Origin of the sequence: Pseudomonas sp. NPDC087697 (genome assembly GCF_044743155.1) — a bacterium.
GTDB lineage: Bacteria > Pseudomonadota > Gammaproteobacteria > Pseudomonadales > Pseudomonadaceae > Aquipseudomonas.
Genome location: NZ_JBIUVW010000009.1, coordinates 44155 through 100201 on the forward strand (window position 1 = coordinate 44155; position 56047 = coordinate 100201).

Consider the following 56047-nt stretch of genomic DNA (forward strand, 5'->3'; position numbering starts at 1 on the left):
TTGGCCGCGGTAGAGTTCTTCACGTTTTTCCATGATGGGCTCCGCTTGCTAAGTAGAGGGGCTAGGCGATATGTCGCCAGTCGAGCCCTGAATCTTGATCGGCCAATTGCAGCCAGTCCGGGTCGCACCCGAGGGTGTCGACAAAACATTGCCGGGCCAGCTGCGGCAGGTTGTTCTTGCTGCTCAGATGGGCCAGTACCAGGTGTTGCAGGTCCTGCCAGCCCAACTCGGCCACCAGGCTTGCGGCCTGATGGTTGTTCAAATGTCCCAGTTCACCGCCTACCCGCTGCTTGAGAAAGTACGGGTAGTGACCGCGTGCCAGCAGGTCACGGCAGTGGTTGGATTCGATCATCAACGCATCGAGATCCCGATAGCCATCCAGCACCGTGGCGCAGTACGAACCGAGATCGGTCAGCAGGCCGAAACGCCGCGAACCGTCACTGAAGACGTACTGCGTCGGTTCCTGTGCATCGTGGGCCACGGCAATGACGCCGATACTCAGCCCGCCGATCTGCAGCTGATCACCACCGGCCACAAAGCCTGCCGGCTCAATCGGTTTGCGCATCCCGCGCAGGGTGCCACGACTCAGGTAGACAGGAAGATTGTAGCGCCGAGACAGCAAACCCACGCCATGCACGTGGTCGGCATGTTCGTGGGTCACCAGTATCGCGCTCAGCTGCGTCGGGTTTACACCCAGACGCAGCAAGCGTTTTTCGGTTTCGCGCAAGGAGAAACCACAATCGACCAGGACGTACGTGTCATCACTGGCTATCAGCGTGCCATTCCCTTGGCTACCACTGCCGAGAACGGCAAAACGCATTTGATCAGCCCAGGTTGTCCTGAATCACGCCCAACACTTTGCGCGCCACTTCAGCCGGCGCAACGGTGTTGATGTTCTTCTCGACGGTGACTTGTACGTTCTCGCCAACCTTGCTCAGGCGAACCTGATAACGCTCGGCACGGGCTTCAACTTCTTCCTTGGCCGGCTTGCTGCCAAACAGACCGCTGAAGAAACCTGGCTTCTCGTCCTTCTTCTCGGCTTTTTCGGCGAGGTTGATGTAGTACAGGCCCAGGCTGCGGTTGATGTCTTCAACACGCCATTCGCCCTTCTCCAACGCACGCCCAACGCTCGACCAGGCACGGTCAAGGTCGGTACCGACGTTGAGCACCGGGTTACCGCTGCCGTCTTCAGTCAGGCTGACACGGTTTGGCGTATCGAAATCACGCGAAGCGAGCATGGAGACCGAACCGCCCTTCTCCGACGTACGGCTCATGCTGGCGAGCATGTCGTCGATCAGCGCAGCGTCCAGGCCGGTGTTGACCGAACGGTTGGTGAACGCGACATCAGAAGTGCTGCCGGCAGCGCGCTCGGCGCTGACCACGTAAATTTCACTGGTGTTGCGCTGCACGCCTGGCTCGACGCGCACCCGCACGCGGGTTTCGCTATCGGACGCAATGCCGGCACTGGTCATGCGTTTGGCCATCGCCGCGGAAAGCTGGTCAGGACGCTGCCAGCCCGTGGTGAACTCACCGGTTTGCGGGCGCTGTTCATCCAGACGGAAACCGTTGTCCTGGAAGAACTGCACAGCCACTGGCCAGACTTCAGCCGGTGGATGCTGGGCCATGACCCAACGCGAGTCGCCGCTTTTTTGCAGGCTGTAACTGCTGGCATCGGCAATCGCCGACAACGGCTGCGGACGAGGAACGATGTATTCACCCTTGAACGTGTCATCGGCCACGTTGCGCGGAATCGGCAACAACGGGTCCAGACGCTTGGAGGTATGAACATCCGGCGGCAGTTGCATCGGTGCAGTCTGTTGCGCTTCCAGGTAATCGCTACCACGGTCACGGAAGTAACCTTCCGGGCCCCAGATCCATCCGCAGCCACTGGTGCTGGAGATAATCAAGGCAAGTGCGGAAAGTCCGGCCATTCGCTTCATGCGTTGTACTTCCTCAATTAAACCAATACGCCGGACTGGCGCATGGCCTGTCGCAGCGGTTCGTGACAGGCTTCGCTGAGCCAGGTGAGCGGCAGACGGATACCGTCCGGCATCAAGCCCATTTCATGCAGCGCCCATTTCACGGGGATAGGGTTGGATTCTATAAACAGGGTTTTATTGAGCGGCATCAGCTTTTCGTGGATCGCCCGGGCTTTCACGGCGTCGCCGTTCAGGGCGGCGATGCACAGGTCGGCCATGGCACGCGGCGCAACGTTGGCGGTGACCGAAATGTTGCCTTTGCCGCCGAGCAGGATCAGCTCGACTGCGGTGGCGTCGTCACCGGAAATCACCAGGAAGTCCTTGCTCACGCCGTCGAGGATGGCCTTGGCGCGCGAAAGATCGCCCGTGGCTTCCTTGATACCGATGATGTTCTTCACGGTCGACAGGCGGATGACCGTCTCGGCCAGCATGTCGCACGCGGTACGACCCGGCACGTTGTAGAGGATCTGCGGGATGTCGACAGCTTCGGCGATGGCCTTGAAGTGCAGGTACAGGCCTTCTTGCGTCGGCTTGTTGTAGTACGGCGTTACCAGCAGGCACGCATCGGCGCCGGCAGTCTTCGCGTTTGTGGTCAGCTCGATCGCTTCGCGCGTCGAATTGGCGCCAGTGCCGGCGATTACCGGGATGAGACCATTGACCTGCTTGACCACGCGACGAATCACTTCGATGTGTTCGTTCACGTCGAGGGTCGCCGACTCACCTGTGGTGCCGACCGCCACAATAGCGTGGGTGCCGTTTTGCAGGTGAAAGTCCACCAGTTTGCTCAGGCTGTCCCAGTCAAGACGACCCTGTGCATCCATGGGTGTGACCAGTGCCACCATACTGCCCGCAATCATGCAACCGCTCCTGCCGGAAAAAGAGAGCGGTAATGGTACTGGCGCCAAGATGCTTGTACAAGCGAAGTACTGCGCTCGCGCCATTCCCCTAGGCGCCGGTTTTCGCTACCCTTCAGACTTTGATCGATACCGACAGGCTCGTACGCCGGGTTCCAGCCTCCATTTTCGGCCTCACAAGCCCCGATCCTGCGTTGCCGCCTACCCGATCTCGCCCCACTGGAGCTCGTCGCAACCATCTGGCCCGGGCTTTTTGATTTCGCATCCGGACGCCCACCCCGACGAATCGGCCATAGACGTACCGACCGCTCATCGCTTTAGGAATGCTGCATGTCCACCCCCACAGTTCGCGAACAATTCCTTGTTATCAGTGCCCTCGGCGCCAACCCCATGGAGCTGACTAACGTCCTGTGCCGCGCCAGCCATGAAAATCGCTGCGCCGTGGTCACCTCCCGCCTGACTCGCCATGGCGAATGCAGTGCGCTGGTTCTGCAGATATCCGGTACCTGGGACGCCCTGGCGCGCCTGGAGGCCGGCTTGCCGACCCTGGCCAAAAAGCACGCCTTTACGGTCAACGTAGTACGCAGTGCCGCGCTGGAAAACCGTCCGCAAGCCTTGCCGTATGTGGCCTACGTCAGCTCGGCTTACCGCTCGGACATCGTCAATGAGCTGTGCCAGTTCTTCATCGACCACAACGTCGAGCTGGAAAACCTGACCTGCGACACCTATCAGGCTCCACAGACCGGCGGCACCATGCTCAACGCAACCTTTACCGTGACCTTGCCGGCCGGTGTGCAAATCAGCTGGTTGCGCGATCAGTTCCTGGATTTCGCCGACGCGCTGAACCTGGACGCGCTGATCGAACCGTGGCGCCCACAGAACCCAATGTAAGGAAGCTCCCATGGCCGTTGCTATCGACCAACCTGTCGCCGACTTCGAAGCGCCTGCCACCAGCGGGCAGACTGTCAGCCTCGCGGCCCTCAAGGGCAAGCAAGTGGTGATCTACTTCTATCCCAAGGACAGCACGCCGGGTTGCACCACCGAAGGCCAGGGCTTTCGCGACCAGTATGCGCAGTTCACGGCGGCCAACACTGAAGTGTTCGGCGTGTCACGCGACAGCCTGAAGTCCCACGAGAACTTCAAGTGCAAGCAAGAGTTCCCGTTCGAGCTGATCAGCGACAAGGACGAAGCCATCTGCCAGCTGTTCGACGTGATCAAGCTGAAAAAACTCTATGGCAAGGAATACATGGGCGTCGATCGCAGCACCTTCCTGATCGACAAGAACGGCGTGCTGCGTCAGGAATGGCGTGGCGTGAAAGTGCCGGGCCACGTTGATGCGGTTTTGGCTGCGGCTCAGACACTCAACAAGGCCTGATTATTTCGGCGTCTGTTCGGACGCCTTCGCGAGCAAGCTCGCTCCCACAGTTGACCGAGTTGTTCAGACATACACGGCCTAATGTGGGAGCGGGCTTGCTCGCGAAGAGGCCCGTCTGCCAACACACATCTAAAAATCGGTGGCTACAATAACGGCGCGACAATCGGTTCCTTGCGCGGCCAGGCATCCAGCACTGCCTTGAACAGGGTGGCCAGCGGAATCGCGAAAAACACGCCCCAGAACCCCCACAGTCCGCCAAACAGCAGCACTGCGCAGATGATCGCTACCGGGTGCAGATTGACCGCCTCCGAAAACAGCAGTGGCACCAGCACGTTGCCGTCCAGCACCTGAATGATCCCATAGACCGCCATCAGGTAGATGAACTGGTCGCTCCAGCCCCACTGGAACAAGGCAATCAGCAGCACCGGCACGGTCACCACCACCGCACCGACATACGGCACCACCACCGAAACGCCGACCAACAGCGCCAGCAGTGCCGCGTAGTTGAGCCCCAGGACAACAAAGCCGATGTAAGTCACCCCACCGCAAATGACCATTTCCATGACCTTGCCGCGAATGTAATTGGCGATCTGCCGGTTCATTTCTTCGGCAACACGGGTGATCAGCGCACGCTCACGCGGAAGATACCCGCGGACCCACTGCCCGATCATCGCCCGGTCCTTGAGGAAGAAGAACACCAGGATCGGCACCAGCACCAGATAGATCATGATGTTCACCAGCAGCGGCAGGCTAGACAGCGAGAACGTCAACGCCCATTGACCAAACTTGCCGATCTCGCCCCGCGCCACTTCGATGGCCTGCAGCACCTGTTCATCGGACACCAGATGCGGATAGCGCTCCGGCAGCAACAACAGCAACGACTGCCATTTGGCGAACATGCCCGGCAGTTCGTTGAACAAGGTAATCAGTTGATGCCAAAGCAACGGCACCACCACGACCATAAACACCAGCAACATGCCCATGAACAACGCGAACACCAGCCCGACCGCCACACCACCTGGCAAGCGCAGGCGTTCCAGGGTAATGACCAGGCCTTGCATCAGATACGCCAGCACCATCCCCGCCAGCACCGGCGCGAGCATTCCGCCCAGAGTCAGGACCGCAGTGAAAGCGAGGAAGAGCAGAACGGCCAGAACCACGGCCTCCTCATCGGAGAAGTAGCGCTGAATCCAGTCGCGTAACACTTTGAACATCAATATTCCTTAACAATGGACGCTGCAAATTCAGGCTTTTTTCAGCCAATAGCGATAAACGCCAGCCTCGTCTTCTTCACGAAGCAGTGTATGACCGGCCAAACGGGCAAAGGTGCGGAAGTCGCGCTGCGAACCCGCATCGGTGGCGATGACCTTGAGTACTGCGCCGCTGGCCAGGCGATTGAGTTCCAGCTTGGCCTTGAGCAGCGGCAACGGACAGTTCAACCCGCTGGCGTCCAGTTCGGCGTCATGCTCTACAGCGTCGGTCATTGCTTCACTCCGGATAGGTGGTTGAGTGGTCTAGAATATCTGGTCGCAACGCATGTGTCCGGCTACAGTAAGGTCTTTGTCGACTAAGGCTTCGTGCATGACTTTTCTGCGCCCCACCCTGCTGACGCTTGCTTGCCTGCTAGCCTCACCGGGCTTCGCCGACGACCTGCCGTCACTTGGCGATGCCAGTTCTGCCATCGTATCGCCACAGCAGGAATACCAGTTGGGCCGCGCATGGCTGGCGATGCTCCGCAGCCAGGTGTCACAGCTCAACGACCCACAGCTCAAGGATTACGTCGAAACCAGTGTCTACAAACTGGTGGAAACCAGCCAGCTCAACGACCGGCGCCTGGAGTTCATTCTGATCAACAGCCCGCAACTCAATGCCTTCGCCGCACCAGGCGGGATTGTCGGGGTCAACGGCGGCCTGTTTCTGAATGCCCAGACCGAAGGCGAATACGCCTCGGTACTCGCCCACGAACTGGCTCACGTGTCGCAACGCCACTTTGCTCGCGGCATCGAAGCTTCGAAACGCATGCAAATCCCGATGATGGCCGCTCTGCTCGGCGGGATCATCGTGGCAGCGGCTGGCGGCGGAGACGCCGGTATCGCTGCCATCGCCAGCACCCAGGCAGCGGCCATTCAGGAGCAACTACGCTTCTCCCGGGAGAAGGAGCAGGAGGCCGACCGTATCGGTATGCTCAACCTCGAGAAAGCCGGTTACGACCCGCGCTCGATGCCGACCATGTTCGAACGTCTGATGCGCCAGTACCGCTTCGCCTCCAAACCGCCGGAATTCCTGCTGACTCACCCGGTCACCGAATCGCGGATCGCCGACACCCGCAACCGTGCTGAGCAGTTCAAGCTGGGCGGCAAGGAAGACAGCCTGACGTATCAATTGATTCGCGCGCGCGTCCAGTTGTTCTATGAAGACTCTCCAGGTCTTGCCGCTAAGCGCTTTCGCATCCAACTCGATGAAAACCCGAAAAACGACGTAGCTCGTTATGGTCTGGCAATCGCCCAGATCAAGGGCAGCCTGTTCAACGACGCCCGCGAGAACCTCAAGCCGTTGCTGGCCAAGTCGCCTGACGAAATCATCTACAACCTGGCGCAAGTCGATCTGGACATCACCAACAATCGCCTGCCGGATGCACAGACGCGGGTCGACCGGATGCTCGTGCTGTACCCGCACAACTATCCGCTGAATCAGGTGCGGGTCGACTTGCTGCTCAAACAGAACCGCCCGGCTGACGCCGAGAAAGCCCTTGAAGTCTTGCTCAAGAGCCGTCCGAACGATCCGGACGTCTGGTACATGGTGGCCGAGACTCGTGGCCTGTCCGGCAATATCATTGGTTTGCATCAGGCCCGCGCCGAGTACTTCGCGCTGATCGGCGACTACCGTCAGGCGATCCAGCAACTGGACTTCGCCAAACGCCGCGCCGGCACCAACTTCCCACTGTCGTCACGCATCGATGCGCGTCAACGGGAACTGATGGAGCAAGAGCGCTTGATCAAGGACATGATGGGCTGACATTTCTTTGACCCATAAAAAAACGCCTCTTTCGAGGCGTTTTTTTATTCAGCGACTAACCGGTTTACTCGGCCAGTTTGAAGGTAATGAAGCTGGCACGGCCTTGACGCAAGACCCGCATCGACACCGAGCGGTTCTTCGGCAGTGCCTTGGCGATTTCCGTGAACTCCTTGGCCGAACCAATCGCCTGATTGTTCAAATGAGTAATCACATCGCCTGGCTGCAAGCCGATCAGGGCAGCAGGACCGTCCTGCACCTCCTTGATCACCACACCACCCTTGAGGTCGAAGGCTTTCTTCTGCTCATCGCTCAGCTCGACCACGGCTACTCCCAGTCGATTGCTGCTGCGCTCGACACCGGACTTGGCCAGGGTATCGAGCTCTTTGCCTTCTTCCGGAATCGCGCCAACCGTCAACTCGACGTTTTTATGCTTGCCGTCACGAATCACTTCAAGATTGGCCTTGGCACCGGCCTTGAGCGCGCCAACCAGATGCGGTAGATCCGCTGACATGATGATCGGTTGACCGTTCATGTTCAGGATCACGTCACCGACCTGCAAACCACCTTTCGCGGCCGGGCCGCCGTCCTGGATCTGAGCTACCAGCGCACCGGCCGGTTTTTCCAGACCGAAGGACTCAGCCAGATCCTTGCTCACCTCCTGAATGACCACGCCCAACCAGCCACGGCTGACTTTGCCACCGCTTTTCAGCTGATTGGAAACATCCATGGCGACATCGATCGGGATCGCGAACGACACGCCCATGAAACCACCGGAACGGGTGTAGATCTGCGAGTTGATCCCCACCACTTCGCCCGCCAGGTTGAACAGCGGACCTCCGGAGTTACCCGGGTTGATCGGCACGTCGGTCTGGATGAACGGCACATAGTTTTCGTTCGGCAGGCTACGACCAATGGCGCTGACAATGCCCTGGGTCACGGTGTGGTCAAAACCAAATGGAGAACCAATGGCGACAACCCACTGCCCGGCTTTCAGGTCTTGGGATTTACCCAGTTTCAGAACCGGAAGGTCTTTGCCATCGATCTTCAGCAGGGCCACGTCAGAGCGTGGGTCTGTGCCGATCAGTTTGGCCTTGAGTTCACTGCGATCAGCCAGGCGCACGAGGATTTCATCTGCGTCAGCGATCACATGGTTGTTGGTCAGAATGTAGCCATCAGGCGAGATGATGAACCCCGAACCCAGGGATTGCGCTTCACGCTGGCGACCACGAGGCGAACGCTGCTGTGGCGGCATGCCACGCTCGAGAAACTCGCGCAGCGCCGGCGGCAAGCCTTCCAGGTCCGGAATATCCTGATTGGAGACCTTGCGATCAGGCAGTTTCTGCGTGGTACTGATGTTCACCACCGCAGGCGAGGCTTGCTCGACCAACTGCGTGAAATCAGGCAGTTCGGCCGCCTGGGCACTGATTGCCTGACCGAGTACTAATACAGCGGCAAAAATGGAGAGGTAGGATTTCAAACGTGGTATCGACATACGGCTCCCGTTACGACGAGCATGGTTAAGCGATATGGAACAAGGAATACCGGGAAACATACACCGGTACTTTTGTTCCGGAAACAACAAAGAAGGCCAGAGCCGTGGGGCTCTGACCTATAGAAAATTTTTGGGGATTTTGCAAATAGAAATGTTCACCAAACATTTCGACATCTCAATTGTGGAATGGACAATTGCTGGCCTCTTCACAACTAACTGGCTGCTCGATGAGCATCACTGGATCAACTCACTGCTTGGCCGCAGTGGCATCGGTACGCATGGAGAGCGCAATCCGCTCAGCGGTGCCAATCGGAATCTCACCAACTACGGTAACCATCATCTCGCCATCCGGCGTCGTCAAACGCCGTGAGACCGCGACGGTCGGGCCTAACTGAGTACGTGTATCGGTAACCACTGCGCCATTGAGCGGCTCCAGGAATACCGAAAAACGCGCCAGACCATCGTCATACATCAGACTGCTGACCTGGGCTTTGGTATCCGGATCCTTGTGCGCGCTACTGCTGCTGAGTTCAAAGCCTGGCGGCAACCAGTCGGAATGCCATACCTGAGCGGCTTTCACCGCTGACGCCTTGTCGCTGTCGAGCGCCACAGCCTTGCATTCGGAACTCGCTTGCAGATCACGCTCAGCCGGTGCGTCAGTATCCAACCGGGTAAACTGGAAACGCTCCAGCAACTGCCCCTTGTCATTCAACAGCAATGACTTCAACGGCAGGCCGGTTTCGCGGTCCAGATGCAATTCAAAACCATAACGATGCTGATCACGCGGCGTCAGTGAAACAATCACCGCCGGGCGCCCAGCCACACGCGACTTGCCGATTACGGCAAGGTCGTACCAATTCTTGAGCTTTTGTGGATCAAGTGCACGAGCAGAAGAGTCGGGAGTATCCCCCAGCCCCGCCACCAGGTTACCGCTGACGCATTGTGTATGCCCATCAATGCGCACGACTTCCTGAGCAGAACCGTCGAGCTGAAGCAAACGCTCGCGGACCTTTCCATCCTGGACGCGATGCCAGATGTTGTGGGTAGAAAAACTACCGTTACGCTCGTAGACAAAAGTACCCTGGAAGCTTTGCTGTTGTTCGGCCTGACTCAGACGGGTCAACCAGTCCTGAGCGTCATCGGCATAGGCTGGAACAACAAACCAGCCAGTGAGCAGCAGCGTAAGTAGAGGTATGGCGCGCATGATCCTCCTTAACGGTTTTCCAGGCTTGCCGCACGGGCATAAGGCAGAGCGCTTTCAGTGCCTTTCAGTGCAGCTTGTTGAGCATGTTGGCGCAAGTAGCCTGGTAGACGCTGATCATGCCAGCCTGGCTGACCTTGCAATACGCCGTTGGCCATAGGGCCAGTGGCTTCCGAACTCTCATTGTAGCCTGCCAAAACGGCTGGACCTTTTACTTGAGGAACGGCCAGACCCGGTTGAGTGGAGTGTTGGGCCAATTCGACACCGGCGATCTCATCGTGGTTGTACAGACGCACGCCAGCCAGAACAGCAAGGGTCACCGATGCGGCCACCGCCAGACGACCCACGCTACGCCATGGACCACGAGTGGCTTTTGCCGGTACGGCTTCGTCAGCCAATGCTTGCGAAACGGCAGAAGCAATATCCAGACGCGGGATCAGCAGGTCCTTGTGCATGACTGCCCGAGCGATCTGGTAACGGGCCCAGGTCTCGCGGGTTTCAACATCGTCAAAGGCATTTAATACCCGACGCAATTCCAGTTCGTCCGCTTCGTTATCCATCACTGCGGACAGCGATTCCTGCAGGGCTTCACGACTCATGGCGGTTCCTCTCTTGGCTGTCGCCGCTGTCTCAGCTTTCCTGCAACAACGGCTGCAGGGCTTTGTCGATGGCTTCCCGAGCGCGGAAAATCCGGGAGCGCACGGTACCCACCGGACACTGCATGACGCTCGCAATGTCCTCGTAACTCAGACCATCGAACTCACGTAAAGTTAAAGCCGTACGCAAATCTTCTGGCAGTTGCTGGATGGTTCGATGGACGGTGCCTTCGATCTCATCACGCAGCAATGCTCGTTCCGGCGACTCGAGATCCTTGAGGCCATGATCGCCATCGTAGAACTCTGCATCCTCAGAACTGACATCGCTATCCGGCGGCCGACGGCCGCGTGAAACCAGATAGTTTTTCGCCGTATTAATGGCGATGCGGTAAAGCCACGTATAAAACGCGCTGTCGCCGCGAAAATTTCCAAGTGCACGGTAGGCCTTGATAAAGGCTTCTTGTGCGACATCCTGGGCTTCATGGGTGTCGTGCACAAAACGCACGATCAACCCGAGAATTTTGTGCTGGTATTTCAGCACTAGCAGATCGAAAGCACGCTTGTCGCCGCGTTGAACGCGCTCGACCAGCTGCTGATCCTCTTCCTGGGTTAGCATGAACACTCCTCGATGAGCTCGGAGGAGGCTTGCATAACTAATCGATCAGGCTTGCAAACATAGACTCGGGCTTTTCGCAAAAGTTCTCCCCCTCCAAGCAAGTTTCCTGCGTGCTCTGATTTGGCACACACGAAAGACGCAGCACGGGCTGGGCCGGCTGCGCGAATAATCTTGTCGTCGAATCCGCCCGCAAGGGCCAAAACATAAATCCTGCGTGAGGCCGACGCTGTCCCTTGTTTCAGGCAACCTTCTATTGAGCTTGAGTGCTTGGCAAAGTTCCCAATCTTTATAGTCGCGCCAAACGAACAATGTGTGACCGTGCGGCGAAAAATAGCGCTTCATCGGCGATCAGGCTGTCTTAGCGCCGACCCAAGGGGTAAATTGTCCTACACAACAACCTACCTTTTTCGTCACAGTAGTTTCATATTGCCACGTAGACCCGACTATTGTGCCGATCCACCCCTCTATATACTAGTGCGCTGTGTGGCTGTCTCGACTCGCCGATTCAGGTGTCTTGCGCCAACCCCGACCCGGGTCGCTTTGAGCGGAATCCTGAAATGAGCCAACAGTTTCAACACGATGTTCTGGTAATTGGCAGCGGCGCTGCCGGTTTGAGTCTGGCACTGACCTTGCCCGATCATTTGCGCATTGCCGTACTGAGCAAAGGCAATCTCGCCAACGGTTCAACCTACTGGGCCCAGGGCGGTGTCGCTGCAGTGCTGGATGACACCGATACCGTTGAATCCCATGTCGATGACACCCTCAACGCTGGCGGCGGTCTGTGTCACGAAGACGCTGTGCGGTTTACCGTCGAGCACAGCCGCGAAGCGATTCAATGGCTGATCGATCAGGGCGTACCGTTCACCCGTGACGAACAGTCCGGCACTGAAGACGGCGGCTTCGAGTTTCACCTGACCCGCGAAGGCGGTCACAGCCATCGACGCATCATCCATGCCGCCGATGCCACCGGAGCTGCGATTTTCAACACCTTGCTGGATCAAGCACGGCAACGACCGAACATCGAGTTGCTGGAGCAACGGGTCGCCGTTGATCTGATTACCGAAAAGCGCCTGGGCCTGGAAGGTGATCGCTGTCTTGGCGCCTACGTGCTCAATCGCGGCACTGGCGAAGTTGATACCTACGGCGCGCGTTTCGTGATCCTCGCCTCCGGCGGTGCAGCGAAAGTTTATCTCTACACCAGCAACCCTGACGGCGCTTGCGGCGACGGCATTGCCATGGCTTGGCGTTCGGGCTGCCGGGTGGCGAATCTGGAGTTCAACCAGTTCCACCCCACCTGCCTCTACCACCCGCAAGCCAAAAGCTTCCTGATTACCGAAGCCCTGCGCGGTGAAGGCGCGCACTTGAAGCTGCCGAACGGCGAACGCTTCATGCAGCGCTTTGACCCGCGTGCCGAACTGGCGCCACGGGACATCGTCGCCCGGGCCATCGACCATGAAATGAAGCGTCTGGGTATCGACTGCGTGTACCTGGACATCAGCCACAAGCCTGAAGCCTTCATCAAATCGCACTTCCCGACGGTGTACGAACGCTGCCTGGAATTCTCCATCGACATCACCAAGCAGCCGATCCCGGTGGTTCCGGCCGCGCATTACACCTGCGGTGGCGTGATGGTCGACCAACACGGTCGCACCGATGTACCAGGCCTGTATGCGATTGGCGAAACCAGCTTCACCGGCCTGCACGGTGCCAACCGCATGGCCAGCAACTCACTGCTGGAGTGCTTTGTCTACGCCCGCTCGGCGGCGGCAGACATTCTTGAACAACTGCCGCAGGTCGCGATTCCGAGCGCCCTGCCCGCCTGGGACGCCAGCCAGGTTACCGATTCCGATGAAGACGTGATCATTGCGCACAACTGGGATGAACTTCGGCGATTCATGTGGGACTACGTGGGCATCGTGCGCACCAACAAGCGCCTGCAACGCGCTCAGCATCGTGTGCGCCTGCTGCTGGACGAGATCGACGAGTTCTACAGCAACTACAAGGTCAGCCGGGATTTGATCGAACTGCGCAACCTGGCTCAGGTGGCCGAGCTGATGATTCGCTCAGCCATGGAGCGCAAGGAAAGTCGCGGCCTGCATTACACCCTCGATTACCCGAACATGCTGCCAGAGGCGCTGGACACTATTCTGGTGCCGCCCACCTACGCCGACTGAACTTGAGCCGGACCCGCAGGCGTCGGTGAACATCCGCCGCCTGCGCATCGCGCGGCACACAGATCGCCCGTACCCGCCGCTCACCGCGCAAACGAAAACGCAACACGACGACCAACGGTAGCGCCAGGCTGTCTGGACGTAATTGCACTGCTTGCCAACCCGACAGCTGATTCCACAACTGCCAACCATCGGCGTCCCGACGCAAGCCGCGGAATGCCTGCGGGTGCGTCAGAAGAATCTGTCGCGGCAGCATCCAAAAGCCGTGAGCCACGCACAGCGTAATGCCGAGCAAACTGGCCCATACCGGTAAAGAGAGCAGAAACAGCGAACCCAGCGCGAACAGCTGGGCGAGAAGATAAGCCGCCAGCAATTGCCGTGAGGCATGCCAGCGGCATTCAAACGAGTTACTTGGGTTGGACACGGTCCAGAATCATCCGAACCATGCGCTGCAGCTCAGGGTCTTCCGATTCGGCGCGTTCCATGAACCAGCCGAACATGTCCTGATCTTCGCATTCGAGCAGTTTGCGGTAGCAATCGCGATCGACATCGTTGAGGTGCGGATAGACCTCTTTGACAAACGGCACGAGCAATACGTCAAGCTCGAGCATGCCGCGACGGCTGTGCCAGTAGAGGCGGTTCAGTTCAACATCTTCGACCATGGAGCGCTCCTCAAATAGAGCGCAAGTATACAGCCCCGATCCCTGTCGAACAGTCGGCTTTGGTCGGGCACCATCGAACCTTTGTGAACTACCCATTTCAAGGGCGCCCCCTTATGATGTCCTCCAGACTCTTTACCCTGCGATGACCCATGGCTGATTCTGCTTTTTTCTGCACCTTGTCCCATGAAGGCGTGCTCGCCGTCCGCGGCTCCGATGCCAGCAAGTTCCTTCAGGGACAATTGACCTGCAACCTCAATTACCTGAGCGACACCCAAGCCAGTCTCGGTGCACGCTGCACCCAGAAAGGCCGCATGCAGTCGAGCTTTCGCATCCTGCTTGAAGGTGACGGGGTTCTGTTGGCGATGGCCAGCGAATTGCTGGAACCACAACTGGCGGACCTGAAAAAGTACGCGGTGTTCTCCAAATCCAAGTTGACCGACGAAAGCGCCGCCTGGGTTCGCTTCGGTCTGCAGCACTCAGAAGCCGTCCTGTCCGGCCTGGGCCTGGCGCTTCCCCGGGAAGACGGCGCAGTTGCCCGTGCGGGCGGTCTGATTGCCATTCGTGTTTCATCTGATCGCGTCGAGCTCTGGGCGGCGGCCGGTCAGGCCGGCACCTTGCGCAATACGCTGGCCGCACTGCTGCCTGAAGGCGATCTGAACCAGTGGCTGCTCGGGCAGATCCGCGCCGGCATCGGCCAGGTCATGCCGCAGACCCGCGAGCTGTTCATTCCGCAGATGCTCAATCTGCAAGCGGTGGGCGGCGTGAGTTTCAAGAAAGGTTGCTACACCGGCCAGGAAATCGTCGCGCGAATGCAGTACCTGGGCAAACTCAAACGTCGGCTGTATCGCCTGCAACTCGACGCCACCGAACTGCCCGAGCCCGGCACCGCACTGTTTTCCCCAACCCACGGCAGTTCCATTGGTGAAGTGGTGATCGCCGCTCGCGCCGAACAGAACATCGAGCTGTTGGCGGTGCTGCAGGCCGAAGCTGCGGAAAGTGGCGACCTGCACCTTGGCGCCCTCGAGGGCCCGGCCCTGCACCTGCTCGACCTGCCTTACCAACTGGATCGTGATCGCGAGATCCAGCGTTAATTGCAGCATTTTTTTGCAATACCCTAGAGAAACTAAATGAGCGAGCTGGCGGAAAAGGTCCAACAGGATTTGGTTGAGGCCATCGATAACGATGACCTGGTTCTGCCAACGTTACCGGAAGTGGCCTTGCAGATTCGCAAGGCCGCCGAAGACCCGGAAATCAGCGTCGCCACCCTGAGCAAAGTCATCGGCCGCGACACCGCGCTATCAGCGCGATTGATCAAGGTGGTCAACAGTCCGTTGCTGCGTGCTGCTCAGGAAGTGACCGACCTGCACACGGCAATCACCCGACTGGGCATCAATTACAGCAGCAACCTGGCTATCGGCCTGGTCATGGAACAGATTTTCCACGCCCGCTCCGAAGTGGTGGAACAGAAGATGCGCGAAGTCTGGCGCAAGAGTCTGGAAATCGCTGGCGTCAGCTATGCACTGTGCCGCAGCCATACCCAGTTGAAACCGGATCAGGCGGCTCTTGGCGGGCTGGTGCATCAGATCGGCGTGCTGCCGATTCTGACCTACGCCGAAGACCACTACGAGCTGCTGTCAGACCCGGTCAGCCTCAACCATGTCATCGAGCAGATTCATCCGTTGCTCGGCGACAAGCTGCTGCAGGTCTGGGAATTTCCGGAAATGCTGGTGAAACTGCCGGGGCTGTATCTGGACTTCAAGCGCCAATCCAAGCAGGTCGATTATGTCGACCTGGTGCAGATCGCCAGCCTGTATTGCCACAAGGACACCGATCACCCCCTGTCCAGAATTGATGTGCTCAGCGTGCCAGCGTTCAAAAAACTGGGGATTGATCCAGAGAACAAGGCGATGTGCAGTGATCTGGATGAGTCACGATCAATGTTTTATTGACCTATCCCCGTAGGAGCTGCCGCAGGCTGCGATCTCTTCAGGCACTTGAAGATCAAAAGATCGCAGCCTGCGGCAACTCCTACGGTTGTTATCCTGCAATAAAACTTACGCGAACCTTCAACCCGGCCTGCGCGCCATCGTGCAGGCTGATCTGGGCCAGATGAGCGCGGCAGATTTCACCGACAATCGCCAGGCCGAGGCCTGAACCCGCCACCTGCTGATTACGCCGATAAAAGCGCTCGAACACCCGGTCGCGCTCCTCAAGAGGAATCCCCGGCCCATCATCCTCAACCTCAAGCACCGCTGGCGCACTGACGCGCAAGATCACGTTGCCGCCGGGTGGCGTGTGGGCCAAGGCGTTATCCACCAGGTTGCTCAACAATTCATTCAACAGTGTTGGCTCGCCACGCAGCCACACTGGCTCGTCAGCCTCCAATGCCAGAGCGACGCCCCGTGCATGGGCCAGTGGCGCCATGGCCATGCCCAACTCACGAGCCAGTTGACTCAGATCGAGCAACTGCGCCCCACCCTCGGCAATCGCCCGCGCACCGTTCTCGACGCGTGCAAGCGAAAGCAATTGATTTGCCAAATGAGTCAGTCGATCAGTGCCTTGTGCGGCACTCTCCAATGTGTTTCGCCAGGTTTCTGGCTCGCTCGCCCGCAACCCCAATTCCAGCCTTGCCTTGAGTGCCGCCAACGGCGTTCGCAACTCATGGGCCGCATCGGCGATGAACTGCGCCTGACGCTCGAACTGCCCACGTAAACGTTCGGTGAAGTGGTTAAGGGCGCGCACCAGCGGCCACAATTCGCGCTGCACTTCCACCAACGGCAAAGGCCGAAGGTCATCCGATTGCCGCTCTTCCACCACAGTGCGCAAACGCTCCAGCGGGCGCAATGCCGCGCTCACCGCAAACCACACCAACAGCAACGCCCCCACCGCCAGCATGCCCAGACGCAGCAGGGTATCGGTCATCAGGCTGCGGGCCATGCGCACGCGCGCCTCGTCGGTTTCCGCCACGCGGATTTCCGCCATGCCATTCATGTTCGGCTCGATCACCGGCTTGAGCAGGCTCACGACCCTCACGTTCTGCCCTTGGTAAATGGCGTCATAGAACCGCGCCAGCGCTGGGTAGTCGTCGGTTCGCGGTGTACCGGGCGGTGGCCCGGGCAGGTTTTCGTAACCGGAAATCAGCTGCTGATGGATGTCGTTGACCTGGTAGTAAATCCGCCCGGCGCTGTCGTTGACGAAGGTGTCCAGCGCCACGTAAGGCACATCGGCGCTGAGACTGCCGTCTCGCTGGGAAAGGCCGGCGGCGATGGTTCGCGCCGAGGCCAGCAAGGTTCGGTCATATGCCGTGTCGGCCGCTTCGCGACCGTTCCAGTAGGCACTCAAACCGCTGGCGATCATCAACACCACCAGCAGCAACGCGAGGTTCCACAATAACCGCCAGCGCAGACTGCCGGGCTTATGCATCGCGGGCTTCCAGCAGGTAACCGAGCCCCCTGAAGGTCACGATCGCCACCGCGTGGCCGTCGAGTTTTTTGCGCAAGCGGTGGACGTAGATTTCGATGGCATCAGGGCTGGCCTCTTCGTCCAGGCCGAACACTTGCGAGGCCACTTGCTCCTTGCTCATCACTCGCCCAGGGCGCGCGATCAACGATTCGAGCACCGCTTGTTCGCGGGAGGTCAAGGTCAGCAAATCATCACCAAGGGTGAAGCGCCGGGTGTCCAGGTCATACACCAATACGCCGCAACGTTGCTGGCGCTCGCCACCCAATACGCTGCGGCGTAACAGTGCCTTGACCCGCGCTTCCAGCTCGGTCAGTTCAAAGGGTTTGGCCAGGTAGTCGTCGGCACCGAGGTTGAGCCCATGAACCCGATCCTTGACGTCGCTGCGGGCCGTCAGCATCAGCACCGGCAGGTTTTTACCACGACTGCGCAATCGCGCCAGCACCTCGAAACCGTCCATGCGCGGCAGGCCGACATCAAGGATCGCCACCGCGTACTCCTCGCTGTTCAAGGCCAGGTCAGCAGCCACCCCATCGTGCAGCACATCGACGGTCAGACCGGTGCTCTTGAGCGCTTGTGCAACACTTTCGGCCAACTGCAAATGGTCTTCAACAAGAAGAACACGCATGGATTTCTACCTCATTCGGGGATGGTCGACGCCATTCTTTGGCGCGGAGTTTACAGCCGCATCCGCCGCTGTGAAGCCCGAAAACCGTGAAAGTCTGCTGAAAGGTTCGTGAAAGGTTGGATCGCTAGAGTCCAGTCACGGGCAGTTTCGATTGCCATACACAGGCAGTAGATACCCGAAAACGCCTCAAAGCGTTTTCGCCAACAAGAACAATAACGGAGTCGCTCAAGATGCTGTCTATACAGCCAAAGGCATGCCTGCCTGCTTGTTATTCCCGCCGCGGCTCCACCCCCCTCACCGGAGTCTCGCGGCTCAGTGAACCGGCCTTCACTCGAAGACAGTCGCGCGCCCCTCGAAATCCGCAACCTTTACTTCAACCGCGACGTTCGCGGCGGCACCAGCACCACCGGGGCTGGTGAGCGATAGCCTTGTACTTTGGTCATTAGACTCATCCAATAACAACAATATGGAGATTCACATGAACCCATCACTGCGTAAATTCGCCTTGGCGGCCAGCTGCATGCTGTTTGCCGGCCCACTGCTGGCCGATGTCGCCAGCGAACCCAAGCGCCCGGAATGCATCGCCCCGGCATCCCCTGGTGGTGGTTTCGACCTGACCTGCAAACTGGCGCAAAGCGCGCTGGTGAACGAAAAACTGCTGAGCAAACCGATGCGTGTGACCTACATGCCCGGCGGTGTCGGCGCGGTGGCTTATAACGCGGTTGTCGCCCAACGCCCTGCGGATGCCGGCACTCTGGTGGCCTGGTCCAGCGGCTCGCTGCTGAACCTGGCCCAAGGCAAGTTCGGTCGTTTCGATGAAAGCGCCGTGCGCTGGCTGGCAGCGGTTGGCACCAGCTACGGCGCCATCGCGGTGAAAAGCGATTCGCCCTACAAGAACCTCGACGATCTGGTTCAGGCGTTGAAGAAAGACCCGAGCAAAGTGGTGATCGGTTCCGGCGGCACTGTCGGCAGTCAGGACTGGATGCAAACCGCATTGATCGCCAAGGCCGCCGGAATCAACCCGCGTGACCTGCGTTACGTCGCCCTCGAAGGTGGCGGCGAAATCGCCACAGCCTTGCTGGGTGGCCACATCCAGGTCGGCAGCACCGACATCTCCGACTCCATGCCGCACATTCAGAGCGGTGACATGCGCCTGCTGGCCGTGTTCGCCAACGAGCGTCTGGACGAACCGGAAATGAAGGACATTCCGACCGCCAAAGAGCAAGGCTACGACATCGTCTGGCCAGTGGTTCGTGGCTTCTACCTCGGGCCAAAAGTCAGCGATGCGGAATACGCCTGGTGGAAAAACGCCTTCGACAAACTGCTGGCATCGGAAGACTTCGCCAAGCTGCGTGATCAGCGACAACTGTTCCCGTTCGCCATGACCGGGCCAGAGCTGGACACCTACGTGAAGAAGCAGGTAGCGGACTACAAACTGCTGGCCAAAGAGTTCGGCCTGATTCAGTAATCGCCTCTGTCTCGCGGCCACCCCCTTGCGCATCAAGGGGTGGCCCAGGAGTTTGTCATGCTCTTACAACGCATTTTTGCTTCGGTGCTGTTGCTGGCCTGTGTCGGCCTGGCACTCATGGCGTGGCCATATCAGGCCGCTTTCTCCTACGAACCGGTAGGGCCGCGGGCCTTCCCCTTGTTGATGCTGGGCCTGATGGGCCTGGGCCTGCTGTACATGCTGTTTCGTCCGACGCCGATCGTGCACAGCGAAGACGACCCGAAACTGGACCGCGAAACCCTCAACAAGATCGTCATCTGCATCGTGCTGCTGCTGATCTTCGCCGGTCTGTTCGAACCCTTGGGCTTCATCCTCAGCAGCATCCTGATCGGCATTCCGATGGCCCGCCTGTATGGCGGTCGCTGGCTACCCAGCGTGGCGATCATCAGCCTGATGAGCATTGGCCTTTACCTGCTGTTCGACAAGATGATGGACGTGCCGCTGCCCCTGGGTCTGCTCGACGTTCTGGAGAACTGATATGGATACTTTCGGCTATTTGGGTCAGGGCTTCGGCGTCGCGCTGAGCCCCTACAACCTGGTGACCGCGCTGTGCGGCACGCTGATCGGCACCGTGGTCGGCCTGCTGCCGGGCCTGGGTCCGATCAACGGCGTGGCGCTGCTGATCCCGATTGCCTTCGCCCTCGGCCTGCCCCCGGAGTCGGCGTTGATTCTACTGGCAGCGGTGTACCTGGGATGCGAGTACGGCGGCCGGATCAGCTCGATCCTGCTGAACATTCCGGGCGAAGCCTCCACGGTAATGACCACCCTCGACGGTTACCCGATGGCCCGTAAAGGCCTGGCGGGTGTAGCACTGTCGCTGTCGGCCTGGAGCTCGTTCATCGGTGCCTTCATTGCCACCTGCGGCATGGTGCTGTTCGCTCCGCTGCTGGCGAAATGGGCGATTGCCTTCGGACCCGCGGAGTACTTCGTGCTGATGGTGTTCGCCATCGTCTGCCTCGGCGGCATGGCCGGAGATCGACCGCTCAAGACCTTTATCGCGGCGCTGATCGGGCTGTTTCTCTCCAGCGTCGGGATCGACGCCAACAGCGGCGTCTACCGATTCACCGGGGACAACATCCATTTGACAGACGGGATTCAGTTCGTCGTGCTGGTGCTCGGCCTGTTCTCCATCAGCGAAATCCTTCTGCTGCTGGAAAAAACCCATCGCGGCCAGGAAGCGGTAAAAGCCACCGGCCGGATGATGTTCAATTTCAAGGAAGCGGCCTCGGTGTTCGTGGTGAACATTCGCTGCGGTCTGCTGGGCTTCATCATGGGTGTGTTGCCGGGTGCCGGTGCGACCCTGGCCAGTGCCGTGGCCTACATGACCGAGAAACGTATCGCCGGCGCCAAAGGCACCTTCGGCCAAGGCGACATGCGCGGTCTGGCCGCTCCAGAAACCGCTATCGGTGCGTCGGCCTGCGGCGCACTGGTGCCGATGCTGACCCTCGGCGTACCGGGTTCGGGCACCACCGCAGTGATGATCGGCGCATTGTCGCTGTACAACATCACCCCCGGTCCGCTGCTGTTCCAACAGCAACCGGACATTGTCTGGGGGCTGATCGCCTCGTTGTTCATCGCCAACATCATGCTGGTGATCCTCAACATCCCGATGATCCGCATCTTCACCCGCATTCTCGCGGTACCGAACTGGGCGCTGGTGCCGGTGATCGCGATCATTACCGGGATCGGCGTTTACGCCGTGCACGCGACCACCTTCGACCTGTTCCTGATGATCGGCATCGGCATCTTCGGCTACATCCTGCGCAAGCTGGACTTCCCGTTGTCGCCGGTCCTGCTGGGTTTCATTCTCGGCGGGTTGATGGAACAGAACCTGCGGCGTGCCTTGTCGATTTCCAATGGCGCACTGGAGATCCTTTGGTCGAGCCCGATCACGTTCGGTGTCTGGGTACTGACGGCGATCATGTTGCTGATGCCAATCCTGCGTATCTGGCGCAAACGTTCCGTGGCGCGGCGCGCTATCGCCTGAGGGACCGAGTCGAACCTATCGCGGGCGCCTGGCGCTTGCCCGCGATTGCAGTTTTCAAATCGGTGGCAACCGCCATTCGATCGGCGTCTCGCCATTCTGTTCAAGAAACTTGTTGGTGCGGCTGAAGTGCCCGCAACCGAGGAATCCGCGATAGGCGGACAGCGGCGACGGGTGCACCGACGTCAGCACCAGATGCTTGGTAGCGTCGATCAGTTTCTGTTTGCTCTGCGCATGAGCGCCCCACAGCAAAAACACCAGATGGGGCTGATGTTCGCTGACCACCTCGATGATCCGATCGGTAAAGTACTGCCAACCCTTGCCCGCATGGGCGTTGGCGCTGGCCCGCTCCACGGTCATGGTGGTGTTGAGCATCAGCACGCCCTGGTCGGCCCAGCTTTGCAGGTAACCGTGGTTCGGGATGTCGATGTTCAGGTCACGCTTCAACTCTTTATAGATGTTCACCAGCGACGGTGGCGCCGGCACGCCCGGTTGCACCGAGAAGCACAAGCCATGGGCCTGACCCGGGCCGTGGTACGGGTCCTGGCCAAGGATCACCACTTTGACCTTGTCCAGCGGCGTCGAGTTGAGGGCGTTGAAGATCATCGGCCCCGGCGGATAGATTTCCTTGCCTGCGGCGTTTTCCTGCCGCAGAAACTCGCGCAACTCTGCCATATAAGGCTGGTCGAACTCGGCACGCAGTGCTTCCTTCCAGGTCGGTTCGAGTTTGATACGGTCATCAGCAGTCATGGTTACACCCGAATGTTCAATGGGGCGAACCCTAGGAAAGCCCACCGCGCTTGTCAATTGATCTGACACAGATCCAGCACTTTCTCATACAGCGATCATACTGAACGTTCAATTCAGTCATCGAGGTCAAAATGAATCTGCACTTCGAAGAACTCACCGGCACGGACGGCGCACGCATCGGCATCGCCAGCCTGGATGCCGAAAAATCCCTGAACGCCCTCTCGCTGCCGATGATCAGGGCCTTGAGCGATCAACTGGAAGCCTGGGCCAAAGAGCCGCAGATTGTCTGCGTGCTGTTACGCGGTAACGGCGCCAAGGCGTTTTGCGCCGGCGGTGAGGTGCGCAGCCTGGTAGAAGCCTGTCGAAACCATCCTGGTGAAGTACCGCCCTTGGCCGCACAGTTTTTTGCCGCGGAATATCGCCTTGATTATCGCCTGCACACTTACCCCAAACCACTGATCTGCTGGGGTCATGGTTACGTGCTCGGTGGTGGCCTGGGGTTGCTGCAAGGCGCGAGCATTCGCATTGTCACCCCAAGCAGCCGCCTGGCCATGCCCGAAATCAGTATCGGTCTGTACCCGGATGTCGGCGCCAGTTGGTTTCTCTCGCGAATGCCCGGCAAGCTCGGCCTGTTTCTTGGCTTGAGCGGTGCGCAGATGAACGGACGCGACGCCATTGATCTGGACCTGGCCGACCGCTTCCTGCTGGATGAACAGCAGGAAGAGCTTATCGAAGGTCTGCTGCAACTGAACTGGCAGGAACAGACGCCGATGCAGCTCAACAGCCTGCTCAAGGCCCTGCAGCAAGAGGCCATCGGGCAAATGCCCGAGGCCCAATGGTTGCCGCGACGCCAGCAGATTGATGAGTTGCTGGATGTCAGCGACGTGCGCTGTGCCTGGCGCGCCATCAGTCTGTTGCGCGATCACCGCGACTTGCTGCTGGCCCGCGCGGCGAAAACCCTGCACGAAGGCTGTCCGCTGACCGCTCATCTGGTCTGGGAGCAGATCCAGCGCGCTCGGCACTTGTCATTGGCCGAGGTATTCCAAATGGAATACACCATGAGCCTGAACTGCTGCCGTCACCCGGAATTCAGCGAAGGTGTTCGTGCCCGCTTGATCGACAAGGACCACAAGCCGCGCTGGCATTGGCCGGACATCAATACGATCCCTGATGCGGTGGTCCAGGCGCATTTTCATAAAGTCTGGGAGGGTCGACATCCACTGGCGGATTTGTCGGGTTACTGAAATTTCAGGCGTAAAAAAAGCGGCGCTGAATGCGCCGCTTGTTCGTTGCAAGGCCTAACGGTGGCCGTCCCAATTGCGGCGGCCATCGCGACCATCACGGTCACCATGTCTGTCGTGATCACGCCCGTCACGATGCCCCCGATCATCCCATTCTCGGCGGCCATGGCCACCCTCTTCGCGATGACCCCAGCCATGGCGGTCGCGGTCATCCCAGCCACGGTTCTGGTAAACGCGGTACTCGACTCGCGGTGCTGCCTGGTAATAACGCGGCGGTGCTTGGTAATAACGCGGCGCTGGCTCGTAGTAGCGCGGCGAAGAGTAGTAACGCGCAGGCGGGGAGTAATAAGGTCCACCTCCGTAGTAATAAGCTGGCGCCGGCGAGGTGTAGACCTCAGAGCTGTAATTACCGGGACCTTCGTCGTAATAGGGTACACAAGCAGAAAGCGTCAAACCCAATGAAGCAATGAGAAGAAGTCGACGATACATGGCGGCCTCCTGGACCGCGAAAGAGCCACACCAGCGACGCTGGTCGGCGGCAGCCAATTCATCTGGCTGACGAAATATCTGACAGCAAAATCGGAATCTGGTGCGATTTTGAAACACATTGAAACAAGTAACAGATAACGCTTCTCGACCACCGATCAGCCTGCATAAAAAACGGCGCTTCCTTCGCCAGGAAGCGCCGCCAACGGAGAAACTGAAAAGCGATCAATCCGGTTCGACTCACCACGCTTTAACGATGCCCGTGATAGTAGCCACTGTGATAACGCCCCCCATGACCACCGTAGTAATAGGGGTAGTAGTAGCCGCCGTAGTAATAAGGCCAGTATCCGCCGTAAAAGCGAGGGCCGTAGTAGTAATAACCGCCGTAGTAATAAGGCGAGTAGTAACCACCGTAGTAATAAGGTGCTGGCGCTGTGTACACCGCAGTACCGTAATAGCCGGGTTCTGCGTAGTAGTAACAGGCAGAAAGACTCAAACCAAGCAACGCACCGAGCAAGATTCGACGATACATGGCGGCCTCCTGGACCGCAGGCAGCACATACCAGCAACGCTGGTCGGCGTCAGTCGGAACACTGAGTGGCTGACACCTATTAAGACTCTGAAACAACCGCCAAGTGCCTCACCACGCACTGCTTCAGATCGGCGGCCGGTCCGCCCAGCGCTCAAAAAAACACGTCCCAACGCGGTGCACTTACGCACCACAACAAGGCAAAACCTGCGTTCATCCACCCAACAATTTTCCAGAATGCCCGAGGCAGAGCCCTTGACCAGACTTGGCACGGCTCTCGCTTTAGCAAGCCTGTGCAGGAGTCATCACAGGTTCGCGGCACCACAATTTGCAATGGCTGACTAGGGTTCCGGCTCGCGAAAGCGAGTGACTGGTCCGAGAGTTGGCGACCTCCAGTTGAGGTTACACGGCGGGACAAAAGCCCGGGAGACAAGCCACCGTTCGCGGTGCCGCGTTGCTCCTGTCCGCCCCCTTGATCAACTGGAGAACCATCCATGTCCCAGCTTCGTATCCCCACTCTGCTCGCCGCTGCGTTCGCAGCACTCGTCAGCTTCTCGGCCCAGGCCGCACAGAAGGACCACTTCAACGTCTGCTGGACCATCTACGCCGGCTGGATGCCTTGGGAGTACGCAGGCAGCCAGGGCATCATCGACAAATGGGCGAAGAAGTACGGCATCAGCATTGATGTGGTACAGCTCAACGACTACGTCGAATCGATCAACCAGTACACCGCCGGCCAATTCGACGGCTGCACCATGACCAACATGGATGCGCTGACCATTCCGGCAGCGGGCGGCGTCGACAGCACTGCACTCATCGTCAGCGACTTTTCCAATGGCAACGACGGCATCGTCATCAAGGGCGAAGGCAAAACCGTCGCTGACCTCAAAGGCATGAACGTCAACCTGGTGGAGCTCTCGGTGTCCCACTACCTGCTGGCACGCGCGCTGGACACGGCGGACCTCACCGAAAAAGACCTGAAAGTGGTCAACACTTCCGACGCCGACATCTCGGCCGCCTTCAACACTGACGTCGTCAAAGCCGTGACCACCTGGAACCCGATGCTCTCGGACATCAAGGCCAAACCCGGCGTGACCCAGGTGTTCGACTCCAGCAAGGTCCCCGGCGAAATCATGGACATGATGGTGGTCAACACCCAGACGCTCAAAGACAACCCGGCACTGGGCAAGGCGTTGACCGGCGCCTGGTTCGAAGTAGTGGCGTTGATGAACGCCAAGTCCGCCGCCAGTACCGCTGCGCTGGAACACATGGCCAAAACCTCGGGCACCGATCTGGCGGGTTTTCAATCGCAACTGGACACCACCAAATTGTTCGCCACGCCCAAGGAAGCACTGGCATTCGCCACCAGCGAGCAACTGCCGAAAACCATGCGCAAGGTCGCCGAGTTCTCCTTCCAGCACGGGCTGCTCGGTGAAGGTGCCAAGGACACCAGTGCCGTCGGCATGGCCTTCGCCAATGGCGTGACCAGCGGTGACAAGGCCAACCTCAAGCTGCACTTCGACCCGAGCTACGTGCAAATGGCCGCCGACGCCAAGCTGTAAGAGGACACGGCCATGCGCCTGATCAATCGCCACCCTGATCGCCCGAGTCGCCTGTTGCTGGTGATCCTGCCCTTCGCGTTGGTGCTGTTTGCCTACTTCATGGGCTCGGCCGAACGACTGACGGACAACCCCAACGACAAGCTGCTGCCCAGCGCCGTGCAAATGAGCGACGCGGTCAAACGCCTGGCGTTCACCGCCGACCCACGCACCGGCGAATACCTGCTCTGGCAGGACACCGGTGCCAGTCTTCAGCGGCTGGCTATAGGCCTGGGCATCAGTGCATTGGCCGGGCTTTGCCTGGGCATCGCGGCAGGGTCACTGCCGTTGTTCGGCGCACCGTTGTCGCCCCTGCTGACGGTACTGTCGATGGTGCCACCACTGGCGATTCTGCCGATTCTGTTCATCGTTTTCGGGTTAGGGGAGTTGTCGAAAGTGATGCTGATCGTGATCGGCATTACCCCCTGTCTGGCCCGGGATCTGGAACAGCGTGCACGGGAGATTCCGGTCGAATTGCTGATCAAGGCCCAGACCCTCGGCGCCTCGACCTGGACGGTAATTCTGCGGGTAGTACTGCCGCAATTGCTGCCGCGCCTGCTGATATCCCTGCGGCTGATGCTGGGTTCGGCGTGGTTGTTTCTGATCGCCGCCGAAGCCATCGCCTCCACCGACGGTCTGGGTTACCGGATCTTCCTGGTGCGCCGCTACCTGGCGATGGACGTGATCCTGCCTTACGTGGTCTGGATCACCCTGCTTGCCTGGCTGATGGACTGGGGTCTCAAGCGCCTGACTCAAACCGTCTTCCCCTGGTACGAAGGAGCGCGGGCATGAGCTTCATCACAGTCAAAAACGTCTGGCAGCAATATGCCGATCAGGTAGTGCTCGAAGGACTGAACCTACAGGTCAACGAGGGTGAGTTTTGCACACTGGTGGGCGCCTCGGGTTGCGGTAAATCGACCTTTTTGCGGCTGCTGCTGGGCCAGGAAAAAGCCAGTCATGGCGAGATCCTGCTCGATGGCCAGCCGCTGGCCAGCGAACCGGATGCCAGCCGTGGCGTGGTGTTCCAGCGCTACTCGGTATTCCCGCACCTGACAGTGTTGGACAACGTCGTCCTCGGTCTCGAACTGCCGCGCTCGCCGCTGCTCGGACGGCTGTTCGGCAGTGCCAGGCGCGAGGCTCGCGAACAGGCCTCGGTGCTGCTGAAAAAGGTCGGTCTCGGCCACGCGCTGGACAAGTACCCGGCGCAGCTTTCCGGCGGCATGCAACAACGGCTGGCCATCGCCCAGGCACTGATCATGAAGCCCCGAGTATTGCTGCTCGACGAACCGTTCGGTGCCCTCGACCCAGGCATTCGCAAGGACATGCACAACCTGCTACTGGAGCTGTGGCGCGAAACGCAACTGACGGTGTTCATGGTCACCCACGACCTGTCCGAAGGTTTCAGCCTCGGCACGCGTCTGCTGGTGTTCGACAAGGTCCGCCACGACCCGCACGCCCCCGGCGCCTATGGCGCGCGTATCACTTACGACATCCCTTTGAACAGCGACCGCCGCGCCACTCGTGCCGCCGTCGACGCCCTGCCGGCAATGCTGGCGGGCACGCTTCGTATCGCTTAGAGGATTTTGCACATGACAGATTCGACCCAACTGTTCCCGCCCTTCGCCGAAGAAATGCTCCCCGGCGGCGGCCATAGGTCATTCGTTCTGAAACGGGGCCAATTGCTGCGCCTGACCGACCTGCGCGGCGGTGCCAACGTCAGCCTTACGTTGCTCAACGCCAATGAAAGAACCGAACGCCTGAACCTGCCCGACAGCCTCAAATGCCAACACACCGCCAAGCTCACCGCCGGCCATTGCCTGTACTCGGATATGGGCCGGGTGCTTGCGGCAATCACCGCCGACACCTGTGGCTGGAGCGACAGCATCGGCGGCGTGCTCTGCGCTGCGGAGGTGGCGGAAAAATACGGCCAAGGACGTTTTCAGGAATTGCGTAACGGCTTCTACCGTAACGGTACCGACAACCTGCTGGTGGAACTGGGCAAATGGGGATTGGGGATCTGCGACTTGCTGATGACCCTCAACCTGTTCAGTCGGGTCAACGTCGATGACGCCGGGCGTTTGTACTTTATCGAAGGCAATTCCAAGGCCGGCGACTACATCGAACTCTATGCGCCGATGGACACACTGGTAGTGCTCACCGCCCTGCAACACCCGATGGACCCCTCGCCCGAGTACGCGCCCAAACCGCTCAAGCTTAGCTGGATGAACGCCGACGCCAGTGTCGCCGAACACTGCCGTACCTCGCGCCCGGAGAACGAGCGCGGCTTCATCAACACCGACCGTTTGTTCGCCTGAGGACTCCTGCCATGTCACTCGCCATCGCTACTGCTCAACAGCTGCCTGAAACAGCGGTCTACCGCGCCACCATCCCGTCCGGTGAACCCTGGCTGATGGAGGTCAAGGCCGGCCAGACCCTGCGCATCCTCGACCTTGAAGGTAATCAGGCGGTCGACACGTTGTTCTACAGCCTGAAAAACCCCAAGGAACGCTACGACGTACAGCGCACCCTGCGTCGGCAAAACAGCATCTACCTGAGCACCGGCAGCGTGCTCTATTCCAACTTGGGCCAGCCAATGTTGACCATCATCGCCGACACCTGCGGGCGCCACGATACCCTCGGCGGTGCCTGCGCCCAGGAGAGCAACACCGTGCGTTACGCATTGGAAAAACGCTACATGCACAGCTGCCGTGACAACTACCTGCGCGCCTGCGCTCACGACGGGCGGTTGGGCAAGGGCGACATCGGACCGAACATCAACTTCTTCATGAACGTGCCTGTTACCGCCGACGGCGGCCTGACCTTTGAAGACGGCATCTCGGCGCCCGGCAAGTACGTCGACCTACGAGCGGAGATGGATGTGATCGTGCTGATCTCCAACTGCCCTCAACTGAACAACCCGTGCAACGCCTACAACCCGACCCCTGCGGAACTTCTGCTATGGAACTGAAACTCGCCCGCCTGCGCCGCTGGTTGTTTGTCCTGTGCCAGAGCCGATCTGGCCAATGCCTGAAACACCGCCCGTAGGAGCTGCCGAAGGCTGCGATCTTTTAGGGGGGCACTAAGCCCTCAAGAGCAAGATCAAGAGATCGCAGGCTGCGCCAGCTCCTACAGGGGGCAGCATCAACTTCTGTCACCCGGGACGGCCCTGGTGCATTTCGAAAAACTGCGGGACGGCCCGCATCCCAGGTCGGGGCTGAGTGAGCTCGGCCCGCGGGGGTTATGCCATGTTCGAAAAACTCTTGATCGCCAACCGTGGCGCCATTGCCTGTCGCATTCTGCGGACCCTGCGCGAATTGCAGGTCAAGGGCGTTGCCGTGTACTCCGAGGCCGACGCCGCCAGCTTGCATATTCTGCATGCTGATGAGGCCCATAGCCTGGGCGAAGGTGCGGCATCCGGCACTTATCTGGCCGTGGAAAAAATCCTCGCTATCGCCAAAACCAGCGGCGCCACGGCGATTCATCCCGGCTATGGGTTTCTCTCGGAGAACGCTGCGTTCGCCGAAGCCTGCGAAGCCGCCGCAATTGCCTTCGTCGGCCCGACACCCGAGCAGCTGCGAGTGTTCGGCCTCAAACACACCGCCCGAGCCCTGGCCAAACAGCACGGCGTGCCGATGCTCGAAGGCACCGAACTGCTCGACAGCCTCGACGCTGCGCTCGTCGCCGGTGAACAGGTCGGCTACCCGGTGATGCTCAAAAGTACCGCCGGCGGGGGTGGTATCGGCATGCGCGTATGCCACAGTGCCGATGAGTTGAGCGAATCCTTCGAGGCGGTAAAACGTCTGGGGCAGAACAACTTCAGCGACGCCGGGGTGTTCATCGAGAAGTATATCCAGCGCGCTCGCCACCTCGAAGTGCAGGTGTTCGGCGATGGCCAGGGCGAGGTGATCGCCCTCGGTGTACGCGACTGCTCGGTACAGCGGCGCAATCAGAAAGTCCTCGAAGAAACCCCGGCACCGAATCTGCCCGACGGCATGGCCGATGAGCTGTGCGTGGCGGCGATCAAACTGGCGAAAGCGGTAAATTACCGCAGCGCCGGCACTGTGGAATTCGTCTTCGACAGCGAAGCCCAGCGCTTCTACTTCCTTGAAGTGAACACCCGCTTGCAAGTGGAGCACGGTGTCACCGAGCAGGTCTGGGGTGTCGATCTGGTGCGCTGGATGGTGCAACTGGCGGCCGGTGATCTGCCGCCCTTGAGCGAGTTGATCCAAGGTCTGAAACCTTGCGGTCACGCGATTCAGGCGCGGTTGTATGCCGAGGATCCGGGTCGGGACTTTCAGCCGAGCCCCGGGCTTTTGACTGCGGTGAACTTCCCCGCCGCCGACGGTAAACAGCTGCGCATCGACACCTGGGTCGAGGCCGGTTGCGAGATCCCGCCGTACTTCGACCCAATGATCGCCAAGCTCATCAGTTGGGCGCCTGGCCGCGAAGAGGCCTGCACCGATCTGCATCAAGCACTCGGCGACAGCCTGTTGTACGGCGTCGAAACCAACCGCGACTACCTGCGGCAAATTTTACTCGATGCACCGTTCGCCAGCGGCCAGCCGTGGACCCGTTGCCTGGAAGGATTGGTCTATCAAACCAACACCTTTGACGTGCTCAGTGCCGGCACACAAACCAGTGTTCAGGATTACCCAGGCCGCCTCGGTTACTGGGCGGTCGGCGTGCCGCCGTCGGGGCCGATGGACAGCCGTGCGTTGCGTTTGGGCAATCGTCTGCTGGGCAATGACGAAGGTGCGGCGGCGCTGGAAATCACCATGAGCGGGCCGCTGCTGCGGTTCAATTGCGCGGCGGTGGTGGCGGTGACCGGTGCGGTGATTCCACTCACGTTGAACGGCCAACCGGTGCCGATGAACACTACGTTGTTGATCCCGGCCGGTGCGACCCTGAGCCTCGGCACGATGGCCGGCGCCGGTGTACGTAGCTACCTGTGCCTGCGTGGCGGTCTGCAAGTGCCGGACTATCTGGGCAGCAAAAGCACCTTCACCCTTGGCCAGTTTGGTGGTCATGGCGGTCGCGCCTTGCGCGCCGGCGACGTGTTGCACCTGGCCCCGTTAAGGGACGACAGCGCTGGGCAAACCCTGCCCGCCGAGCAGGTGTTGGAGCTGCCAAAAGTGCGGCAGATTCGGGTGATCTACGGCCCTCACGGCGCACCGGAATATTTCACCGAACGCTACATCGAGACCTTCTTCGCCACTCAATGGGAAGTCCACTTCAATTCCAGCCGGACCGGTGTTCGGCTGATCGGCCCTAAACCAGAGTGGGTTCGAGCAGACGGCGGTGAGGCGGGTTTGCACCCATCGAACATTCACGACAACCCTTATGCCATTGGCGCGGTGGACTTTACCGGCGACATGCCGGTGATCCTCGGCCCTGACGGTCCAAGCCTGGGTGGCTTCGTCTGCCCGGTGACGGTGATCGAGGCCGATCTGTGGCAGCTCGGTCAGCTCAAGGCTGGCGACAAGGTGCAGTTCCTGCCGGTCGATCTTGTAGATGCCCGCAAACTTGCCCTGAAATGGGATTCCTGTGGGAGCTGGCTTGCCTGCGAAGAAGTTGATGCGGTGTCTGATCTGGCCCCTTCGCGAGCAAGCCCGCTCCCACAGGGGATTGGATCGCCTGTGATACTGGATATCGGCCAGGACGACACGCGTCTGGTAGCGAGATTGTCTGGCGACACGCATTTGCTGCTGGAAATCGGCGCTCCCGAGTTGGATCTGGTGCTGCGTTTTCGCGCTCACGCCTTGATGCAAGCGCTCGAAGCCAAAGCCTTGCACGGGGTGATCGACCTGACGCCGGGCATCCGTTCCTTGCAAGTGCATTACCAGCCCGAGCTACTGCCGCTGGCCGATCTGCTGGGTATCGTCGCCGGAGAATGGGACGCTGTGTGCGCCGCCAAAGACCTGCAAGTGCCGTCGCGCATCGTCCACTTGCCGCTGTCCTGGGACGACCCGGCGTGCCAGTTGGCGATCGAAAAATACATGACCACCGTGCGCAAGGATGCACCGTGGTGCCCGAGCAATCTGGAGTTCATCCGGCGCATCAACGACCTGCCCAACCTCGATGAAGTGCAGCGCACGGTGTTCGATGCCAGCTATCTGGTGATGGGGCTGGGTGACGTTTACCTCGGTGCGCCGGTCGCCACCCCGCTCGACCCACGACATCGCCTGGTGACCACCAAGTACAACCCGGCGCGGACCTGGACTGCCGAAAACTCGGTGGGCATCGGTGGCGCCTACCTGTGCGTGTACGGCATGGAAGGCCCTGGCGGTTACCAGTTCGTCGGGCGCACGTTGCAGATGTGGAACCGCTATCGCGACGTCGCGGCGTTCGACGGCAAACCCTGGCTGTTGCGCTTCTTCGACCAGATCCGTTTCTACCCGGTCAGCGCCGATGAGTTGCTGCGCATTCGCCGCGACTTCCCGCTGGGTCGCTTCGAACTGAACATCGAACACAGCCAACTGAACCTCGCCGACTACCAGACCTTCCTTGCTCAAGAAGCCGAGAGCATCGCGGCGTTCCGCAAACAGCAACAAGGCGCTTTCAACGCCGAACGCGAACGCTGGATCGCCAGCGGCCAGGCACACTTCGACAGCGAAGAAGCGGTTTCGGAACCGGCCGAAGACGCGTTCCTGGAAGACGGCCAACAGAGCGTCGACAGCCACATCGCCGGCAACCTCTGGCAGGTTCAGGTGCAGACCGGCAGCCGTGTCGCCGCCGGTGATGTGCTGGTGATTCTGGAGTCGATGAAGATGGAAATCCCGCTGCTCGCGCCTATCGCCGGTGTGGTCCGGGAAATCCGTGTGCAACCCGGTTCGGCGGTGCGCGCCGGGCAGCGGGTCGTGGTGCTGGAACTCGACTGAATTCATTCAAACAAGGATTTGAGCCATGAACATCACTCTGCAACTCGACGCTCTGCGCGCCACTTACCGTGCCGGCAGCACAACACCTCGGCAACTGCTGCTAGGCCTGCGAGAAAAAGCCGCCGCGCTGAACCCCGACTATCACCTGTTCATTCACCTGCTCAGCGTCGCGGAACTGGAGCCCTACCTCGCCGCGCTGGACGGCCGCGACATCGACAGCCTGCCGCTATACGGCGTGCCGTTCGCGATCAAGGACAACATCGATCTGGCGGGCATTCCCACCACGGCGGCGTGCCCGGCGTTTGCCTATGTGCCCGAGCGTTCGGCGACCATCGTCGAGCAGTTGCTGGCCCTCGGCGCCATTCCATTGGGCAAGACCAACCTCGACCAATTCGCCACCGGCCTCAACGGCAGTCGCTCGCCCTATGGCGCTTGCCCTAACAGCGTGTTGCCGGAGTACCCGTCAGGTGGTTCCAGCGCAGGCTCGTCCTTGGCCGTGGCATTGGGCGTAGCAAGCTTTGCTCTGGGCACCGACACCGCCGGTTCCGGGCGCGTACCGGCGGCGTTGAACAACCTGGTCGGTTTGAAGGCCAGCAAAGGCCTGATTTCCACGACAGGTGTGGTTCCGGCCTGTCGCACGCTGGACTGCGTCACGACTTTCACCGCCACCGCCGGTGAAGCCAGCCAACTACTGGCGCTGACTGCAAAACTCGATCCGCGTGACGAGTACAGCCGCAGTAATCCATTGTGGAACGACGGCTCGGCGTTCGGTGCCGTGCGGCCGTTTCGCTTCGGCGTACCACGCGCTCGGGACCTGGAGTTTTTTGGCTGTGCCGAAGGTCCGCGGCTGTTCGGCGACGCCATCAATCAGCTCAAGGCGTTGGGCGGCGAAGCGGTGGAGTTCGATCTATCGCCATTCCTCGACGCGGCGCGCTTGCTCTATGAAGGGCCGTGGGTCGCCGAGCGCTACAGCGTCGCCGGTGAATTGCTGGAGCAACATCCCGAAGCCGTGTTGCCGGTGATTCGTGCGGTGCTGGCCAAAGCACCCACGGTGGATGGGGTGCAAACCTTCCGCGCGCACTACCGCCTGCAAACCTTGAAAGCACTTTGCGACAAAGCCTTGGCCGACGTCGATTGCGTGCTCACACCCACCATCGGCCGCCCGGTGACCCTCGCTGAACTGTACGCTGAACCCGTGCTGCGCAACTCCGAACTCGGCTACTACACCAACTTCATGAACCTGCTCGATTACGCGGCAGTCGCGGTGCCCAGCGGCTTCATGGGCAATGGTTTGCCGTGGGGCGTGACGTTGTTCGGCCGGGTGTTCACCGATCAATATCTGCTGAGTCTGGCGGATGGGTTGCAACGGCAACAGGGTTCGACCTCGACAGCCCCGATCAACCCGGCGCGAAATGATCGGGCGCGGCTGGTGGTATGTGGCGCGCACCTGGACGGCCTGGCGTTGAACGGGCAACTCAAGCAGCGCGGTGGACGGCTGATTGAAACCACCCACAGCTCGACGGATTACCGGCTCTACGCCCTGGCCGGCGGCCCACCGTTGCGCCCCGGCATGCTGCGGGTAAGCGAAGGCGGCGTGGCGATTGCGGTGGAAGTCTGGGAGTTGCCGAGCAGCGAGCTGGGCTCGTTTCTGACCGGGATACCTGCCCCATTGGGTCTGGGCAAGGTGCAACTGGCGGACGGTCGCTGGGAGAGCGGGTTTATCTGCGAGCCGTATGGGTTGGAGGGGGCGACGGATATCAGCCATCTGGGCGGCTGGCGGCGGTATCTGCAAAGCCACTGATCAAGCGCATACCGCACTCGTAGCTGTTGGGGGGACGAGTGCGGCTCAAGGACATCGACACTACCAACGGTCAGAAAATCGCCGAGAAAGTTCGTCAATTGATCGAGCGGCAGCGCTATATCTATGAAGGACATGAGCTACAGGTTACCGTCACGCCCTGCACAGCCTGCTGTCACGCGCCGACCAGGCGATGTACCGTGCCAAACCAACCGGCCGTAACCGAACCTGTACGCAAATGACTCACTCCAACCATGAATAAACCTGACTTGTGCCCGGCCTGTGGCACCCGCAACGATTGCAGCCTGGCCGACCCGCGAACCGCCGACCAGGCCTGCTGGTGCTATGGCGTAAGCATCGACCCGGCGGTGCTTCTGGCGCTGCCCGCCGAACTGCGCGACCAGTCGTGCCTGTGCCCGCGCTGTGCTCAGGTCGAGTCGCAGCTGCAAGCAGCCTGCTAGCCTATCGAGTAAGATGCGCGCCCTTTCCCAATCTGCCGACCGTCATGCGCGTTGACCGTTTCCTCAGCAACCTGCCCCGCTACAACCGTAAACAGGTGCGTATGCTGTTGGTCGAACGGCGGATCAAGGTCGACGGGCAGATCGTCAGTGACCCGCACTTCGAAGTGCGCGAGTTCAGCCGTGTCGAGTGCGACGATGAAGTGCTGCAAGCCGGCAAACCACCGCGTTACTTCATGCTGCACAAACCACCAGGCTGCGTCAGCGCCACCCGCGACCCGGAACACCTGACCGTCCTCGACCTGATCCTTGAACCCGACAAGGACGACCTGCATATCGCCGGGCGACTGGACTTCAACACCACCGGGCTGATGCTGATCACCAACGACGGTTCCTGGTCGCGGCGCCTGACCCAACCGCAGACCAAACTGCCGAAGGTCTACTACGTCGAGACCGAACAACCCATCACCGATGAATACGCACAGACCTTCGCCCAAGGCCTGTACTTCGCCTTTGAAGACCTCACCACCCAGCCCGCCGAACTGGTTGTGCTAGGCGAAAAATGTGCGCGGTTGAGCATCGTCGAGGGCCGTTATCACCAGGTGAAACGGATGTTCGGCCACTTCGATAACAAGGTCTTGCGCCTGCACCGTGAGCGAATGGGGCCACTGGAGCTCGATGAAGCATTGAGACCGGGCGAATACCGCCCACTCAGCGACAAAGAAATCCAGCTGATCTGAAGCAAGCGACCGCTGAGCAGAAGTTGTCGAACAATTTACTATCGGCACTTGCGCGATCGCCCCTCCCCTGCTTGAATCAGGACGTCGGCCCAAATGTGACCGACGAGTCACAACATACTTCTAAGAAACTTTTTGTCGGCAGAGAGCCTCGCAGATTTCACCTCTCCCGACAGACTGCCCGCCAATAACAATACCCGTCGACCAGCCTTCACCGGATCGACATGGGCTCAAAAAATTCCAGGCGTATGCCTACCTGTCACAAAGCTCGTGCAATCTCATTGCGCGCATACCCGCTTGCCAGGAGTCTTATGACATGAGGCCAGAAATCGCTGTGCTGGATATACAAGGTCAGTACCGGGTTTACACGGAGTTCTATCGCGCAGACGCCGCAGAGAAGACCATCATTCTGGTCAACGGCTCGATGGCCACCACTGCATCGTTTGCACAAACCGTGAAAAACCTGCACCCGCAATTCAATGTGGTGCTGTACGACCAGCCCTACGCGGGCAAGTCAAAAGCCCACAATCGGCACGAGAAAATGCTCACCAAGGAAGTCGAAGGGCTGATCCTTCTTGAGCTGATCGACCATTTCGCCGCCGAACACGTGCTGTCGTTTTCCTGGGGCGGTGCCGCAACCCTGGTCGCCCTGGCCCATCGGCCACGGCGCATCGAAAAAGCTGTGATCAGCTCGTTCTCTCCGGAGATCAATGAGCACATGCGCGATTACCTTGAACGCGGTGTCAATTACCTCGGTAGCCGGGACGGTGATCGGGTCGGCACACTGGTGAACAGCACCATCGGCAAGCACCTGCCGACGCTGTTCAAGCGCTTCAATTATCGTCACGTCAGCAGCCTGGCCGAGCATGAATACGGGCAGATGCACTTCCACATCAGCGATCTGCTCAACAGCGATCGCCAATGCTTTCTGAGCGCCGCGGAGAAAATCGACGTGCCGGTGCTGTTCATGAACGGCGAATGGGACGAGTACACCGCCGTCGACGGCGCCCGACTGTTCGCCAACCACGTGCAGCACGCCACCTTCAGCACCCTGCAGGCCACCGGCCACTTTCTCGACATGGAACACAAAGCCGCCTGCCGAGACAGCCGCAATGCACTGCTGGGCTTCCTGAAACCGGCGCAACACGAAAGCCGACCGCGTTACCACTACGTCCAGGACCAACATGCATTGGCCATTTGAAACAGCGTCCTCGCGAGCAACCTCGTCTTCCTAGGTACACACATTACCTATAGGAACGAGGCTTGCCCGCGACAGACCGCAACACAGTTTCAAACCCTGTGTACCTCCGCCATCGCCCGCGCTGAACCCAGCTGCCGACGAGGCATGCCCTTGCCCGTCCAAACCTGCAAAAACCCACGTAAACACAGATCCGCCAAAGAAAAACTTCAAATCCCCGGCCACATCTGGTACAAAGTCAGCCGCTCTGAGCGGGTGTCGTATAATGGCATTACTCCAGCTTCCCAAGCTGATAACGAGGGTTCGATTCCCTTCACCCGCTCCAATCAGATTTCAGTCTCACGTCATTTTTTGACGGGGGATGCAGGTAAAGAAAAAACCGGCCTTGATGGCCGGTTTTTTCGTATCTGGGGTTTGGTGGAATCGAGCTCTGAGGCATCCCCCCACTTTCGTCCGTTGTCCGCTGATCGATGAGTAAGTGCTCTCGGGGCGTTAGCGACTACCCTGAAGTCTGTTAGCGTTTTTTTCTAAAAACACGGATTTATTATCAAATTTCATCAAGCGTTAACATTTTCACACCTACGAAAATTAGCGTTTTCGCACGGGACTCGCAGCAACTTCATCTTCGATGAATACGAAGACGCGTGCTTTGCCTGGCGCTATCTCGATCTGACCGAACACGTCCTGTACACCGCACGTGTCGTCGAGCACACGATTCGAAAGGAGATGGCGGATGAAGCCAGAGTACTGGTGATCTTTCAGCAAGCTCAGGACCGGCTGAAAGAAGTACTGGAAATGCCAGACCAGGATGCGAACCGCATCATCCGCTCCATCAAGGAGAACGGCTGGGTGGTGTCCGGCAAGCTAAAGAAAGGGTACCCGCAGCTTGAAGATGAACGCATGGCAGAACGCGTTGTGGAGGCCGTGCGTTCTGCGTTTGAGGATCGTGAGATGGGGGGCGGTGAAGAGTGATTCTACGGCGAGGTGGATTAATGCCAGCCAAATTCAGTGTCGACCACCCATTTACTGGTGGCACAAAGAAGCCAATTTCCGAAAAGGCAATGCCCTACACGACGCTAGGAATTGTCCGTACACTTGCGCATTGCTGTGCATTTGCAACGAGGCCTATAGTCGAGCCGGCGCCATAATGGCGCTTCGGGTTTGGCGACTCGATGCCAATGTACAAAAGCCTCCGATCGGTTTTCGGATCGCTTTAAAGCACTTAGCTGCCTGCTTTTTGGTAGCTGTGCGCGGGAGATCTTCGGGTCTGCCGGGTTGTCCATTGTCCGGTTCGCCAACCTGCGTACAGCTGCCACCCATTTCGTTTGGCGACGGTTGAGTGGTAGACCTCTTTACCCAATGGAGCTCTACTCATGAATGAATACATGGCCTTAACCAGCAATGCCGACGATCTACCCTCCCTGTTCGTCAACACCACTCAACCGCTGCATTCACTGCTCAGCACGGCCAGCTACAGAATCCGAGCCGTGACGCAGGTTCTTGAAAACCTCGCGATGCGGGGTGACATCACCACTGACTCGGTCATTCTCAGCGACTTCGCATTGCTCTGCTGCATACCTTTGCGCGACGGTTGCGACGTACTGGATGTCATTGCGCGACGTATGGATGCAGAACCGTCCTGACGTCACAAGGGGCGCTGTTTCGGCGCCCCTTGTGTTCAAGCGGATGTCATGCAGCGTGCTGAGCCCTCCCGGTTTTCCGACAGTTCTAAACTGGAGTTTGGCCGATTTCAGGACCTGTTTTCGGCCTCGTTGGGCGAATCTGCTGCCGCCGCCGCGATGCAGAATTCGTCGGCGCGCGCCAGGCCCTGGCGCCGCCCCTAGATCTTGACACCGCAAACCATGCATGCTAGCGAGTGCTATACTTCTTTCGAATTGCATGAAATGTGCAACGTTCCCCACGGGCACAGATACCGACTGCAAATCTCAGTTAACGGCTGCAGGACAGGAGAGGTCTACAGCAAACACGAGACGGGAGGTGTAGCGTGAATCGACACTATTACATCAGTGACAATCTCGACGATCTTGAAACCGTTGAAAATGAATTGGAAGCCAACGGCATCAATACCGAACAAATTCATGTGCTCAGTGAAAAAGTTGCTGATGTTGAAGAGCATCACCTCCACGAAGTTAACTCGTTAATGAAACAAGATACTGTTCACTCTGGCGAGATTGGTGCGGTGGTCGGTGTGCCACTCGCGGCGCTGGTCCTTGGCGGCGCTTATTGGCTGGGCTGGACCAAATCCGCCGCAGGATGGGTGCCTTTTATCTTCCTTGCCATTGTTATAGCGGGCTTCTGCATCTGGGAAGGCGGCTTTTTGGGTATCCAGGTGCCAAACACTCACTTCCGCAATTTTAAACAGGTGGTAGACGAGGGCAAACATATCTTCTTCGTGGATGTTGAGCCGGATCAGGAATCGGTATTGGACCGGGTAATCGAACATCATCCAAGGCTGAAGAGTGCTGGCACGGGAACGGCAGCCCCCCACTGGACCGTAGCCTGGCAGCACAAATGGCATCAGTTCAAGCGAGTGATATCGGGTTAGCCCCTGGAGGCTTGAGGCCATCCGGAAGTGCCATCCGGAAGTTACTTATTGGCCGAAGAAAATGACCCGGCTGAGGAAAACATAGTCTGCCTCGGTGGCCATCAGTCCGACGAGCACCAGTAAACATAAAGGTGGCACCAATATGGCGTAGACCATGGCCAACCGTTCCCAGGCCATATGCATGAAGATGGAGACAATTAAACCTGCCTTCAACAACATGAGCGTGATAATCAGGAACCACCTGACGTAGCCCTGAAAGTGAAAATAGTCGACAAGATACGACAGCGTGCTGAGGACGAATAACAGCCCCCATACTTTAAGGTACAAACTGATTGGATGTTGCTGACCCTGAGCATGCGCCATCATCAGTGCTCCTCTTCAGAACCTGTTCACGATCTACCATAAATAGAAGAAAGCAAAAATAAACACCCACACCAAGTCTACGAAGTGCCAGTAAAGCCCGGCTATCTCGACGATTTGATAGTTTCCGGAGCGCTCATAATCTCCGCGCAATACTTTCAGCGCCACAATGCTGAGGTAGATGACGCCGACTGACACATGCAGTCCGTGAAAACCGGTAATCATGAAAAAGCTGGCACCAAATTGCGCCGCCCCCATGGGGTTCCCCCAGGGACGCACCCCTTCTGCGATGAGCTTGCTCCATTCAAATGCCTGCATGCTGACGAAGGTCACACCAAAGGCTGCGGTCGCCAGCATCAGGGCTGTGGTTTTCGCGCGATCACGGCGATAGGCGTAATTAACTGCCATGGCCATGGTGCCACTGCTACTGATCAGCACAAAGGTCATGATGGCGATCAGAATAAGTGGGATTTCTCTACCGCCGATCGTCAATGCGAAGACTTCACTGGGGTTCGGCCAGGCGCTGGTGATGGTCATGCGTACCGACATGTAGCCGGTTAAAAAGCAGGTGAATACAAAAGTATCGCTGAGCAGGAATATCCACATCATCGCCTTGCCCCAGGGGACCTGCTTGAAAGCCTCTCTATCCGAGGACCAGTCGCTGGCGATGCCCTGCCATCCCGATGCAGGCGGCGAGCTGGGTGGGTTGGATGAACTGGACTCGACTGGGGCTGGTGGGTGCGATGCCATGGCTTTTCACCTCAGGCCGCAGAATCTGGCGATGGCTTCATAGGTTGCCGGCGTGCTGGTCAGCAGAGCGAATAGCACGAACCAAAGACCGAGCAAGTAATGCCAATAGATGGCACAGAGCTCTACGCTGGCGCTGAGTTGCGGCAACGGCACGTGATGCAGGAATTTAGCGACGGTTCTGCTCCAGGCTATCAGCCCGCCCAGCAGGTGGAACCCATGCAGGCCGGTCAACAGATAGAAGAAACTGTTGGCCGGATTGCTGGCGACAAAGTAGCCCCAGGCGACAAACTGCTGCCAGACCCAGAGTTGTCCCGTCAGAAAGGCAACTGCAAATACGCCCCCCAACGCAAAGCCGATGACAGTTGCGTCCAGTCGAGCCTGTCGGGCGGCCATACGCGACCACTGCAGTGCAATGCAACTGAATACCAGAAAGGCCGAATTCAGCCATAGCTGCCATAGATTGGCTAACGGCGCCAGGGGCTCTGTCAGAGGTAGCCAGTCGGCCATCTGTGAGCGCTCGATAAAGGCGACCAGGAAGAGAAAGAATAACGAGCTCACCACGGCCAGAAACAAGCGCAGGCCTATTCTTGCGTTTTGGATTCTATCGGCACCCTCGGCGGCCTGAATACCCTCAGGATCGCGACTCCAACTGCCGCCGGGGTCAGCGCTGTCGGCGTTTCTCAATAGCAGTCTGTTCATGTTTTAACGTCCGCTATCCTGGTTCCGGCGCTGAGTTGCCGCATCTGCTCCAGCTCCTCGTCGGAGACCGTTTGCGGAACGAAATCCTGTTCTATTCCCGGCACGCTGTAGTCATAGGCCCAGCGATGCACGACCGGCAGCTTCGCTCCCCAGTTACCGTGTATCGGCGGGGTGTTCGGCGTTTGCCATTCCAGACTGGCCGCGCCCCAGGGATTGCTGCCTGCGGGCTTGCCTTTAAATACACTCCAGGCCAGGTTGAACAGGAACAGCAGTTGGGAAACGCCGACGATCAATGCGACCACCGTAATGAAGGCATTCAAGTCTTGCGCCGACTGCGGGATGAACGCGTAGTTGTCATAGGCGTAATAGCGGCGTGGCATGCCCTGGAAACCCAGGTAGTGCATGGGGAAGAAGATGGCGTAGGTGCCCAGAAAGGTAATCCAGAAATGCAGCTTGCCCAGGGTGTCGTTCGTCATGCGCCCGGTTACTTTCGGGAACCAATGATAAATGCCGCCGAACACCACCAGTACCGGTGCGACACCCATGACCATATGAAAATGGGCCACGACGAAATAGGTGTCCTCGAGCGGAATATCCACAATCACATTGCCGAGAAACAACCCGGTCAGACCGCCGACCAGGAAGGTGACGATAAAGGCCAGGGCAAACAGCATCGGCACGGTCAGATGGATGTCGCCCCGCCACAGGGTCAGCACCCAGTTGTAGACTTTCAGTGCGGTCGGCACCGCGATGATCAAGGTAGTGGTGGCGAAGAAAAAGCCAAAGTACGGGTTCATTCCGCTGACATACATATGGTGCGCCCAGACCACAAAACTGAGTACGCCAATCGCAATAATGGCCCACACCATCATTCGGTAGCCGAAGATACTTTTACGCGCATGCGTGCTGATCAAGTCGGAGACCAGACCAAACGCGGGAAGAGCAACGATGTAGACTTCCGGGTGACCGAAGAACCAGAATAGATGCTGGAATAATATTGGGCTGCCACCTTGGTGATTGAGTTGCTGCCCCAGCGAGATGATCGCCGGTATGAAGAAGCTGGTGCCCAACAGTTTGTCAAACAGCATCATGACCGCACTGACAAACAACGCCGGGAAGGCCAGCAAGGCCATAATCGAGGCCATGAAGATTCCCCATACGGAGAGCGGCATGCGAAACAATGTCATGCCGTGCGTGCGCGCCTGCAACACCGTGGTGACGTAGTTCAACCCGCCCATGGTGGCTGCGACAATAAAAATCGCCAGCGAGACGAGCATCAGTACGATGCCCCAATCGGTCCCCGGTGTCCCCTTGGTAATGGACTGTGGCGGATAGAGCGTCCAGCCCGCACCGGTGGGGCCGCCAGGGACAAAGAAACTGGCGAGCAACACCAGTACCGCTAGCAGGTAGAACCAGTAACTCAGCATGTTGACATAGGGGAAGACCATGTCACGGGCGCCCACCATCAGTGGGATCAGATAGTTGCCGAAGCCACCCAGAAACAAGGCTGTCAGCAAATAAATGACCATGATCATGCCGTGCATGGTCATCGCCTGATAGTAAGTGCTGGCGTCCATGAACCCCAAACTACCGGGGAAGCCTATCTGCATGCGCATCAAGTCGGACAACATTAGGGCTATAAGACCCACGAATAAGGCCGTCAAGGAATATTGAATGGCTATGACCTTGTGGTCCTGACTCCAGATATATTTGGTCAGGAAACTTCCGGGTTCGTGCAGTGCTTCCGTTTCGGCTTGCTCCGCATAGGCCATCACGTCATCCTCCTGCTGAAGTTTCGGTGTACTTCTGGCTGCTTTACGGCTGCTTTCCTGGCTCCGCCTTGCTCGCATCAGCGTCGGCATTCGCCATGGATTTGATAAAAGCGATCAGTGCATTCAACTCCTTATCGCTCAGTGCAAAGGTCGGCATGACGGGTGCATAGCCCTTGATGATTCTGGAATTGGGCTTAAGAACCGCTTCTTTGATATAGCCCTCATCGACCTTTATCGTCGTACCGTCGGCAAAGGTTTCTGTCTTGCCGTACAGGCCCTGCCAGCTGGGGCCGACGCCCTTACTGCCATCGACACTGTGGCAGGCCAGACAGCCGAACGACTTGGCCAGCCGCTGTCCCTGCGCCACCAGGTCGTCACCTGGGCTCGACGCTTCGCCGGCAGAAAGTTCGCCGCCTTGGCGCGCAGTACCCAGTGATTTGATCAGGGTGACGAGAGCACCCAGTTCATCTTCATTGAGAGTATAGGCCACCATGACCGGCGGGTAGCCCTGCACCCGTCGCGCCTTCGGATCGAGGATCGCCGCTTTCAGGTAGGCCTCATCGACCAGCACACTGGTGCCATCGGCAAGCTGTTCGGTGCGGCCGTACAACCCCTTCCATCCCGGACCGAGACTGGCACTGCCATCCTGGCTATGGCAGGCACTGCAGCCGTGCTTTTCGACCAACAGGCGGCCTTTTTCCAGCACGCTGTCCCGACTGGGCTTGGCAGCTGCCGTTAATGTTTGCGCAAAAGTCGGTTGGCTGCTCAGCCATTGATCGAAAGCGTCCTGTTCGTCCACGATCATATGGCCGCGCATGTTGTAATGCCCTACGCCACAATATTCAGCGCAAAGGACTTCATATTTCCCGATTTTAGTCGGTGTAAACCAAAAGTACGACACCATCCCTGGCACCATGTCCATCTTGCTGCGCATTTGCGGCACATAGAAATTGTGCAACACATCTTTAGAACGCAGTAAAACCTTTACCGGCTTATTGACCGGAAGATGAACTTCACTGCTTATTACAAGCACATCGTCCTGCCCGGCAGGATCATTGGGATCAAGGCCGAAGGGGTTGGTGGAATCAACAAACTTGATATCCGATCTGCCCAGCTTCCCGTCCTGGCCGGGAAAACGAAAGGCCCACTGCCACTGCTGGGCGACCACTTCAAGTTCATAAGCTTTTTTCGGTACTCGGACAAAATCACTGTAAACAACCAGACCTGGCGCCAATAATCCGACAATACCTACCGAGGTAACTATAACTAACCATAATTCCAACTTTTTATTTTCTGGCTGATAGGCCGCCTTGGCCCCCTTCTTGTGACGATAACGCATCACGGCTACCGCCATAAATACCGTGACAGCGATGAAAAATATTCCGGTAATGATCAGGGTGATGAACAGGGTGGTGTCTATTGACCCCCAGTTGGAAGCTGCCGGTGTCGCCTGCCAAGGCGCTAGTATGTTGAACAGCACTGAGGCAACAACGATTAGAATCAAGATAATTGCCAGTGCCATTTTCTCTTCATCCTGTTCCTGTTACTCGCTGGTTACGCAAAAGCATCGCCACTCAACAGCATCGTCAAATTAATATCAATCTGACGTTCCAGCAGGATCGACAAGTACCACCACTCCTGATGGCAAAGTCAGCAAGAAGTATAGTTCAGGAACGGAACGAGCGCTTTTCCTGAAGAACCTGATACCCGGATATTCCAACTTCAACATCAAGTTAATTGTTTAAACCTGTTCGCTATCTATAACTGTAGGTATTCAGCCTAACGTCTCCCGGGACTAAATTAGGCGTAGCGACTTTTTTCCGATCAGTCAAAATGATTAGGGTCGAGCCCGACCTCCCTCAAGCAAGGCCCGGTTGCCAGCTATACTTAATTTCCGATTACGGACGGTAGAGATCGGCCAGAAGCGGCCCGAGCTACAGAGTCCAGCAGTCCACTACGGAGGTTTCGTCATGAGCGCCTTGACGATCGAAGGCTGGTGCAAAATCAGCGGCAACCAAAAGTCCATCCCGGTGGGGGAGATCCATTTTGACGTCGACGGCCCTCTTCATCTGCGCCTGGAGGAAGCTGAGGAACGCCTGCAGAAGACCCATGAGCCTGAAGCCATGGTCGATGTGGACATGAGTTCAATGGATTTGATCGTGCCAGAGGGATACGGCCCCTTGTCCGACTGCCAAATGCGCGTCTATTTGCAACACGAGCGCGGTCAGTTCCATCTGGTCGGACATCGAGCGAGCGATGGCAGCTTGATCTATACCAACGCGGTTTTGATTGATCAGTTGCTTGAGTAGCGACTACGTGATTCTCGGCATCGGTTTTTCTCTGTGGAGGTAACGCTGTGCTGAAAACTCACCTTTTAAGCAGTACCAGTCGATGACTTCCGTTCGGAGTCTTCAGCTTTGGGTCCAGGCTGTGTGAAGCGTCCAACGTCGCGATGGCTTGACGGGGGGATGCAGGGACAAGAAAAACCGGTCCTCAGTGGCTAATGCCGATCAGTTAAGCGAAATCCATGTGGGAGCGGGCTTGCTCGCGAAGGCGGTGTGCCCGGCAACATTAATGTCGACTGACACTCCCTCTTCGCGAGCAAGCCCGCTCCCACAGGTTCCGCACCTTAACTGACTGGTATTGGTCCTCAGTGGCTGGTTTTTTATGCCCGCCATTCAGCAAAAACACGCGTTGCGCTGGCGTTGAAGGAATCAGAAACACTCCAGCGCTTCTCCCGAACGCCACGCCTTGCTGTGGTTCCTACACTGTTCCCTACCATTCATCCGCTCTGTCGCCGCCAGTGGTGGTTATAGTGTTGATAACTAATTTTCAGTAGGTATAGTAACCACCTACACAGCACAGGGAAGTGATGTGAATAGCCGATATTTGATAACCCAAATCGTCGCAGACGGCTGGTATCTGGTACGGGTCAGGGGCAGCCACCACCACTTCAAGCATCCAACGAAGCCCGGGCTGGTCACCGTCCCACACCCGAAAAAGGATTTACTGACGAAGACTGCCGTCAGCATCTTGCAACAGGCCCTGCTGTATTGAATCGGCGCACAGCACCCAGAGGACAACGAACATGCTCTACCCAATTGCGATTTCAATGGGCGATAACGAACACGCCTGGGGCGTGGAAGTGCCGGACATTCCGGGTTGCTTCTCGGCTGGCGATGACCTGGACGATGCGATCGCCATGGCGCGCGAAGCCATCGAAGGCCACTTCGAAATACTCGCCGAAGACGGCTCGGCGATTCCGCCCGCCAACAAAGTCACCGTGCACGCGGCCAATCCGCAGTACGCCGGCGCCACCTGGGCATTGGTGGACATCGACGTCACCAAGTACCTGGGCAAGGCACAGAAACTCAACATCACCCTGCCCGGCTACCTGCTGACCCGTATCGACGAATACGTACTGCATCACCCGGAGGAGAAAAGTCGCTCTGGCTTTCTGGCCTCGGCGGCGTTGAAAGTGTTGCAACAAGGCTGATGCGCCCAGTAGCGGAGCGAGGCTTAGCGGGTCGCGACAATGAACAAACGCGGGAACGGCAACAACACCGAGCCATCGGCCAATACCGGGAAGAAAGGCTCTAGCGCTGCCAGATAGTGCTCGAGGTACTGCACCTTTTCTGCCTCGTCGAGCGGTTCAAGAAACGGTCGCAAGCCGCTGCCCTTGAACCACTCGACCACGGCCGCAGGACCACCCGCCAGCGGATGATGGTACGTGGTGCGCCACACATCGACCCGCAAGCAGCAGGCACGCAGTATTTGGTAGTAACCGTTGGCATCATCCAGGGTAGTGCGTTGCCCGGCGACATCCGCCAACTTGCTGGCCCAAGGACCACTGCTGGCGACTTCACGCATCATCCGATGCGACGGTTGATCGAGGTTGTCGGGCATTTGAATTGCCAGGCTGCCACCCGGCGCGAGTTTGGCCACCAGCGACGGCAACAGCGTGGCGTGGTCGGGTAGCCACTGGAACACCGCGTTGGCAAAGATCACATCGAACGGGCCAGACTCGCTCCAGGTGGCAATATCGGCGGTGTCGAAACGTACGCCCGGCAAGCGTTTGCGGGCAGCGTCGATCATATCGGCCGAGCTGTCGAGCCCACGCACCGCGGCGTTGGCAAAGCGCTGCACCAGCAATTCGGTGGAGTTACCGGGGCCGCAACCGACGTCAATCACCGAACGCGCATCGGTGTTGGGGATCGCAGCCAGCAAGTCGCGCGCCGGGCGCGTGCGCTCATCTTCGAAAGCCACATACTGTTTGGCAGACCAGCTCATCGCGTACTCCTGTGACGGGTCAGGATATGAGCGACGCGCTAGACTCTGCGTTTCGCTCGTGGGGCGCCAGTAAGCGACAGCCCTGCCAAGTTCGTCAAGACTCGGGTGGATGATGTGGTGAAGGTGCTTACGCCGATGTCGGGTAAGTCCGGTCGGTAGAGTTCAATGCCAGCTCGAAGGCCAAACGTGCCCTCTCTCGCAAGGGGGACGCGATTCGCGTAGCAGCTGCCGAAGGCTGCGTTCGGCTGCGCAGCAGTCGTAAACCCTGAATCCACGGTTAACCTGAAGGAACGCGTTGCCTGATTTTACGAGCGCTGCGCACTCGAACGCAGCCTTCGGCAACTGCTACGGATCGGTGTCAATTCTGCGAGGCCGTGACAACGGCACACAAAAAAAAGAGCGACCCGAAGGTCGCTTTTTTTGGTTTGGCGAAACGCTGGATCTAGTGGACCCAGGCCCCGCCTTGCCAATGCCAGCCATCGTTGCGCTGTTCCCAATGCGGGTGCACGTAACGATAGCCCCGGTGTTCCGGTTCCCAGTGCCCGCGAACGGCGACATAACGTCCGCCTTCCCAACGCCAGTAACCGCGCGACCAGACATAACCCTGCCGGCCCTCTGGCTCCACCTCAATGACACGCACCGGTGGCGGCTGCGGTGCGATCACTTCGACGTACTCGCGTGGTGGCGGGCGCCGGTCGTGAACTACCCGCTCCTGTACACAACCGGAGGCCGCGATGACCACTGCTACCAATGCCGCGTAACGTAACAACATGCTGCCTCCTGAGGCTCATTGACCAATAGAGTAACCCCGTAAAACCATGCCCCCTTTACCGCCGCGCTCCTGCTTGGCGTATGAATATTTGTACCAGCAGATATCTGTCTAATACCTGAACCCACCCACTGGAAGTATGTAAAGAAAAGTTGACCTTCCACCGCTCGCAAAACCTGCGAGAAAAAGTGGAACGCCTTCTTTATTGAGCTGTTCTAGATGCACGTTATTCAGCATCGCGTCAGCTACACGGGTAGAAACTACACTGGCTGCTGTCGACGTCTCTCTTGATACTCGGGAACCTCCTACATGCACGTGCCACATGCCGTTTTGCGCCCGTTGTGTCTGTCGGCCTGTTTGCTGTTGTTTCCCTCCCTGGCCTTAGCCGGCACGCCCGCTGCGCTCAACCCGAGCGACATTGCCTGGCTACGCCGCGATGGCTTCGACCTGGATGCCGCCAACCTGGCGCGTTTGCGCAGCATGGGCCGCGAGGGTCTGCTTCAAGCCCAATTGGCCGACCGCATCAACGACCCGCTGCCGCCAGCGATCAACGCGCTGCTGCACAGTTATCCGGTGCTGAGCACGCCGCCCGAATCCTTGCTGCTGGCGTTCAAGAGCCAGCAGGAACAGCTCAAGGCCATGCCCGAAGGCGACGCCAAAAACGCCGCGAAAAAGGACGCACAACAACAAGCCAGCGAACTCGCAGAGCAAGCGCGTGAAGCGGTGCTGTTGCGTGCGGTGTATGGGCCCAATCAGCTCAAGGAGCAGTTGGTGGGTTTCTGGCTCAACCACTTCAGCGTATTTCAGGGCAAAGCTCGGGTACGGGTGCTGACGGCGGACTACGCCGAACACACGATCCGTCCACACGCCTTGGGCAAGTTCAAAGACCTGGTGATGGCTACTCTCAAGAGTCCGGCAATGCTTGAGTACCTGGACAACGCGCAAAACGCCCAGGGCAAAGTCAACGAAAACTACGCCCGCGAACTGATGGAGCTGCACACGCTGGGCGTCGGTTCGGGCTATACCCAGCAAGACGTGCAGCAACTGGCGTTGATTCTGACCGGCGCCGGACTGATGCCACTCGATGGTCGGGTGCAGAAGTTTCCTCCTCGGCTACAAGCCTTGGTGGTGCGAGAGGGGCTATTCGAGTTCAATCCGCGTCGTCACGATTTCAGCGACAAGGTGCTGCTCGGCCAACCGATCAGAGGCAGCGGTTTTGACGAGATTCGTCAGGCCGTAGAATTGATTACCCGGCAGAAAGCCTGTGCGCATTTTGTCTCGCAACAGTTGGCCGAATACTTCGTGGCCGATCAGCCGCCGCCGGCGCTGGTGGAACGGATGGCCAAGACCTTTCAGAACAGCGACGGCGATATCGCCCAAGTGATGCACACGTTGTTCGAGTCCAAGGAGTTACTGCAAGGCGTCGGCACCAAGTTCAAGGACCCGATACAGTTTGTGGTGTCGGCGGTGCGGCTGGCCTATGACGGTAAACCGCTGGCCAACGCCAAGCCGATGATCAATTGGCTCAACCAGTTGGGGCAGCCGGTGTTCGGTCGCGTGACACCGGATGGCTGGCCGCTGGAATCCAGCGGTTGGTCGAGCTCAGGGCAGATGTCCAAACGCTTCGAAATCGCTCGAGCAATCGGGCGCGGGGATAACCGTTTGTTTACCCCGGAAGGTAGCAACCTGCCCGGGCCCGGATTTCCGATGATCACCACACCGTTGTTCTACGAGGCCATCTCTCCACACCTTTCAGCAGCGACCCTTGGCGCGCTGAACAAGGCCGTGTCGCCTCAGGAATGGAATACCTTTTTGCTCGCCTCGCCTGACTTCAATAACCGCTAAGCTGCGTAATGAGGTGCCGCCATGAATCGTCGAGACCTGCTGATTGCCGCTGCGGCAGCCGCGACTCTGCCGTCCTTGTCGTTTAGCGCGAAGCTGTTTGCCGCTCCCGTTTCGGCGCCGCGTTTTCTGATCGTCTTTCTGCGCGGCGGCTACGACTGCAACAACCTGCTGGTGCCCTATTCCAGCGATTTTTACTACGAGTCGCGTCCGACTCTCGCAATTGCCCGGCCCGATTTGCATAACCCCAACAGCGCGATTGCACTGGACGGCCATTGGGGCCTGAACCCGGTTTTACGTGATTCGATCTACCCGTTATGGCAACGCAAACAGATTGCCTTCGTGCCATTCGCCGGCACCGACGACTTGTCCCGCAGTCACTTCGAAACCCAGGACAACATCGAGTCCGGCGAACCGACCCAACAGCGCAACCGTTACGACTCGGGCTTTCTCGCACGCTTGTCGCGTCAGGTGCCGAACAGCGCGCCCATTGCCTTTACCGATGCCTTGCCCCTGAGTTTTCAGGGTGGCAGCGCCATTCCCAACATTTCGTTACGCGGCAATTCGAAACCGACCTTCGATGCTCGGCAGTCGGCGATTCTCTCGTCGATGTACAAAAACACACCCTACGCGGCCTCCGCAGCCGATGGCCTTGAACTGCGCCAGCAGGTGTCAAAGGATCTGCAAGACGAGATGGTCAAGGCCAATCGTGGTGCGCCGAATGCGCAGAACTTTGCTACGCAGACCCGGCGCATGGCGACACTGATGCGCGACCAGTACCGACTGGGTTTCGTCGATGTCGGCGGCTGGGATACCCACGTCAATCAAGGCAGCACCAGCGGCCAATTGGCCAACAACCTGGCAAACCTCGGTGAAGGTCTGGTCGCCTATGCCCAGGCTCTGGGTGATGAATGGAACAACACCACCGTAGTAGTGGTCTCGGAGTTCGGCCGCACCTTTCGTGAAAACGGTTCCAGGGGCACTGACCACGGGCATGGCACGGTCTATTGGGTACTCGGCGGCAATGTTCGCGGCGGGCGCATCGTTGGCGAACAAGTGGCAGTCAACCCGCAAAGCCTGCTGCAAAACCGGGATTACCCGGTGCTCAACAATTACCGGAACCTGCTCGGTGGTTTGCTTGGCCGGACATGGGGCTTGTCCGCTTCGCAGTTGCAGAACGTATTTCCAGGAGCGCGTCCGGATGCATTGCAGTTGTTGTGATCAGCGTAAGAAACATGCATCACCACACGTAGGAAATTTCATCTAACAATTCCCCCGGCAACCCTCACACAGACCTCGGTTATAAACGTGGGCGATCGCTTCTAGATGTAACGGAGCACCGTCTACTACAACAAGAGAGTGACTACTGTGCCGAGAAACTCCGGATCGAATGCGGGCAAAGGCCCCATGCCCATCGTGCCGTCTCCTGCAACGCCAAACACGCCGCCTGCGGGTCAAAAGCCCAGGAGCAGCAGTGTCTTTCCCCGAGTCGAAAGTCCCCTGGCCTCTTCATCAAGCGCATCCGCGCCACCCCCTCGACCAGCGCCCACCATCGCACCAAAACCCACAGCGTTTTTAGTCCCCAAGCTATGTACCGTGTGCAAATCCAATCACCAAGGCCCCTGCCCGACTCAACCTTCCAGCGCGGCATCATCCTCTTCGCAAAAACCGGCTTCGGCGCTGGAAATGTATGAACAGCACCAGGCGAACTATCAGCCACAGAACCGGACTCAGCCGTTCGAGATCATGCAATCGGTCACGGACGACAGTCTGAAATTCAGCAACAAGAAAGCGACCGACGCTGAGCTCGCCAAAGTCGCGGACAAGAAATTCACCCTCCGGCACTACACCACGTCAAAGGACGGTCCCCCGCCGTTCAACACCATTTCATCGAACTTTGAATTGGTGCACCACAAGATCAAAACCCTGCAAAGAACCCAGGGCAGCAACACCAACCAGGATGATTGGGTGCGCCTGGGCAACACAGCGTTTACCTTCTTTCTGTTGGCAATCGACGGCGAGGTAGCGAACCGAAAATTCCTCGCGGGCGCGACGCATTACGCGGAAATCGACCCGGAAAATCTGGGGCAGATGACGGCGGCGAGCCTGGAAAATGCGGAGTTTTTCGCCTCGCCCGACTTGCTCCACACCAAGGATCTGTCGAGTGCCAAAGCCATCAAGGGTCCCTTGAAAGACCTCAAGGCGCTGATGGTCGCAAGCTCCGGACTCAAGGCCATCAGCCTCGGTCGTACACCTGCGCAAGGCCTGCTCAAAGCCATCGACGATCAGTTCTCCGGCACCCTGGAAGTGAAGCTGCCGGGATCGGTAATCGTTACTCAATGGCACACGATTTAGACGGAAATAGCGACGTAGCAAACGTTCTGGATCGCTGTTTCCTTATCGCCAAATCATCGGAAGTTAGAAGCAAAACGACCGCTCGTCGAACTAAACGCCCTCTGTTTTGACAGCTTCAGATCGGCATCTATAGTGCAGACGCGGCCTGTTGGAAGGAACCCAGACCCGTCACTTTTGTAGGCAAGGAGCCAGGCCAGCTCGTACCCTGTGATCGGTGGGTTCCCCGTAGTAGCGCGCTTACAACAGCCGCAAGGCAATCAAGCGTTGTTGCGTCTGGTAGATGCCAGGCGCTCACTATGATCAAGGAGCTTTACTATGTCTCGAGTCACGGATGTGCTTGTTTCGATCGACACCGAAACCATTCTGAAAAACTACCCGAACATCAGCAAAAACCCTGCCGCTCCAACAATGATTGATGTCAATCATGTGTACATGGTCACCAATCAGAACAACGTGATCAATGGCCAAGCCGGTGGCGAACTCAATTTGAAAGCCCAGGTCGGTGACCTGATTCGCTGGCGCGAAACCAGCCTGTCGCAGAGCTTCGAAACAGCGGTAATTTTCTACAAGTTCATCGGCAACGTGGGTAATGAGCTGATCTCGACACCGACTCCGCGCAAAGCCACCGCGTGTGTTGCCGTGCCAAACACCAGCAACCCGTCAGTGCCTAGCTGCCAGAAAGTCGATAACCATTATTGGTCTTCGGAAACCCTTTCTACCGGCAGCGTGACCTATCACTTCAACTTCCTGATCGTGAACCGGGACTGCCAGATTGTAGGTTGCTGCTCGTGGGATCCGTTCATCACCATCCGTAACTGATCTGGACGGCCCCTTGGCGACAAGGGGCTTTCCCCTCTGCCTCGCGCCCCGACTGGAACTGGATGTCTTGCGTAAGCCGCAGCGGTGCGCCGCGATCCACCCACATCATGAAAGGAAGCCGTGATGTCCACAGATACCAGCGCAAGCCCGTCACCCAGCACTGAGCAGGCAACCAATGTGCTGCTTATTGTCGACGCCGAAACCCTGCTCACTCGCTACCCAAAACCGAGCCTCGACCCCCAGAACCCGACCGTGATCGAGGACGGTTTCATCTTCACCTTTGGCGCAACCCAGGGGACAACGTCAAAGTCCAAGGGCACCTGTCTTGAACTACCCGTAAGCTCAACCAAAACCTTCCACATCCGTGGCCGAACCGTCGGCCTGCACGCCGAGCACAGTGTGGTGTTTTACGAGCTGTCCGTGGGCGACGCCGGTGTGTTCTCAAAACCGCATCTGGTGGTGCACAACGGCCAGACCTTGCCCGCCCCCAACCCCGAAACCCCCACCGAACCGCTCGCGGTAAAAGCCGATGATCACTACTGGCACTGTCAGCAACTGAGCGCAGGTGTCGAGCAGTGCGAGCTGAGTTTCATGCTGGTGAACAGCAGCTGTGAAGCGCTGGGGTATTTTAGTTGGCCGGTTGGGGTGAAGCTGTCGAGTTAAACAAAAAAACCGGCTTCAATAGCCGGTTTTCAGTTTTTCCTGCCGCGATTAATCGTAATACCCAACGGTCTTTTTCAACCGATCCGAATACTCGTAAATATCATCGACCGAATTGATCGGATGGCGGGTTTCGTTCTTCTCTTCGTCGAAGATACCGATGTACTTCTGTGACCGATTGAAGTGCAGGCGGCAGATCGGTTTACGGTTATTGTCATCAAGCAAGATACCGAAATAGCTCTGTGTATCGCGCTGTACGATGCGTTTTGCATCGACTACCGAACGAACCACCGCACGGACAATGTGATAGCCCTCCAGCTCTTCAAGCGTGGTCAATACCTTGTCATCCGACTCATTACGCTCATCCGGCTCTGAGGTACTTGCACCTGTCGCCGGCAGTGAGGACAGGCTGGGCTGAATGGCTCCGCTCATAGCTGATTTGAGACGATCGTTGATCTGATCGTTGAGAAACTGCACTACGGCTTTTCTCGTCAGTTCCTGAAACTGTTCCCGGACTTTTTGTGTGATCACACCGTCGTAAACCCGGGAGGCAAAAACTTTTACGAAATCGTCATCAGGCTTGCTGACTTGGGCTGCGATCACTTTTTTGATCTGGCTGACATATTTCAACTCACCCGCTGCGCTGATGATCGAATCGACATCGAATGCGGACTTGGTCAGCTTCGTCAGTTCTGGGACTGAATACTCGTCGATATCGAGCAAATCGAGTTCAAGGAAAGGCTTTTCATCCATCTTGTTGGGGGCGTCCAGGTCCGTAAAAAACTTGTAGACCTGGCCATTGGTGAGGATCGAGATTCGGGCGCTGGTGACGTGGAAGTAACGAAACAGCTGCGATGCGTGATTGATGTGCAGTGGTTCACCAATCTTTTTACACTCGATCAGGATCTGAACCTCCCCTTCCTTCATGATCGCGTAATCGATTTTCTCTCCCTTCTTGGTTCCAACATCGCAAACGAACTCAGGGGTCACCTCCGACGGGTCAAAAACGTCGTAGCCCAGCACTGTGCTAATAAAAGGCATGACAAAAGCGTTTTTGGTCGCTTCTTCCGTCTTAATTGCAGCCCCCTGCAGACGAACTTTTGCGGCGAGACTTGCAAGCTTTTCGATAAATTCCATGAGTGGCCTCTTACCTGTTTCCGATCCGTGTATGTGCATGCTGGCAAATTGACTGCCATTGATACTAGACACAAACCGGCACAAAGAAAGAAACCGAAGGCGGATAGAGGTCAGAAGCAGAGAGTTCCTACGAGTACCAAAGACAAGAATGGTCCTATAGCCGTTTAGGAAGAGGAATGACCGCGCTCTACCGAAGCAGTGTAAAACGCGATGCTGGGGTTGGAAGCGCTCAGAAAGCAATACCGCAGCATCGGTGAAGGCGAGGCCATTTCGCTGGAAGGCTCACCTGCTGCTGACAAGTAACAGCAGGATTTGAATCAGCGCGGATCAGCACCTGCATCAGCCGTCCACCCTACCGGTTTGCCGGCTGGCCTGAAGGGCTTTGGCCATTTTCAGGTGGTTTTCCAGTTTGGGCAGGGTTTCTGCGGCGAAGGCCTTGATCTCCGGTACCTCGGTGGTTTGTGCTTCCTGCTTCAACTGCTCGATGGCTTCCTGGGTGGTCTGTACCTGGCTGGCGGCGAAGGCCGCGTCGAACGAGTCGCCGTCCTTGACCTCAGGAATCAGCGCCTTGGCCTTGCTCGCCACCTCGTCTCTGGGAGCAACGGGCAGATCGAGTTTTTTGGCGATTTTCGCCAGATGCTGGTTGGCCGTGGTGCGGTCGTTGATCACCGCAATCGTGTAATCCTTGACCTCTTTGGATTCGGTTTTCTGGTGAGCCTGGCGGCTGGCTTCAATGTCGGCCATGCCTTTGGCCGAGGCGTCGTTGATGAATTCGGCTGGCGACTGGGCAAAAGCGCTGCTGGCGCCCAGGCCCAG

General features: G+C 58.3%; 55 protein-coding genes, 1 tRNA gene, 2 pseudogenes and 1 riboswitch (1 of these 59 cut by a window edge). Of the genes and pseudogenes, 33 read left to right on the top strand and 25 right to left on the bottom strand.

Features of this window, described 5'->3' with window-relative positions; translation table 11 throughout:
- Window positions 1-61: 61 nt before the first annotated feature.
- The 3 genes from ACIPIN_RS09330 to dapA are packed head-to-tail and all read right to left on the bottom strand — an operon-like array spanning window position 62 to window position 2836.
- The gene (locus ACIPIN_RS09330; RefSeq protein ID WP_401117730.1) at window positions 62-820 is read right to left on the bottom strand and encodes an MBL fold metallo-hydrolase; all 759 of its coding nucleotides are present in this window, start codon (window positions 818-820) and stop codon (window positions 62-64) included.
- Between the two features lie 4 nt (window positions 821-824).
- Complete coding sequence (gene bamC / locus ACIPIN_RS09335; protein WP_401117731.1) at window positions 825-1940, bottom strand: outer membrane protein assembly factor BamC; 1116 nt, start codon at window positions 1938-1940, stop codon at window positions 825-827.
- 17 nt (window positions 1941-1957) lie between these two features.
- Window positions 1958-2836 (bottom strand): 4-hydroxy-tetrahydrodipicolinate synthase, encoded by an 879-nt coding sequence (dapA, locus tag ACIPIN_RS09340; protein ID WP_401117733.1) that lies wholly within the window; start codon window positions 2834-2836, stop codon window positions 1958-1960.
- A gap of 327 nt (window positions 2837-3163) precedes the next feature.
- Between dapA and ACIPIN_RS09345 the strand changes: the two genes are divergently transcribed.
- Window positions 3164-3724: a glycine cleavage system protein R gene (locus ACIPIN_RS09345; protein WP_123428076.1), complete on the top strand. Its 561-nt coding sequence runs from the start codon at window positions 3164-3166 to the stop codon at window positions 3722-3724.
- Window positions 3725-3734: 10 nt separating this feature from the next.
- The gene (locus ACIPIN_RS09350; RefSeq protein WP_401117735.1) at window positions 3735-4208 is read left to right on the top strand and encodes a peroxiredoxin; all 474 of its coding nucleotides are present in this window, start codon (window positions 3735-3737) and stop codon (window positions 4206-4208) included.
- 143 nt (window positions 4209-4351) lie between these two features.
- Here ACIPIN_RS09350 and ACIPIN_RS09355 read toward each other — a convergent pair whose 3' ends face one another.
- Entirely contained in the window at window positions 4352-5422 is a 1071-nt protein-coding gene (locus ACIPIN_RS09355; RefSeq protein ID WP_401117737.1) for an AI-2E family transporter, read from the bottom strand.
- A 30-nt stretch (window positions 5423-5452) separates the two neighbouring features.
- Window positions 5453-5692 carry a sulfurtransferase TusA family protein gene (locus tag ACIPIN_RS09360; RefSeq protein WP_071551439.1) on the bottom strand — a complete coding sequence of 80 codons (240 nt, stop codon included), beginning with the start codon at window positions 5690-5692 and terminating at the stop codon, window positions 5453-5455.
- 97 nt (window positions 5693-5789) lie between these two features.
- Between ACIPIN_RS09360 and ACIPIN_RS09365 the strand changes: the two genes are divergently transcribed.
- The gene (locus ACIPIN_RS09365; protein WP_401117739.1) at window positions 5790-7223 is read left to right on the top strand and encodes a M48 family metalloprotease; all 1434 of its coding nucleotides are present in this window, start codon (window positions 5790-5792) and stop codon (window positions 7221-7223) included.
- 64 nt (window positions 7224-7287) lie between these two features.
- Here the strand turns inward: ACIPIN_RS09365 and ACIPIN_RS09370 are convergent, their stop codons facing one another.
- The 4 genes from ACIPIN_RS09370 to rpoE all read right to left on the bottom strand — a co-directional run bounded on the left by ACIPIN_RS09370 (window position 7288) and on the right by rpoE (window position 11128).
- Window positions 7288-8715 carry a DegQ family serine endoprotease gene (locus ACIPIN_RS09370; RefSeq protein WP_401117741.1) on the bottom strand — a complete coding sequence of 476 codons (1428 nt, stop codon included), beginning with the start codon at window positions 8713-8715 and terminating at the stop codon, window positions 7288-7290.
- 247 nt (window positions 8716-8962) lie between these two features.
- The gene (locus ACIPIN_RS09375) at window positions 8963-9919 is read right to left on the bottom strand and encodes a MucB/RseB C-terminal domain-containing protein (RefSeq protein ID WP_401117743.1); all 957 of its coding nucleotides are present in this window, start codon (window positions 9917-9919) and stop codon (window positions 8963-8965) included.
- A gap of 8 nt (window positions 9920-9927) precedes the next feature.
- Entirely contained in the window at window positions 9928-10515 is a 588-nt protein-coding gene (locus ACIPIN_RS09380; RefSeq protein WP_401117745.1) for a sigma-E factor negative regulatory protein, read from the bottom strand.
- A gap of 31 nt (window positions 10516-10546) precedes the next feature.
- Entirely contained in the window at window positions 10547-11128 is a 582-nt protein-coding gene (gene rpoE / locus ACIPIN_RS09385) for an RNA polymerase sigma factor RpoE (protein WP_019692537.1), read from the bottom strand.
- A 557-nt stretch (window positions 11129-11685) separates the two neighbouring features.
- Between rpoE and nadB the strand changes: the two genes are divergently transcribed.
- Entirely contained in the window at window positions 11686-13302 is a 1617-nt protein-coding gene (gene nadB, locus ACIPIN_RS09390) for an L-aspartate oxidase (protein WP_401117747.1), read from the top strand.
- Here the strand turns inward: nadB and ACIPIN_RS09395 are convergent.
- On the bottom strand, window positions 13271-13723 hold the full coding sequence (locus ACIPIN_RS09395; protein ID WP_401117749.1) for a protein YgfX: 453 nt from the start codon (window positions 13721-13723) through the stop codon (window positions 13271-13273). The genes nadB and ACIPIN_RS09395 overlap by 32 nt on opposite strands.
- Entirely contained in the window at window positions 13707-13961 is a 255-nt protein-coding gene (locus ACIPIN_RS09400; RefSeq protein ID WP_007944081.1) for a succinate dehydrogenase assembly factor 2, read from the bottom strand. The genes ACIPIN_RS09395 and ACIPIN_RS09400 overlap by 17 nt, the downstream gene beginning before the upstream one ends.
- 149 nt (window positions 13962-14110) lie before the next feature.
- On the opposite strand from ACIPIN_RS09400, the gene ACIPIN_RS09405 reads away from it, so the two are divergent.
- Together ACIPIN_RS09405 and ACIPIN_RS09410 are read left to right on the top strand one after the other, a co-directional pair.
- Window positions 14111-15052: a YgfZ/GcvT domain-containing protein gene (locus tag ACIPIN_RS09405; protein WP_401117752.1), complete on the top strand. Its 942-nt coding sequence runs from the start codon at window positions 14111-14113 to the stop codon at window positions 15050-15052.
- A gap of 36 nt (window positions 15053-15088) precedes the next feature.
- Window positions 15089-15910 (top strand): HDOD domain-containing protein, encoded by an 822-nt coding sequence (locus tag ACIPIN_RS09410; RefSeq protein ID WP_401117754.1) that lies wholly within the window; start codon window positions 15089-15091, stop codon window positions 15908-15910.
- An 88-nt stretch (window positions 15911-15998) separates the two neighbouring features.
- On the opposite strand, the gene ACIPIN_RS09415 is transcribed toward ACIPIN_RS09410, so the two are convergent.
- Window positions 15999-17384: a sensor histidine kinase gene (locus ACIPIN_RS09415; protein WP_401117756.1), complete on the bottom strand. Its 1386-nt coding sequence runs from the start codon at window positions 17382-17384 to the stop codon at window positions 15999-16001.
- Window positions 17377-18048 (bottom strand): response regulator, encoded by a 672-nt coding sequence (locus ACIPIN_RS09420; RefSeq protein WP_401117758.1) that lies wholly within the window; start codon window positions 18046-18048, stop codon window positions 17377-17379. Before ACIPIN_RS09420 ends, ACIPIN_RS09415 begins: the two co-directional genes overlap by 8 nt.
- Before the next feature lie 478 nt (window positions 18049-18526).
- Here ACIPIN_RS09420 and ACIPIN_RS09425 point away from each other — a divergent pair, with 478 nt between their 5' ends.
- Genes ACIPIN_RS09425 through ACIPIN_RS09435 form a run of 3 tightly spaced genes read left to right on the top strand, consistent with a single transcriptional unit; the run spans window position 18527 to window position 21542 of the window.
- Window positions 18527-19516, top strand: a complete 990-nt coding sequence (locus ACIPIN_RS09425) for a Bug family tripartite tricarboxylate transporter substrate binding protein (RefSeq protein ID WP_401117760.1) — start codon at window positions 18527-18529, stop codon at window positions 19514-19516.
- A 57-nt stretch (window positions 19517-19573) separates the two neighbouring features.
- The gene (locus ACIPIN_RS09430) at window positions 19574-20032 is read left to right on the top strand and encodes a tripartite tricarboxylate transporter TctB family protein (protein ID WP_401117762.1); all 459 of its coding nucleotides are present in this window, start codon (window positions 19574-19576) and stop codon (window positions 20030-20032) included.
- A gap of 1 nt (window position 20033) precedes the next feature.
- Window positions 20034-21542 carry a tripartite tricarboxylate transporter permease gene (locus ACIPIN_RS09435; protein WP_401117764.1) on the top strand — a complete coding sequence of 503 codons (1509 nt, stop codon included), beginning with the start codon at window positions 20034-20036 and terminating at the stop codon, window positions 21540-21542.
- A gap of 54 nt (window positions 21543-21596) precedes the next feature.
- Here the strand turns inward: ACIPIN_RS09435 and ung are convergent, their stop codons facing one another.
- Window positions 21597-22289, bottom strand: coding sequence for a uracil-DNA glycosylase (gene ung / locus ACIPIN_RS09440; protein ID WP_401117766.1), 693 nt, complete (start codon window positions 22287-22289; stop codon window positions 21597-21599).
- A gap of 131 nt (window positions 22290-22420) precedes the next feature.
- On the opposite strand from ung, the gene ACIPIN_RS09445 reads away from it, so the two are divergent.
- Entirely contained in the window at window positions 22421-23533 is a 1113-nt protein-coding gene (locus ACIPIN_RS09445; RefSeq protein WP_401117768.1) for an enoyl-CoA hydratase/isomerase family protein, read from the top strand.
- Between the two features lie 54 nt (window positions 23534-23587).
- Here ACIPIN_RS09445 and ACIPIN_RS09450 read toward each other — a convergent pair whose 3' ends face one another.
- Together ACIPIN_RS09450 and ACIPIN_RS09455 are read right to left on the bottom strand one after the other, a co-directional pair.
- A complete protein-coding gene (locus ACIPIN_RS09450) occupies window positions 23588-24019 on the bottom strand; it encodes a hypothetical protein (protein WP_401117770.1) in 432 nt (143 codons plus the stop codon).
- 247 nt (window positions 24020-24266) lie between these two features.
- Window positions 24267-24548 (bottom strand): hypothetical protein, encoded by a 282-nt coding sequence (locus tag ACIPIN_RS09455; RefSeq protein WP_401117772.1) that lies wholly within the window; start codon window positions 24546-24548, stop codon window positions 24267-24269.
- 327 nt (window positions 24549-24875) lie between these two features.
- Window positions 24876-24976, top strand: a riboswitch (guanidine-I (ykkC/yxkD leader).
- 63 nt (window positions 24977-25039) lie between these two features.
- Between ACIPIN_RS09455 and ACIPIN_RS09460 the strand changes: the two genes are divergently transcribed.
- From ACIPIN_RS09460 to ACIPIN_RS09530, 15 genes and pseudogenes are all read left to right on the top strand, one after another.
- Window positions 25040-26107 carry a putative urea ABC transporter substrate-binding protein gene (locus ACIPIN_RS09460; protein ID WP_401117774.1) on the top strand — a complete coding sequence of 356 codons (1068 nt, stop codon included), beginning with the start codon at window positions 25040-25042 and terminating at the stop codon, window positions 26105-26107.
- 12 nt (window positions 26108-26119) lie between these two features.
- Window positions 26120-26935, top strand: a complete 816-nt coding sequence (locus ACIPIN_RS09465; protein ID WP_401117776.1) for an ABC transporter permease — start codon at window positions 26120-26122, stop codon at window positions 26933-26935.
- Entirely contained in the window at window positions 26932-27720 is a 789-nt protein-coding gene (locus ACIPIN_RS09470; RefSeq protein WP_401117778.1) for an ABC transporter ATP-binding protein, read from the top strand. The genes ACIPIN_RS09465 and ACIPIN_RS09470 overlap by 4 nt, the downstream gene beginning before the upstream one ends.
- 12 nt (window positions 27721-27732) lie before the next feature.
- Complete coding sequence (locus ACIPIN_RS09475; protein WP_401117780.1) at window positions 27733-28458, top strand: urea amidolyase associated protein UAAP1; 726 nt, start codon at window positions 27733-27735, stop codon at window positions 28456-28458.
- 11 nt (window positions 28459-28469) lie between these two features.
- Window positions 28470-29111: an urea amidolyase associated protein UAAP2 gene (locus tag ACIPIN_RS09480; RefSeq protein WP_401117782.1), complete on the top strand. Its 642-nt coding sequence runs from the start codon at window positions 28470-28472 to the stop codon at window positions 29109-29111.
- Between the two features lie 277 nt (window positions 29112-29388).
- A complete protein-coding gene (uca, locus tag ACIPIN_RS09485) occupies window positions 29389-33021 on the top strand; it encodes an urea carboxylase (protein ID WP_401117784.1) in 3633 nt (1210 codons plus the stop codon).
- Between the two features lie 25 nt (window positions 33022-33046).
- Window positions 33047-34822 carry an allophanate hydrolase gene (gene atzF / locus ACIPIN_RS09490; protein ID WP_401117786.1) on the top strand — a complete coding sequence of 592 codons (1776 nt, stop codon included), beginning with the start codon at window positions 33047-33049 and terminating at the stop codon, window positions 34820-34822.
- A 38-nt stretch (window positions 34823-34860) separates the two neighbouring features.
- Window positions 34861-35081: pseudogene (locus ACIPIN_RS09495) on the top strand (GGDEF domain-containing protein); the annotation flags it as partial.
- Window positions 35074-35280, top strand: coding sequence for a cysteine-rich CWC family protein (locus ACIPIN_RS09500; RefSeq protein WP_401117788.1), 207 nt, complete (start codon window positions 35074-35076; stop codon window positions 35278-35280). The pseudogene ACIPIN_RS09495 and the gene ACIPIN_RS09500, both read left to right, overlap by 8 nt.
- Before the next feature lie 44 nt (window positions 35281-35324).
- Window positions 35325-36017, top strand: coding sequence for a pseudouridine synthase (locus ACIPIN_RS09505; RefSeq protein ID WP_401117790.1), 693 nt, complete (start codon window positions 35325-35327; stop codon window positions 36015-36017).
- A 313-nt stretch (window positions 36018-36330) separates the two neighbouring features.
- Window positions 36331-37215, top strand: a complete 885-nt coding sequence (locus tag ACIPIN_RS09510) for an alpha/beta fold hydrolase (RefSeq protein ID WP_401117792.1) — start codon at window positions 36331-36333, stop codon at window positions 37213-37215.
- Window positions 37216-37463: 248 nt separating this feature from the next.
- Window positions 37464-37537 (top strand) — tRNA-Gly (locus tag ACIPIN_RS09515).
- 278 nt (window positions 37538-37815) lie between these two features.
- Window positions 37816-38184: pseudogene (locus ACIPIN_RS09520) on the top strand (cell filamentation protein Fic); the annotation flags it as partial.
- 401 nt (window positions 38185-38585) lie between these two features.
- Window positions 38586-38855: a short-chain dehydrogenase gene (locus ACIPIN_RS09525; protein ID WP_401117794.1), complete on the top strand. Its 270-nt coding sequence runs from the start codon at window positions 38586-38588 to the stop codon at window positions 38853-38855.
- A gap of 362 nt (window positions 38856-39217) precedes the next feature.
- Entirely contained in the window at window positions 39218-39778 is a 561-nt protein-coding gene (locus tag ACIPIN_RS09530) for a magnesium transporter (RefSeq protein ID WP_401117796.1), read from the top strand.
- Window positions 39779-39823: 45 nt separating this feature from the next.
- Here ACIPIN_RS09530 and ACIPIN_RS09535 read toward each other — a convergent pair whose 3' ends face one another.
- The 5 genes from ACIPIN_RS09535 to ACIPIN_RS09555 are packed head-to-tail and all read right to left on the bottom strand — an operon-like array spanning window position 39824 to window position 44881.
- Window positions 39824-40141, bottom strand: a complete 318-nt coding sequence (locus ACIPIN_RS09535; protein ID WP_123428798.1) for a cytochrome C oxidase subunit IV family protein — start codon at window positions 40139-40141, stop codon at window positions 39824-39826.
- Between the two features lie 33 nt (window positions 40142-40174).
- Window positions 40175-40888: a heme-copper oxidase subunit III family protein gene (locus ACIPIN_RS09540; protein ID WP_401117798.1), complete on the bottom strand. Its 714-nt coding sequence runs from the start codon at window positions 40886-40888 to the stop codon at window positions 40175-40177.
- A gap of 6 nt (window positions 40889-40894) precedes the next feature.
- Window positions 40895-41587 (bottom strand): cytochrome c oxidase subunit 3, encoded by a 693-nt coding sequence (locus ACIPIN_RS09545; RefSeq protein WP_401117800.1) that lies wholly within the window; start codon window positions 41585-41587, stop codon window positions 40895-40897.
- Window positions 41584-43359: a cytochrome c oxidase subunit I gene (gene ctaD / locus ACIPIN_RS09550; RefSeq protein ID WP_401117802.1), complete on the bottom strand. Its 1776-nt coding sequence runs from the start codon at window positions 43357-43359 to the stop codon at window positions 41584-41586. The genes ACIPIN_RS09545 and ctaD overlap by 4 nt, the downstream gene beginning before the upstream one ends.
- A 43-nt stretch (window positions 43360-43402) precedes the next feature.
- Window positions 43403-44881, bottom strand: a complete 1479-nt coding sequence (locus tag ACIPIN_RS09555; protein WP_401117804.1) for a c-type cytochrome — start codon at window positions 44879-44881, stop codon at window positions 43403-43405.
- A 448-nt stretch (window positions 44882-45329) separates the two neighbouring features.
- Between ACIPIN_RS09555 and ACIPIN_RS09560 the strand changes: the two genes are divergently transcribed.
- From ACIPIN_RS09560 to ACIPIN_RS09570, 3 genes are all read left to right on the top strand, one after another.
- Window positions 45330-45668, top strand: coding sequence for a hypothetical protein (locus ACIPIN_RS09560; RefSeq protein ID WP_401117806.1), 339 nt, complete (start codon window positions 45330-45332; stop codon window positions 45666-45668).
- A 565-nt stretch (window positions 45669-46233) separates the two neighbouring features.
- Window positions 46234-46416, top strand: coding sequence for a type II toxin-antitoxin system HicA family toxin (locus tag ACIPIN_RS09565; RefSeq protein ID WP_095082823.1), 183 nt, complete (start codon window positions 46234-46236; stop codon window positions 46414-46416).
- Window positions 46417-46447: 31 nt separating this feature from the next.
- Window positions 46448-46855 (top strand): type II toxin-antitoxin system HicB family antitoxin, encoded by a 408-nt coding sequence (locus ACIPIN_RS09570; RefSeq protein WP_054596083.1) that lies wholly within the window; start codon window positions 46448-46450, stop codon window positions 46853-46855.
- Window positions 46856-46878: 23 nt separating this feature from the next.
- On the opposite strand, the gene tam is transcribed toward ACIPIN_RS09570, so the two are convergent.
- Together tam and ACIPIN_RS09580 are read right to left on the bottom strand one after the other, a co-directional pair.
- On the bottom strand, window positions 46879-47649 hold the full coding sequence (gene tam / locus ACIPIN_RS09575) for a trans-aconitate 2-methyltransferase (protein WP_401117808.1): 771 nt from the start codon (window positions 47647-47649) through the stop codon (window positions 46879-46881).
- A gap of 442 nt (window positions 47650-48091) precedes the next feature.
- The gene (locus tag ACIPIN_RS09580) at window positions 48092-48421 is read right to left on the bottom strand and encodes a hypothetical protein (protein WP_401117810.1); all 330 of its coding nucleotides are present in this window, start codon (window positions 48419-48421) and stop codon (window positions 48092-48094) included.
- A 306-nt stretch (window positions 48422-48727) separates the two neighbouring features.
- Between ACIPIN_RS09580 and ACIPIN_RS09585 the strand changes: the two genes are divergently transcribed.
- The 5 genes from ACIPIN_RS09585 to ACIPIN_RS09605 all read left to right on the top strand — a co-directional run bounded on the left by ACIPIN_RS09585 (window position 48728) and on the right by ACIPIN_RS09605 (window position 54097).
- Window positions 48728-50263 carry a DUF1800 domain-containing protein gene (locus tag ACIPIN_RS09585; RefSeq protein ID WP_401117812.1) on the top strand — a complete coding sequence of 512 codons (1536 nt, stop codon included), beginning with the start codon at window positions 48728-48730 and terminating at the stop codon, window positions 50261-50263.
- Window positions 50264-50284: 21 nt separating this feature from the next.
- Window positions 50285-51481, top strand: coding sequence for a DUF1501 domain-containing protein (locus ACIPIN_RS09590; protein WP_401117814.1), 1197 nt, complete (start codon window positions 50285-50287; stop codon window positions 51479-51481).
- Window positions 51482-51946: 465 nt separating this feature from the next.
- On the top strand, window positions 51947-52615 hold the full coding sequence (locus ACIPIN_RS09595) for a hypothetical protein (RefSeq protein WP_401117816.1): 669 nt from the start codon (window positions 51947-51949) through the stop codon (window positions 52613-52615).
- 315 nt (window positions 52616-52930) lie between these two features.
- On the top strand, window positions 52931-53434 hold the full coding sequence (locus ACIPIN_RS09600; RefSeq protein WP_401117818.1) for an inclusion body family protein: 504 nt from the start codon (window positions 52931-52933) through the stop codon (window positions 53432-53434).
- Between the two features lie 123 nt (window positions 53435-53557).
- Window positions 53558-54097, top strand: a complete 540-nt coding sequence (locus tag ACIPIN_RS09605) for an AidA/PixA family protein (RefSeq protein ID WP_401117820.1) — start codon at window positions 53558-53560, stop codon at window positions 54095-54097.
- Between the two features lie 48 nt (window positions 54098-54145).
- Here ACIPIN_RS09605 and ACIPIN_RS09610 read toward each other — a convergent pair whose 3' ends face one another.
- Together ACIPIN_RS09610 and ACIPIN_RS09615 are read right to left on the bottom strand one after the other, a co-directional pair.
- Window positions 54146-55231: a type I restriction endonuclease gene (locus tag ACIPIN_RS09610; RefSeq protein WP_401117822.1), complete on the bottom strand. Its 1086-nt coding sequence runs from the start codon at window positions 55229-55231 to the stop codon at window positions 54146-54148.
- Window positions 55232-55570: 339 nt separating this feature from the next.
- Window positions 55571-56047, bottom strand: partial view of a DUF4142 domain-containing protein gene (locus tag ACIPIN_RS09615; protein WP_401117824.1) — the 3' portion only. The gene runs 48 nt beyond the window's last position; the window shows 477 of its 525 coding nt (coding positions 49-525); its start codon lies off the right edge, out of view; the stop codon is at window positions 55571-55573.

Bases quoted from the DNA above. Each gene is read 5' to 3' on its own strand.
- ACIPIN_RS09330 (WP_401117730.1), bottom strand. From the start codon at position 820: ATGCGTTTTGCCGTTCTCGGCAGTGGTAGCCAAGGGAATGGCACGCTG.
- bamC (WP_401117731.1), bottom strand. From the start codon at position 1,940: ATGAAGCGAATGGCCGGACTTTCCGCACTTGCCTTGATTATCTCCAGC.
- dapA (WP_401117733.1), bottom strand. From the start codon at position 2,836: ATGATTGCGGGCAGTATGGTGGCACTGGTCACACCCATGGATGCACAG.
- ACIPIN_RS09345 (WP_123428076.1), top strand. From the start codon at position 3,164: ATGTCCACCCCCACAGTTCGCGAACAATTCCTTGTTATCAGTGCCCTC.
- ACIPIN_RS09350 (WP_401117735.1), top strand. From the start codon at position 3,735: ATGGCCGTTGCTATCGACCAACCTGTCGCCGACTTCGAAGCGCCTGCC.
- ACIPIN_RS09355 (WP_401117737.1), bottom strand. From the start codon at position 5,422: ATGTTCAAAGTGTTACGCGACTGGATTCAGCGCTACTTCTCCGATGAG.
- ACIPIN_RS09360 (WP_071551439.1), bottom strand. From the start codon at position 5,692: ATGACCGACGCTGTAGAGCATGACGCCGAACTGGACGCCAGCGGGTTG.
- ACIPIN_RS09365 (WP_401117739.1), top strand. From the start codon at position 5,790: ATGACTTTTCTGCGCCCCACCCTGCTGACGCTTGCTTGCCTGCTAGCC.
- ACIPIN_RS09370 (WP_401117741.1), bottom strand. From the start codon at position 8,715: ATGTCGATACCACGTTTGAAATCCTACCTCTCCATTTTTGCCGCTGTA.
- ACIPIN_RS09375 (WP_401117743.1), bottom strand. From the start codon at position 9,919: ATGCGCGCCATACCTCTACTTACGCTGCTGCTCACTGGCTGGTTTGTT.
- ACIPIN_RS09380 (WP_401117745.1), bottom strand. From the start codon at position 10,515: ATGAGTCGTGAAGCCCTGCAGGAATCGCTGTCCGCAGTGATGGATAAC.
- rpoE (WP_019692537.1), bottom strand. From the start codon at position 11,128: ATGCTAACCCAGGAAGAGGATCAGCAGCTGGTCGAGCGCGTTCAACGC.
- nadB (WP_401117747.1), top strand. From the start codon at position 11,686: ATGAGCCAACAGTTTCAACACGATGTTCTGGTAATTGGCAGCGGCGCT.
- ACIPIN_RS09400 (WP_007944081.1), bottom strand. From the start codon at position 13,961: ATGGTCGAAGATGTTGAACTGAACCGCCTCTACTGGCACAGCCGTCGC.
- ACIPIN_RS09405 (WP_401117752.1), top strand. From the start codon at position 14,111: ATGGCTGATTCTGCTTTTTTCTGCACCTTGTCCCATGAAGGCGTGCTC.
- ACIPIN_RS09410 (WP_401117754.1), top strand. From the start codon at position 15,089: ATGAGCGAGCTGGCGGAAAAGGTCCAACAGGATTTGGTTGAGGCCATC.
- ACIPIN_RS09415 (WP_401117756.1), bottom strand. From the start codon at position 17,384: ATGCATAAGCCCGGCAGTCTGCGCTGGCGGTTATTGTGGAACCTCGCG.
- ACIPIN_RS09420 (WP_401117758.1), bottom strand. From the start codon at position 18,048: ATGCGTGTTCTTCTTGTTGAAGACCATTTGCAGTTGGCCGAAAGTGTT.
- ACIPIN_RS09425 (WP_401117760.1), top strand. From the start codon at position 18,527: ATGAACCCATCACTGCGTAAATTCGCCTTGGCGGCCAGCTGCATGCTG.
- ACIPIN_RS09430 (WP_401117762.1), top strand. From the start codon at position 19,574: ATGCTCTTACAACGCATTTTTGCTTCGGTGCTGTTGCTGGCCTGTGTC.
- ACIPIN_RS09435 (WP_401117764.1), top strand. From the start codon at position 20,034: ATGGATACTTTCGGCTATTTGGGTCAGGGCTTCGGCGTCGCGCTGAGC.
- ung (WP_401117766.1), bottom strand. From the start codon at position 22,289: ATGACTGCTGATGACCGTATCAAACTCGAACCGACCTGGAAGGAAGCA.
- ACIPIN_RS09445 (WP_401117768.1), top strand. From the start codon at position 22,421: ATGAATCTGCACTTCGAAGAACTCACCGGCACGGACGGCGCACGCATC.
- ACIPIN_RS09450 (WP_401117770.1), bottom strand. From the start codon at position 24,019: ATGTATCGTCGACTTCTTCTCATTGCTTCATTGGGTTTGACGCTTTCT.
- ACIPIN_RS09455 (WP_401117772.1), bottom strand. From the start codon at position 24,548: ATGTATCGTCGAATCTTGCTCGGTGCGTTGCTTGGTTTGAGTCTTTCT.
- ACIPIN_RS09460 (WP_401117774.1), top strand. From the start codon at position 25,040: ATGTCCCAGCTTCGTATCCCCACTCTGCTCGCCGCTGCGTTCGCAGCA.
- ACIPIN_RS09465 (WP_401117776.1), top strand. From the start codon at position 26,120: ATGCGCCTGATCAATCGCCACCCTGATCGCCCGAGTCGCCTGTTGCTG.
- ACIPIN_RS09470 (WP_401117778.1), top strand. From the start codon at position 26,932: ATGAGCTTCATCACAGTCAAAAACGTCTGGCAGCAATATGCCGATCAG.
- ACIPIN_RS09475 (WP_401117780.1), top strand. From the start codon at position 27,733: ATGACAGATTCGACCCAACTGTTCCCGCCCTTCGCCGAAGAAATGCTC.
- ACIPIN_RS09480 (WP_401117782.1), top strand. From the start codon at position 28,470: ATGTCACTCGCCATCGCTACTGCTCAACAGCTGCCTGAAACAGCGGTC.
- uca (WP_401117784.1), top strand. From the start codon at position 29,389: ATGTTCGAAAAACTCTTGATCGCCAACCGTGGCGCCATTGCCTGTCGC.
- atzF (WP_401117786.1), top strand. From the start codon at position 33,047: ATGAACATCACTCTGCAACTCGACGCTCTGCGCGCCACTTACCGTGCC.
- ACIPIN_RS09500 (WP_401117788.1), top strand. From the start codon at position 35,074: ATGAATAAACCTGACTTGTGCCCGGCCTGTGGCACCCGCAACGATTGC.
- ACIPIN_RS09505 (WP_401117790.1), top strand. From the start codon at position 35,325: ATGCGCGTTGACCGTTTCCTCAGCAACCTGCCCCGCTACAACCGTAAA.
- ACIPIN_RS09510 (WP_401117792.1), top strand. From the start codon at position 36,331: ATGAGGCCAGAAATCGCTGTGCTGGATATACAAGGTCAGTACCGGGTT.
- ACIPIN_RS09525 (WP_401117794.1), top strand. From the start codon at position 38,586: ATGAATGAATACATGGCCTTAACCAGCAATGCCGACGATCTACCCTCC.
- ACIPIN_RS09535 (WP_123428798.1), bottom strand. From the start codon at position 40,141: ATGGCGCATGCTCAGGGTCAGCAACATCCAATCAGTTTGTACCTTAAA.
- ACIPIN_RS09540 (WP_401117798.1), bottom strand. From the start codon at position 40,888: ATGGCATCGCACCCACCAGCCCCAGTCGAGTCCAGTTCATCCAACCCA.
- ACIPIN_RS09545 (WP_401117800.1), bottom strand. From the start codon at position 41,587: ATGAACAGACTGCTATTGAGAAACGCCGACAGCGCTGACCCCGGCGGC.
- ctaD (WP_401117802.1), bottom strand. From the start codon at position 43,359: ATGGCCTATGCGGAGCAAGCCGAAACGGAAGCACTGCACGAACCCGGA.
- ACIPIN_RS09555 (WP_401117804.1), bottom strand. From the start codon at position 44,881: ATGGCACTGGCAATTATCTTGATTCTAATCGTTGTTGCCTCAGTGCTG.
- ACIPIN_RS09560 (WP_401117806.1), top strand. From the start codon at position 45,330: ATGAGCGCCTTGACGATCGAAGGCTGGTGCAAAATCAGCGGCAACCAA.
- ACIPIN_RS09570 (WP_054596083.1), top strand. From the start codon at position 46,448: ATGCTCTACCCAATTGCGATTTCAATGGGCGATAACGAACACGCCTGG.
- tam (WP_401117808.1), bottom strand. From the start codon at position 47,649: ATGAGCTGGTCTGCCAAACAGTATGTGGCTTTCGAAGATGAGCGCACG.
- ACIPIN_RS09580 (WP_401117810.1), bottom strand. From the start codon at position 48,421: ATGTTGTTACGTTACGCGGCATTGGTAGCAGTGGTCATCGCGGCCTCC.
- ACIPIN_RS09585 (WP_401117812.1), top strand. From the start codon at position 48,728: ATGCACGTGCCACATGCCGTTTTGCGCCCGTTGTGTCTGTCGGCCTGT.
- ACIPIN_RS09590 (WP_401117814.1), top strand. From the start codon at position 50,285: ATGAATCGTCGAGACCTGCTGATTGCCGCTGCGGCAGCCGCGACTCTG.
- ACIPIN_RS09595 (WP_401117816.1), top strand. From the start codon at position 51,947: ATGTATGAACAGCACCAGGCGAACTATCAGCCACAGAACCGGACTCAG.
- ACIPIN_RS09600 (WP_401117818.1), top strand. From the start codon at position 52,931: ATGTCTCGAGTCACGGATGTGCTTGTTTCGATCGACACCGAAACCATT.
- ACIPIN_RS09605 (WP_401117820.1), top strand. From the start codon at position 53,558: ATGTCCACAGATACCAGCGCAAGCCCGTCACCCAGCACTGAGCAGGCA.
- ACIPIN_RS09610 (WP_401117822.1), bottom strand. From the start codon at position 55,231: ATGGAATTTATCGAAAAGCTTGCAAGTCTCGCCGCAAAAGTTCGTCTG.